Annotated in this window: 53 protein-coding genes, 1 tRNA gene and 3 riboswitches (2 of these 57 running past the window's edge); of the genes, 37 read left to right on the top strand and 17 right to left on the bottom strand. The window is 44.0% G+C overall.

All coding sequences use genetic code 11. The features are described 5' to 3' along the window. Together DHBDCA_RS11350 and DHBDCA_RS11345 are read right to left on the bottom strand one after the other, a co-directional pair. Positions 1–393 carry the start of a pyruvate carboxylase gene (locus DHBDCA_RS11350; RefSeq protein WP_015044350.1) on the bottom strand. The gene continues 3042 nt to the left of window position 1, outside the view, so 393 of the gene's 3435 nt are visible here — the first part of the coding sequence; its start codon is at positions 391–393; the stop codon falls past the left edge of the window. A gap of 219 nt (positions 394–612) precedes the next feature. Beyond that, positions 613–1452, bottom strand: a complete 840-nt coding sequence (locus DHBDCA_RS11345; protein WP_015044349.1) for a hypothetical protein — start codon at positions 1450–1452, stop codon at positions 613–615. A gap of 284 nt (positions 1453–1736) precedes the next feature. Between DHBDCA_RS11345 and DHBDCA_RS11340 the strand changes: the two genes are divergently transcribed. The 7 genes from DHBDCA_RS11340 to rbr all read left to right on the top strand — a co-directional run bounded on the left by DHBDCA_RS11340 (position 1737) and on the right by rbr (position 7078). Continuing rightward, positions 1737–3542, top strand: coding sequence for a two-component system sensor histidine kinase NtrB (locus DHBDCA_RS11340; protein ID WP_015044348.1), 1806 nt, complete (start codon positions 1737–1739; stop codon positions 3540–3542). 90 nt (positions 3543–3632) lie between these two features. Then, the gene (locus DHBDCA_RS11335) at positions 3633–4106 is read left to right on the top strand and encodes a hypothetical protein (protein ID WP_041225794.1); all 474 of its coding nucleotides are present in this window, start codon (positions 3633–3635) and stop codon (positions 4104–4106) included. Positions 4107–4121: 15 nt separating this feature from the next. After that, positions 4122–4709, top strand: coding sequence for an accessory gene regulator ArgB-like protein (locus DHBDCA_RS11330; RefSeq protein ID WP_015044347.1), 588 nt, complete (start codon positions 4122–4124; stop codon positions 4707–4709). After that, a complete protein-coding gene (locus DHBDCA_RS15060) occupies positions 4706–4828 on the top strand; it encodes a cyclic lactone autoinducer peptide (protein ID WP_081580534.1) in 123 nt (40 codons plus the stop codon). Before DHBDCA_RS11330 ends, DHBDCA_RS15060 begins: the two co-directional genes overlap by 4 nt. A 90-nt stretch (positions 4829–4918) precedes the next feature. Then, a complete protein-coding gene (locus tag DHBDCA_RS11325; RefSeq protein WP_015044346.1) occupies positions 4919–5566 on the top strand; it encodes a PAQR family membrane homeostasis protein TrhA in 648 nt (215 codons plus the stop codon). A 26-nt stretch (positions 5567–5592) separates the two neighbouring features. Then, positions 5593–6351, top strand: a complete 759-nt coding sequence (locus DHBDCA_RS11320) for a fumarylacetoacetate hydrolase family protein (protein ID WP_015044345.1) — start codon at positions 5593–5595, stop codon at positions 6349–6351. A gap of 190 nt (positions 6352–6541) precedes the next feature. Beyond that, entirely contained in the window at positions 6542–7078 is a 537-nt protein-coding gene (rbr, locus tag DHBDCA_RS11315; RefSeq protein ID WP_015044344.1) for a rubrerythrin, read from the top strand. Between the two features lie 210 nt (positions 7079–7288). On the opposite strand, the gene DHBDCA_RS11310 is transcribed toward rbr, so the two are convergent. Together DHBDCA_RS11310 and DHBDCA_RS11305 are read right to left on the bottom strand one after the other, a co-directional pair. Beyond that, a complete protein-coding gene (locus tag DHBDCA_RS11310; RefSeq protein WP_015044343.1) occupies positions 7289–8116 on the bottom strand; it encodes a GAF domain-containing protein in 828 nt (275 codons plus the stop codon). A gap of 123 nt (positions 8117–8239) precedes the next feature. Further along, positions 8240–8497: a hypothetical protein gene (locus DHBDCA_RS11305; RefSeq protein WP_015044342.1), complete on the bottom strand. Its 258-nt coding sequence runs from the start codon at positions 8495–8497 to the stop codon at positions 8240–8242. A 248-nt stretch (positions 8498–8745) separates the two neighbouring features. On the opposite strand from DHBDCA_RS11305, the gene DHBDCA_RS11300 reads away from it, so the two are divergent. From DHBDCA_RS11300 to DHBDCA_RS11230, 15 genes are all read left to right on the top strand, one after another. After that, entirely contained in the window at positions 8746–9918 is a 1173-nt protein-coding gene (locus tag DHBDCA_RS11300; RefSeq protein ID WP_015044341.1) for an FprA family A-type flavoprotein, read from the top strand. After that, a complete protein-coding gene (locus DHBDCA_RS11295) occupies positions 9915–10295 on the top strand; it encodes a desulfoferrodoxin (RefSeq protein ID WP_015044340.1) in 381 nt (126 codons plus the stop codon). Before DHBDCA_RS11300 ends, DHBDCA_RS11295 begins: the two co-directional genes overlap by 4 nt. Before the next feature lie 299 nt (positions 10296–10594). Continuing rightward, positions 10595–10951, top strand: coding sequence for an NADH-quinone oxidoreductase subunit A (locus DHBDCA_RS11290; protein WP_015044339.1), 357 nt, complete (start codon positions 10595–10597; stop codon positions 10949–10951). Further along, the gene (locus tag DHBDCA_RS11285; protein ID WP_015044338.1) at positions 10942–11481 is read left to right on the top strand and encodes an NADH-quinone oxidoreductase subunit B; all 540 of its coding nucleotides are present in this window, start codon (positions 10942–10944) and stop codon (positions 11479–11481) included. Before DHBDCA_RS11290 ends, DHBDCA_RS11285 begins: the two co-directional genes overlap by 10 nt. Continuing rightward, a complete protein-coding gene (locus tag DHBDCA_RS11280; RefSeq protein ID WP_015044337.1) occupies positions 11474–11935 on the top strand; it encodes an NADH-quinone oxidoreductase subunit C in 462 nt (153 codons plus the stop codon). The genes DHBDCA_RS11285 and DHBDCA_RS11280 overlap by 8 nt, the downstream gene beginning before the upstream one ends. Before the next feature lie 35 nt (positions 11936–11970). Then, complete coding sequence (locus DHBDCA_RS11275; protein WP_034379158.1) at positions 11971–13080, top strand: NADH-quinone oxidoreductase subunit D; 1110 nt, start codon at positions 11971–11973, stop codon at positions 13078–13080. Positions 13081–13116: 36 nt separating this feature from the next. Next, complete coding sequence (gene nuoH / locus DHBDCA_RS11270) at positions 13117–14163, top strand: NADH-quinone oxidoreductase subunit NuoH (protein WP_015044335.1); 1047 nt, start codon at positions 13117–13119, stop codon at positions 14161–14163. 12 nt (positions 14164–14175) lie between these two features. Further along, positions 14176–14589, top strand: a complete 414-nt coding sequence (locus DHBDCA_RS11265; RefSeq protein ID WP_015044334.1) for a NuoI/complex I 23 kDa subunit family protein — start codon at positions 14176–14178, stop codon at positions 14587–14589. Then, entirely contained in the window at positions 14589–15089 is a 501-nt protein-coding gene (locus DHBDCA_RS11260; protein ID WP_015044333.1) for an NADH-quinone oxidoreductase subunit J family protein, read from the top strand. Before DHBDCA_RS11265 ends, DHBDCA_RS11260 begins: the two co-directional genes overlap by 1 nt. Continuing rightward, a complete protein-coding gene (gene nuoK / locus DHBDCA_RS11255) occupies positions 15086–15421 on the top strand; it encodes an NADH-quinone oxidoreductase subunit NuoK (RefSeq protein WP_015044332.1) in 336 nt (111 codons plus the stop codon). Before DHBDCA_RS11260 ends, nuoK begins: the two co-directional genes overlap by 4 nt. A gap of 37 nt (positions 15422–15458) precedes the next feature. Further along, entirely contained in the window at positions 15459–17432 is a 1974-nt protein-coding gene (nuoL, locus tag DHBDCA_RS11250; protein ID WP_015044331.1) for an NADH-quinone oxidoreductase subunit L, read from the top strand. Beyond that, positions 17432–18970, top strand: a complete 1539-nt coding sequence (locus tag DHBDCA_RS11245; RefSeq protein ID WP_015044330.1) for a complex I subunit 4 family protein — start codon at positions 17432–17434, stop codon at positions 18968–18970. Before nuoL ends, DHBDCA_RS11245 begins: the two co-directional genes overlap by 1 nt. Then, positions 18970–20400 (top strand): NADH-quinone oxidoreductase subunit N, encoded by a 1431-nt coding sequence (locus tag DHBDCA_RS11240; protein ID WP_015044329.1) that lies wholly within the window; start codon positions 18970–18972, stop codon positions 20398–20400. The genes DHBDCA_RS11245 and DHBDCA_RS11240 overlap by 1 nt, the downstream gene beginning before the upstream one ends. Positions 20401–20602: 202 nt before the next feature. Beyond that, positions 20603–22816: an aminodeoxychorismate synthase component I gene (gene pabB, locus DHBDCA_RS11235; protein WP_015044328.1), complete on the top strand. Its 2214-nt coding sequence runs from the start codon at positions 20603–20605 to the stop codon at positions 22814–22816. Beyond that, entirely contained in the window at positions 22797–23612 is an 816-nt protein-coding gene (locus DHBDCA_RS11230; RefSeq protein ID WP_015044327.1) for an aminotransferase class IV, read from the top strand. The genes pabB and DHBDCA_RS11230 overlap by 20 nt, the downstream gene beginning before the upstream one ends. Before the next feature lie 17 nt (positions 23613–23629). On the opposite strand, the gene DHBDCA_RS11225 is transcribed toward DHBDCA_RS11230, so the two are convergent. Beyond that, positions 23630–24949: a ferredoxin reductase family protein gene (locus DHBDCA_RS11225; RefSeq protein ID WP_015044326.1), complete on the bottom strand. Its 1320-nt coding sequence runs from the start codon at positions 24947–24949 to the stop codon at positions 23630–23632. A gap of 282 nt (positions 24950–25231) precedes the next feature. On the opposite strand from DHBDCA_RS11225, the gene DHBDCA_RS11220 reads away from it, so the two are divergent. From DHBDCA_RS11220 to DHBDCA_RS11170, 9 genes are all read left to right on the top strand, one after another. Continuing rightward, a tRNA-Ala gene (locus DHBDCA_RS11220) sits at positions 25232–25307 on the top strand. Between the two features lie 320 nt (positions 25308–25627). Continuing rightward, the gene (locus DHBDCA_RS11215) at positions 25628–26572 is read left to right on the top strand and encodes a hypothetical protein (protein ID WP_015044325.1); all 945 of its coding nucleotides are present in this window, start codon (positions 25628–25630) and stop codon (positions 26570–26572) included. Positions 26573–26634: 62 nt separating this feature from the next. Beyond that, a riboswitch (NiCo riboswitch) is annotated at positions 26635–26729 on the top strand. A gap of 1119 nt (positions 26730–27848) precedes the next feature. Further along, positions 27849–28727 (top strand): cation diffusion facilitator family transporter, encoded by an 879-nt coding sequence (locus DHBDCA_RS11200; RefSeq protein WP_015044323.1) that lies wholly within the window; start codon positions 27849–27851, stop codon positions 28725–28727. A 93-nt stretch (positions 28728–28820) separates the two neighbouring features. Then, on the top strand, positions 28821–29210 hold the full coding sequence (locus tag DHBDCA_RS11195) for a zinc ribbon domain-containing protein (RefSeq protein ID WP_034378245.1): 390 nt from the start codon (positions 28821–28823) through the stop codon (positions 29208–29210). Positions 29211–29214: 4 nt separating this feature from the next. Next, complete coding sequence (locus DHBDCA_RS11190) at positions 29215–29964, top strand: protein kinase family protein (protein ID WP_256364945.1); 750 nt, start codon at positions 29215–29217, stop codon at positions 29962–29964. A gap of 136 nt (positions 29965–30100) precedes the next feature. Further along, a riboswitch (ZMP/ZTP riboswitch) is annotated at positions 30101–30183 on the top strand. A gap of 73 nt (positions 30184–30256) precedes the next feature. Beyond that, positions 30257–32491: a formate C-acetyltransferase gene (pflB, locus tag DHBDCA_RS11185; RefSeq protein ID WP_015044321.1), complete on the top strand. Its 2235-nt coding sequence runs from the start codon at positions 30257–30259 to the stop codon at positions 32489–32491. Positions 32492–32503: 12 nt separating this feature from the next. Continuing rightward, positions 32504–33256, top strand: coding sequence for a pyruvate formate-lyase-activating protein (gene pflA / locus DHBDCA_RS11180; RefSeq protein ID WP_015044320.1), 753 nt, complete (start codon positions 32504–32506; stop codon positions 33254–33256). Between the two features lie 85 nt (positions 33257–33341). Further along, a complete protein-coding gene (locus DHBDCA_RS11175) occupies positions 33342–33824 on the top strand; it encodes a hypothetical protein (RefSeq protein WP_015044319.1) in 483 nt (160 codons plus the stop codon). A 66-nt stretch (positions 33825–33890) separates the two neighbouring features. Continuing rightward, positions 33891–35069 carry an iron-containing alcohol dehydrogenase gene (locus DHBDCA_RS11170; RefSeq protein ID WP_015044318.1) on the top strand — a complete coding sequence of 393 codons (1179 nt, stop codon included), beginning with the start codon at positions 33891–33893 and terminating at the stop codon, positions 35067–35069. Positions 35070–35312: 243 nt separating this feature from the next. Here the strand turns inward: DHBDCA_RS11170 and DHBDCA_RS15480 are convergent, their stop codons facing one another. The 6 genes from DHBDCA_RS15480 to DHBDCA_RS11140 form a co-directional block, all read right to left on the bottom strand. Next, complete coding sequence (locus DHBDCA_RS15480) at positions 35313–35477, bottom strand: hypothetical protein (protein ID WP_015044317.1); 165 nt, start codon at positions 35475–35477, stop codon at positions 35313–35315. Position 35478: 1 nt separating this feature from the next. Beyond that, entirely contained in the window at positions 35479–35997 is a 519-nt protein-coding gene (locus DHBDCA_RS11165; protein ID WP_015044316.1) for a CarD family transcriptional regulator, read from the bottom strand. Between the two features lie 308 nt (positions 35998–36305). Then, positions 36306–36608, bottom strand: coding sequence for a zinc-ribbon domain containing protein (locus DHBDCA_RS11160; RefSeq protein ID WP_026071844.1), 303 nt, complete (start codon positions 36606–36608; stop codon positions 36306–36308). Between the two features lie 456 nt (positions 36609–37064). Then, a complete protein-coding gene (locus DHBDCA_RS11150) occupies positions 37065–38147 on the bottom strand; it encodes a GerAB/ArcD/ProY family transporter (RefSeq protein ID WP_015044315.1) in 1083 nt (360 codons plus the stop codon). Between the two features lie 3 nt (positions 38148–38150). Continuing rightward, a complete protein-coding gene (locus tag DHBDCA_RS11145; RefSeq protein WP_015044314.1) occupies positions 38151–39332 on the bottom strand; it encodes a Ger(x)C family spore germination protein in 1182 nt (393 codons plus the stop codon). 36 nt (positions 39333–39368) lie between these two features. Beyond that, a complete protein-coding gene (locus tag DHBDCA_RS11140; RefSeq protein ID WP_015044313.1) occupies positions 39369–40967 on the bottom strand; it encodes a spore germination protein in 1599 nt (532 codons plus the stop codon). Positions 40968–41225: 258 nt separating this feature from the next. Here DHBDCA_RS11140 and DHBDCA_RS11135 point away from each other — a divergent pair, with 258 nt between their 5' ends. Further along, complete coding sequence (locus DHBDCA_RS11135; protein ID WP_015044312.1) at positions 41226–42425, top strand: MFS transporter; 1200 nt, start codon at positions 41226–41228, stop codon at positions 42423–42425. 14 nt (positions 42426–42439) lie between these two features. On the opposite strand, the gene DHBDCA_RS11130 is transcribed toward DHBDCA_RS11135, so the two are convergent. After that, entirely contained in the window at positions 42440–43708 is a 1269-nt protein-coding gene (locus tag DHBDCA_RS11130; protein ID WP_015044311.1) for an Nramp family divalent metal transporter, read from the bottom strand. Between the two features lie 199 nt (positions 43709–43907). Between DHBDCA_RS11130 and DHBDCA_RS11125 the strand changes: the two genes are divergently transcribed. Beyond that, positions 43908–44330 (top strand): metal-dependent transcriptional regulator, encoded by a 423-nt coding sequence (locus tag DHBDCA_RS11125; RefSeq protein ID WP_015044310.1) that lies wholly within the window; start codon positions 43908–43910, stop codon positions 44328–44330. A 208-nt stretch (positions 44331–44538) separates the two neighbouring features. Here the strand turns inward: DHBDCA_RS11125 and DHBDCA_RS11120 are convergent, their stop codons facing one another. The 4 genes from DHBDCA_RS11120 to DHBDCA_RS11105 all read right to left on the bottom strand — a co-directional run bounded on the left by DHBDCA_RS11120 (position 44539) and on the right by DHBDCA_RS11105 (position 49284). After that, positions 44539–46560 (bottom strand): ABC transporter permease, encoded by a 2022-nt coding sequence (locus DHBDCA_RS11120; protein ID WP_015044309.1) that lies wholly within the window; start codon positions 46558–46560, stop codon positions 44539–44541. Further along, the gene (locus tag DHBDCA_RS11115; protein WP_015044308.1) at positions 46553–47320 is read right to left on the bottom strand and encodes an ABC transporter ATP-binding protein; all 768 of its coding nucleotides are present in this window, start codon (positions 47318–47320) and stop codon (positions 46553–46555) included. The genes DHBDCA_RS11120 and DHBDCA_RS11115 overlap by 8 nt, the downstream gene beginning before the upstream one ends. Positions 47321–47528: 208 nt before the next feature. Beyond that, the gene (locus tag DHBDCA_RS11110; RefSeq protein WP_015044307.1) at positions 47529–48545 is read right to left on the bottom strand and encodes a sensor histidine kinase; all 1017 of its coding nucleotides are present in this window, start codon (positions 48543–48545) and stop codon (positions 47529–47531) included. 67 nt (positions 48546–48612) lie between these two features. Next, entirely contained in the window at positions 48613–49284 is a 672-nt protein-coding gene (locus DHBDCA_RS11105) for a response regulator transcription factor (RefSeq protein ID WP_015044306.1), read from the bottom strand. Between the two features lie 174 nt (positions 49285–49458). Here DHBDCA_RS11105 and DHBDCA_RS11100 point away from each other — a divergent pair, with 174 nt between their 5' ends. The 3 genes from DHBDCA_RS11100 (at position 49459) to DHBDCA_RS11090 (ending at position 54956) form a co-directional block, all read left to right on the top strand. Continuing rightward, on the top strand, positions 49459–52143 hold the full coding sequence (locus tag DHBDCA_RS11100; protein ID WP_015044305.1) for a sensor histidine kinase: 2685 nt from the start codon (positions 49459–49461) through the stop codon (positions 52141–52143). Beyond that, positions 52136–52837 carry a response regulator gene (locus tag DHBDCA_RS11095; RefSeq protein WP_015044304.1) on the top strand — a complete coding sequence of 234 codons (702 nt, stop codon included), beginning with the start codon at positions 52136–52138 and terminating at the stop codon, positions 52835–52837. The genes DHBDCA_RS11100 and DHBDCA_RS11095 overlap by 8 nt, the downstream gene beginning before the upstream one ends. Positions 52838–53129: 292 nt before the next feature. Continuing rightward, positions 53130–54956: an APC family permease gene (locus tag DHBDCA_RS11090; protein ID WP_015044303.1), complete on the top strand. Its 1827-nt coding sequence runs from the start codon at positions 53130–53132 to the stop codon at positions 54954–54956. A gap of 24 nt (positions 54957–54980) precedes the next feature. Here DHBDCA_RS11090 and DHBDCA_RS11085 read toward each other — a convergent pair whose 3' ends face one another. Next, positions 54981–55472, bottom strand: coding sequence for a DUF2127 domain-containing protein (locus tag DHBDCA_RS11085; protein ID WP_015044302.1), 492 nt, complete (start codon positions 55470–55472; stop codon positions 54981–54983). A 215-nt stretch (positions 55473–55687) separates the two neighbouring features. Beyond that, positions 55688–55784: riboswitch (NiCo riboswitch) on the top strand. Positions 55785–55837: 53 nt separating this feature from the next. On the opposite strand from DHBDCA_RS11085, the gene DHBDCA_RS11080 reads away from it, so the two are divergent. Then, positions 55838–57671, top strand: the 5' portion of a protein-coding gene (locus DHBDCA_RS11080) for a cation-translocating P-type ATPase (RefSeq protein ID WP_015044301.1). Its footprint extends 713 nt past the window's final position; the window shows 1834 of its 2547 coding nt (coding positions 1–1834); the start codon lies at positions 55838–55840; its stop codon lies beyond the right edge, outside the window.

The following is a 57671-nucleotide window of genomic DNA, read 5'->3' as shown; positions in this document are numbered from 1 at the left end:
TACACTTTGGGCCAGCAGTTTAGATTTGATTTTATCCCCAAGATTTTCAAGTGTATGAACAGACGGTCCGATATAAACAATACCGGCTTCCTCACACTTTTCCGCGAATTCCGGGTTTTCTGATAAGAAGCCATAGCCAGGATGAATGGCATCGACGCCCTTTTTTAGGGCGAGGTTAATAATTTCACCAATGCTTAAGTATACTTCGATCGGCTTCTTTTTCTCGCCAATCAGGTAGGATTCATCCGCTTTCGCTCTGAACAAAGCGTATTTGTCTTCTTCCGAATAAATAGCAACGGTTCTGATCCCGAGCTCTTTGCAGGCCCGAAAAACCCTGATCGCAATTTCTCCCCTGTTTGCGACCAGCACTTTATTAAAATTCTGTATTTTCATTTGGTATCTCCTTTGGCCTTTAAATCAATCATCTTATTCCTACTATTATAAGGCATTGAGGGTGCTGTAAAAAGTCCTTCAGAAAAAAAATACCGGAATACAGAATTAATTGTACAAATAATCTAAGTTTTTACCAGTATGATTTTGTCAAAAATAGCAGAAATTCTTTGCAACCCAAAAGGATACACCAATTGTCAGATCTTAAGCATGGGGTTTTGTTTATTTCTTTTGCTTTTTGCTTTGCTGTGCTTCCTGCAAGGACTTCTCAAGTGCGGCAATATTGGCCAGCGTGATTTTTCCTTTGATTTGCACAAGCTGCGTATTTTTTTCCTGGACCACTTTCTCAAGCTCCAGAATGGACAGGTCCAGCTTGCTGGAATCATCCTGCTGTTTTCCTTCCAGCGCGTTATTGAACATGGCCCAGGATGATTTAAGTTCTTTGATCGCCGCTGATGCTTTTTCCCAGTCTTTAGACTCCGCGAACAAAATGGAGCTTCGGCTGAAATAGATGATGTTCTTGATTTGAGGAGAAGTATTGGTTTGATAAAGTGCATAAATATCCGGAATCTTCTCGTATAGGGCATTTAAGGCCATCATGATTCTCATTTTGTCTTTGGTAGTCACAGATTCTGTAAGATTATTCAGAGCATTACTGAAATTCTCGATGAGTTTTTTGGCAGCGCCTTTTTGATTGATTTTAGGCATAACTTCATTCCAAAGATTATGGAGCTGGCTAATTTCGAGTGCTGCCTGCTGTAATGGATCCGGGGTCTGATTCGTCTTTGCCTGTCCGGAGGTGTCCTGTCCCGACTGCTTTTTCTGCTGATCGCCTCCTTCGGTTTGACTCTTACCGTTCGTTTGATTCTGACTACCTGCTTGATTCTGCCCACCGGCTTGGGTCTGTTCATTCTGATCTTTTGTTTCTTCCGCCATGAGGGATGGCCCTTTTAAAACGCTAAAGATTTTTTCGATCGATGACTCGATGTCTTCGAGCTGTTTAGGGACTGTTTCGGACTTTACCGATTCTTCAGGCTGCTTGCCTGTGATTTTATTCAGCATGCTGCATCCCGGAAACAACAATAAAGAAATGATAAAAAAGCAGAATAATTTTGTAGACCAATTCCTACTTTTTATTGTAAAATATCCCATATAAATACTCCCTTTGTTACTTTTTTCTGTTATTATTTACAGTTTCTTGCTTCTTATTCTTAAGAAACTTATTGAATTAATGCCAAAGTTCTGAAATAATGGAAAGTAATATAAACAAGTAATATATAAATAACTGTTTACACAAGTGAGCATATTTTGGAATGTTATTGGCATTTGTGGAAAGAGGTAGAAGAATGGGATTCAGTAAGTCAATTATTCAATCGACGATGATTAAGATAACTTTGCTTATGTTCGGTATCTTGCTCATCTTGTATTTCTTTATTGCAAATATTTACTGGGATGAAGAGGTCTTAAAGAAGGAGTTTCATCTGCTGAGTATTGCTTCGGCTTTAGAAAATAAGCTTCAGACGGATTATACGAATATCAAGCTATATAAAGACAACCAGGATCTGTCGACAAAAGAAAAGATTGCCGAAATCAATTCCTTGTTGAGACAGGATATCGCTGATCTTTCTGTGAAAAATCCGAATATCCATGTAGGCTATTTTGACAAGGAGATGGACAGCGTTATCTTTTATACGCCGGGAAACATGGAACCAGAGAAAAATAGCCAGCTTCAATCGGAGATTTACACCAGACTGTTTCAATCCAGGACTGCGGAATTTATTAATGAATCCGGTGTTGTCGACTGGAACAGCCAAGGCATTATTGCAGTCGCGGTGCCGCTTTATCACCAGAATACGATGATCGGATATACATGGGCCGAAATGGAGAACAATAATATCTATTATCTGTCATCGTTCGAATATGCGAAAGTATTAGTTCCAAGTATTATTCTCTGGATCATTGTACTAGTCGTCATCAAAGACAATATTGTCCGGATCAAGGCCTCTTTGGATTCCTTTGCCCGTACAATCAAAAGTAACAGTTTGGAGAATGAAGAAGATCTGGAAAGACTGCCCGAGCTCAAACCTGTTTTGGAAGAAATTAGAAACCATCTGGAAAACCTTCATATGCTTAATATGGAATTGGAAGGTTCCAATGACAAGCTCTTGACCATCATGGAAGGGATAGGCGACGGGTTCTTCGCCCTGGACAGGGAGTGGTGCTTTACCTATGTCAATAAAGAGATGAGGAAATATATAGGACAAGAGAATGTGGATCTCATTGGAAGGAATATTTGGGATGTTTACAAACAACTGGCTGACGCTCCCTCACATGCCAACATGAAACAGGCTTTGGCTGAGCAAGTATCCATGCATTGGGAGGAATATTCCCCACCTGAGAATCAATACTTTCAGTACCATGCCTATCCGTTTAAACAAGGCCTGACAGTCTTTGTAAGGAATATCACCGAATTAAAGCAAAGAGACAGAGAAATGCAACGCCTGGAGCGTCTCAACTTGATCGGACAAATGGCGACAGGGATTAGCCATGAAGTCAGAAACCCGCTGAGTACGGTCAGAGGCTTTCTACAGCTGCTGGAGGGGCAGTCTGATTCAAAACTTAAGACAGAATATATGGATCTGATGATTACAGAGATTGACAGAGCCAATGAGATTCTCACCGATTTTCTGTCTGTGGCCAAAGTCAGTCCCGACGGAACAAAAGAGGAGAATATCAATAATGTTATCAACCGTCTGTATCCGATGCTTCAGGCCGATGCCTATAATTCAGGCAAAGAGCTTATCCTGGAATTAAATGATGTTCCAAGTATTAATCTTAATGAATCGGAGATCAGACAGTTGATCCTGAATTTAGTCCGAAATGCTTTAGAAGAGACTGCTGAGAAGGGAAAGGTTTACATCAAAACGTATCAGGCAGAGGAGGGGATTGTCCTAGCTATTAAGGATCATGGCAAAGGGATTCCGCAGAGTGTTCAGGATACGCTGGGTACACCGTTTATTACCACGAAAGAAAATGGGACAGGCTTAGGCCTTCCAATTTCGCTGGGTATTGTCCGCAGGCACCAAGCTAAGTTTGAATTTCTGACAGGAGAAGACGGCACAACCTTTTTTATCACCTTCCCATTACAATAGTTCTAGGACTAAAGTCAAAATTTTTTCGTCGTGTTAAAGGAAAAACGAAAAAGAAAAAGAAATATACATATATTTCCGGAGGAGGAAAAAATGAAAATACCGTTAATAGCACTGATTTTACAAGGAATACCTGAAAATATTGCTTTATTTACCTTGTCTTATGCAATTGCAGGCCTCAATTTCAACTGGAAAAGAATTGTACCTTTGGGAATCATCATGGCGTTTTGTTCCTATCTGATAAGATATTTACTACAACTGCTTTCATTTCCGTTTGGTATTCATACTGTTCTCGTAATTGTATTATTATTTTTAATTCTTTTGCTGTTTTGCAAAGCTAGCTATAGTTCAGCGATTATTGCGAGCCTAATCAGTACTTTAATTGTTATAATTGGGGAAACCTTGTTTTTGAGCATACTGATGCCTATGTTCCAGATTACTTCAGAAATCCTAAACACCAATATGGTGGTAAGGGTCCTTATTGGCTACCCGCAGGTGCTTCTACTTTTTCTCGTTGCATTTATCGTGTATAAAGTCCGAAAACGTAAAAGTCTACAAGTGTTATAGGATGGTAAGTGTATAATGAATCTTTCAGAAATCAGCGAACGGCTCTCCAATACCTTGACGGCTGAATTGGATTATGATGAGGAAAAGAAGGAAATCGTTGCTTACGGCATCGAATCTGTCGCGCTGACGATTGCAGGGTTTCTGGCGGTCATCCTGGTTGCAATTCTATTCAGAGCTTTGTTGCCAACGGTCATTGCTGCTCTTTTTGGCGGGATGCTTAGGAAGGTATCCGGCGGAGCTCATTTCAATACGCCGCTGAAGTGTCTGGTCTCCGGAGCCGTGGTTTACTCCTTGCTCGGAGTGACTGCAAAGGGTTTAATTTCCTTTGGCCTGTATAGTACCAGAATCGATATTGTTGTATTGACAATTTGCCTTGCTACTGTCGCAATTTTGGCCCCGGTGGATTGTGAAGCCAAACCGATTCATTCCCGGATTTTCAGAAGAAACCTGAAGCTAGCTTCAATCGGGTTCATTATACTGGCACTGATGGTTGTACTCTTTAGTCACAATATATGGGTGAATACCGGCGCAGTATTGGGAATCGCCTGCCAGACGATGACCTTAATGCCCGTATTTAATAAAAAAAGGAGGACTGCCCCATGAAAAGAATTCTTTACACCCTAATGGCTTCTATGCTCGTACTCCTCGCTACTGCAAGTTCTGTCTTCGCCTGCACCTACTGGTTATATCAGCCAAGGACACCAAAGTCACTGCAAAAATAAAAAAAATGAGGCGGGAAACCCGCCTCATTTTTTATCCTTACGATTTTTTAACATTTGTGCCAGAGTAAATCTTCAGTGGGAGTGTAAGAAATGTCTTTAAGAATTCGGGAACCGGTCAATTCAATGTCCCATATGCTCGGGGCTGTACTTTCGCTTTCCGGGCTGGTACTGCTTCTGTTGAGGTCGCTGGAACATGACAGTACAGCCTATTTAGGTTCTGCCCTGGTCTTTGGGGGGAGTCTTATTCTGCTCTATTCTGCTTCGATGATCTATCACTGGGTGGTGTCCAGCGCACAGGTTATCCGTACGCTGCGAAAAATCGATCATTGTATGATCTATGTTCTGATCGCGGGTACATATACGCCGATTTGTCTGATCACATTGCAGGGTGTGCTGGGAATGGGCTTACTGATCGGGATCTGGACGCTGGCCGTTTTAGGGATCGTCCTGAAGCTTGTTTGGTTCAATGCTCCTCGTTGGTTATATACCGCTTTCTATTTGCTTCTGGGCTGGATTGCCATATTTTTTATTTACCCAATTTCTCTGGCTATTCCTGGCCAGGGATTATTCCTTCTAATCTTAGGAGGTCTGTTATATTCTGCAGGATCGGTTTTTTATGCTGTGAAACCTCAGTGGATCGGACTGGGTAAACTTGGGTTTCATGAAATATTCCATCTTTTTATCTTAGCGGGGAGTATCGTACATTATCTTTTCATTTACCGTTACGTCATGGGTTAAGGCAATCATAGAGGGAGTAGAGACACATGAAATTTCTTAGATTCAGGGATGCAGAAAACCAGGTTAGGTACGGTGTATTGACAGGTCAGATGATCCATTATGTCAAAGGAGATATTTTTGGAGTTTATGAGGTAACGGACCGAACATGTTCGCTGGAAGATGTTCATCTTCTGGCACCTGTTGAACCCTCCAAGGTATTATGTATCGGATTGAATTATCGCGATCATGCGGTCGAATTTGGCAAGCCCATTCCTGCGGAACCTTTGCTGTTTCTTAAGCCTTCTACGAGTGTGATTGGACCTGAAGAGAATATTGTCTATCCGCCTCAAACGCAAAACCTGCATTATGAAGCGGAGCTGGCCATCGTGATTGGCAAAAAAGCAAAAAATGTGGCGCAAAGCAAAGCCGTTGAATATATCTTTGGTTATACGGTCGGGAACGATGTGACTGCCAGGGATCTTCAAAATAAAGACGGTCAATGGTCAAGAGCAAAAGGTTTTGATACATTTTGTCCGCTGGGACCGTGGATTGAGACTGATGTTGTTAATCCTGACAACTTGTCCATTAAGCTTACCCAGAACGGGGAAGTACGCCAAAACTCCAACACAAAAAATCTGGTTTTTAGATGTTTTGAGCTCGTGGAATATCTGTCGGCAATCATGACCTTGCTGCCCGGTGATGTCATTATGACTGGAACACCTGGCGGAATCGGAGCAATGAATCCTGGAGACAGGATTGATACTTATATTGAGAAGATCGGCGTGTTGAAGAATTGCGTAGTGTGAATAATTATAGCAAATTGATAATTATTATAAATAACTATTGCAAAATTGCTTTGAATCGTTTAGAATTTTTCTAGATCCTCAAATATGAAATCAATCATCTAGTACCATATCAGTCCTAAACCTACATGTTCCCGCTGAGTTGACAAGGTACTTGGCACCAGTTGAAAAAAGTTAGAGAGGAAGTTATAAAATGAAAGATTTAAAAGGTTCAAAGACAGAAAAGAACTTAATGGAGGCTTTTGCTGGAGAATCACAGGCGAGAAACAAATATACCTATTTCGCATCTGCCGCCAAAAAAGAGGGTTATGAGCAGATTGCCGCCATCTTTTTAGAGACAGCAGAAAATGAAAAAGAACATGCGAAGATTTGGTTTAAGAAACTCCAGGGAATTGGCTGCACGACGGAAAATCTGGTCGCAGCTGCCGCAGGGGAAAGAGAAGAATGGACCAGCATGTACGCCAGAATGGCGGAAGAGGCCAGAGAAGAAGGATTTGATGACATTGCCGCATTATTCGACGGCGTTGGAAAAATAGAAAAAGAACATGAGGAAAGATACAAACAGCTGTTGCTGAATCTGCAGAACAAGGAAGTATTTGCAAAAAAACAAAATACGGCCTGGAAATGCCGTAATTGCGGACATATTCATGTAGGGACTGAAGCGCCTGAAATCTGCCCGGTTTGTGACCACCCGCAAGCGTACTTTGAAGTGATTGCACAGAACTATTAAACATTATACTGTAACTAAGCTTGGCTAAGGAAAGATGTCATTTCATATGATGTCTTTCTTTTTTGGGGTAATATTAGTCTGGGGGCCACAGTTCCGCTGTGAGCGGAGCACGATGCGGAGCGCGGCTTTTTGTATTGTGCCATCCGCGGCACGCGGCTATTGTGACCCCCAGACTTACCTTCATAATGGTATTGTAATTACATAGCGTAATTACATAGCTTTGAACGTTTCTTCTTCTTTTTCCTTAATTTTATGATAGAGCGCAGGATACAATTCCTCAAGGCACACAGGGCAAATAGTGTGGGTGAATTCAGAACCAGTCTGCTGGAATAGGTATTCTTCAATTGTGATCCAATTCTCTTCTTCCGTATTAATTTTTTTGCAGCTTGAACATATCGGGATGAGCTGATTCAGAGAATCATAGGCTTCCTTCATACGGGTATAGGTCAGACTGTTGTTGATAGCCATGCCGATGTAGGTCCCTACCATTTCCAGGTAAAGGATCATATCAAGATGAAACTGAGCTGATCTGCAGAGCAGCTGAATCAGACCAATACAGTTATCCCTAGCCATGATACGGATCAAAGCTACAGATTTAAAACCTGCTGCAATGCAATTTTTATCCTTGGTCTTCAGGACTGAAGGCAGATCATTGACCCAAAAGCTTCCCTGAGAAGTGAAAAAAGGGATGTTTTTGTCTGCTTTCCCGTGGATGACATCCATACAAATACACTTTGTGGACCAGAATTCATCCTGTGAAATCTTCAGGATTTTGAGTTCAGGGTTTACGGAACATAGGGGGGGTTCTTCAGAAAGCTTCATCTCAGGCAGGCCTTCACAGGCATAAAAGGGATAATCTTTTCCATTATATATGCGAATGCCGATAGCGTCGCAATTGGTGATCTGCTTTAAATGTTTCATAACTGTAATGATTGAGTCTTTCAAATTGATATAATTGTTCAGTTCGGAGAGTATTTTTTTTGTCATAATTTCTCTGTCAAGAATTTTTAATAATTCGCTTACTTGGGTTTTCGACATAAATGATACCTCCTTTTCGACTCTATCGTAGTATTCGTATCTTTATCTTATTACAAAAGGTGTAAATAATTTAGCATAATTTGTAAAAAATTAAAAAATGATAAAAGATTAAAAGTAGGTTTCTTACTCGGTGCAGATCTCGATAAATTTGGCGTTGACGCCGGGAATCGAGTTCAAATCTCCAGCGAAGGATTCTGTCTCTTCGGAAGTACCGGAAAGCTGAAGAATGATTAACCCTGAGTCCGAACATACATTACCGCCCTCATGAAGACCTAGTCTCACGGTGATCAAACAACCATATTTAGTCAAGACGCCCTGTACTTCGGCAGCATTTTTCGCCCTGTGGTTAACAGCTACAGCCATAAGCTTAAAACAAGACATGTGTTCATCCTCCTTTGTCATGCAAAAATAGAGTCTTCCATTGTATTTGAAGATATATTCTTGAAGGGCGTGATGATTTCCTTCTTTCACTGAATGATTTGCCTAATGACTAAAAATAACTTTATGTTATAATGATTCCTAACAAATAAGATATTGAAAAAATAATAAAAGTATTATAAACTAGTTTTTAGAAAAAATAATCAATAAGTGTGAATTCCAGGAAGATAATATCAAGACGAAGATATGAGGTGATTTCTATAAAAGCGATTCAAATTAAGGAAAATGTCTACTGGGTAGGCGGAGTTGACTGGAACATCAGAAATTTTCATGGGTATTTGACCCAGAGGGGCAGTACATATAATGCCTATCTGATCATTGATGAGAAAATTACATTAATTGACACGGTAAAGCATTACCTATTTGACGAAATGCTGGAACGGATTTCGGATGTGATTGATCCGGCAGATATTGATTACGTTATTTCCAATCATGTTGAGCAGGACCATTCAGGAAGCTTGCCGGAAATTATGGAGATTGCCACCAAGGCGACCCTGGTCACATCCCCCAATGGGGAAAAAGGGCTCAAGGCGCATTTCCGGGAAGACTGGAACTATCGGATTGTCAAATCAGGAGATGTCCTGAATATCGGCAAGAGGAATCTAACTTTTGTCCAGACCCCAATGGTACACTGGCCGGATAATATGGTGACCTACCTTGAGGAAGATAAAATTCTATTCTCGAATGATGCTTTCGGCCAGCATATTGCTTCAACCGAGAGATTTGATGATGAGCTCCCGCTCGGGGTCATCCTGGAAGAAGCCAGGAAATATTACGCGAATATTGTCCTGCCGTACGGCGGTCAGGTTCAAAAAGCTTTAGGAACCTTAGGCGGACTGGATGTAGAGGTAATTGCGACCAGCCATGGGTTGATCTGGCGCTCCAACATCCCGGCAATTCTCAACGAATATCAAAAATGGTCCACGAATGCCACGGAGAAAAAGGCCGTGATTGTCTATGACACGATGTGGAACGCAACGGAGATCATTGCGGAGAGCATCAGCGATGTATTTGAGAAAAAGGGCTATAACGTCCGGTTCATGGATCTTAAAAATAACCATATTTCAGATATTATGACTGAAGTGATCACAGCAAAATATATCTGCGTCGGCTCACCGACCCTGAATAATAACCTGATGCCGAGTGTAGCCAGTTTCTTAACCTATCTTAAGGGTCTGGCTCCGAAGGACAGAATTGGACTGGCTTTCGGTTCTTATGGCTGGAGCGGCCAGAGTATCGGGCAAGTGGAGCAGTATCTGAAGGACTGCGGTTTTGAAACCCTGGAAAATATCAGGATTCAATATATTCCGGAAGAGGATCAACTGGAAGAAATGAAAGAGAAATTGGAGGGAAATATTCTATGACGAATTTAAGAGAGATCTACAAGTGCAACGTCTGTGGCAATGTTGTGGAGATTGTTCACACAGGGGCTCCGGCCTTGGTATGCTGCGGCCAGCCCATGGAAAAGCTTGAGGGACGTTCAGAAGATATGGGTTTGGAAAAACACCTTCCGATAGTTCAGCCAACAGAAAAGGGCATTAAAGTAACGGTTGGCAGCATTGAGCACCCCATGGAAGAAAAACATTTTATTCAGTTTATCGAAGTTCTGACCGCAGATAAAATCTGCCGTGCAGAGCTTAAACCTGGTCAGAAGCCTGAGGCTTCTTTCCCAGTAGATATCGCAGCCGTTCTCGAGGTCAGGGAATACTGCAATCTTCATGGACTCTGGAAAACAAAATAGATCTAAGGTTTATTATTCTTAATAGTTGATAATGAGATCATAGGAGAGGGATGGTATAATAAAGACTGAAATTACCATCTCTTTTTTGTTTCATTTGATCAAATTGAAAATAAATCGTACACTTATGAATTTTTCGGAATTATATTTTATTTTTTCGGCTTTGACAATTTGAGAGAAAGCCTGTATTTGGGCCTTTATTTTTATAAGTTGGGTGTTGGAGGCTTCTGGCACGCATCTTGCAATAATTCTCTGGTGAGAATTTAAATTCATTTTAATTTATATAGAGGAGGAGGTAGACAATGTTAATTAATTACGCAGGGATCGCAGTAATTTTAGCGTGGGGAATTGTATTTCCGGTAATTCTGCTGGTGGTTCAGAGACTGCTCTGTCCTAACAATCCAACCAAGGCAAAATTGTTGACTTACGAGTGTGGCCTTGATACCCAGGGGGATACGTGGATTCGTTTCAAAATTAGTTACTTTATGTATGCTTTAATTTTTGTGGTTTTTGATGTTGAAACAATTTTCCTCTATCCTTGGGCCATGTTGTTCCAAAATCTGGGCTTGTTTGCTATTGTTGAGATGGTGATCTTCATTGCGATTCTCATTCTTGGATTTGCCTATGCCTGGAAGGAGGGCGCTTTGGAATGGATGTAGTTAAGAAAAACTATAAAGTTGAAGTCCCTGAATATGAAGTACCGAACAATATTATTATGTGCAAGATCGAAGATGCGCTGAACTGGTGCCGATCCCGGTCCTTCTGGCCACTGACGTTCGGTCTGGCCTGCTGTGCGTTTGAAATGATGGCAGCCGGAGATGCCCGCTATGACATTGCGCGTTTCGGGTCTGAAGTTTTCAGACCTTCACCGCGTCAGTGCGACCTTCTGATTATCGCGGGGACAGTTACGAAAAAAATGGAGCCGATTGTGGTTCGTTTGTATGAACAAATGGCCGAACCGAAATACGTGATGGCGATGGGCAGCTGCGCGATCAGCGGCGGTCCGTTCAAAGACTCATACAGTGTTGTGAAAGGGGCCGATACCTTTTTGCCGGTAGATGTCTACGTACCGGGCTGTCCGCCGAGACCGGAAGCACTGTTCTACGGACTTCTCGAGCTGCGGAAAAAAGTGACTAACCCCAGAAAATTCGCGGAGAACAACAAGGAGAGGATCATGCAGAATGGATAAGAAGATTGATCGTCAAGCGCTGGTTGCCTTTCTTAATGAGAAGATGGATGCTCAAGCGGAAGTCTTTGAGGATAATACGGAAGGTTCCATAAAAGTATCCCGCTTGAAGCTTGGGGAAACCATGCAGGAACTTAGGGAAAATCCACAGTACAAATTCGATGTTCTGATGAATCTGAGCTCTGTGGATTATCCGGAAAACTTCACTGTGATCTATCACCTGTTCTCGATTGCGCATAAGCATTATTTGACTGTTAAAGTGGAAATAACCAAAGAGAATCCCTGCTGGGTACCGTCGGTCAGTTCCGTCTGGAAAGCGGCTCAGGTACACGAAAGGGAAGTTTTCGATTTGATGGGGATTCTATTTAATGATCATCCTGATCTCAGAAGGATTCTGCTGCCGGAGGACTTTGCCGGACATCCTTTGCGCAAAGATTTTACGCAGCAGGCTGATTAAACACCAACATGCGAAACAGAATTTGAGGTGTAAGAATGAATGACATAAGAACCCAGGAGATGAACTTAAACTTTGGTCCTCAGCACCCCAGTACGCACGGGGTGTATCGCGGAGTGTTCACAATGGAGGGTGAATATATCACCAAGTGCGTGAACCATATCGGTTATCTGCACCGCGGCATTGAAAAACTGGCGGAGTCCCGTACCTATACCCAGTTTATTCCGTACAACGGACGGTTGGACTATGTTTCAGGCATGTTGAATGAAGAGGCTTATGTCCGTACGGTGGAAAAATTGATGGGTATTTCCGATCAGGTTCCCGAACGGGCCGAATATATCCGGGTGATTATGGCTGAACTTCAGCGTATCGCCAGCCACCTGGTGTTTTATTCCTCGATGGCGCTGGACATGGCCGGTTTCACACCTTGGACTTACGGGTTCAGAGAGAGAGACACAATTCTAGATCTATTTGAAATGGCAGCCGGCAGCCGCATGATGCCGAATTATATGCGGTTTGGTGGTGTTGCTGCTGATCTGAACGAAGAATTTATGCCTGCCCTGCGCAAACTACTCGATATCATGCCGAAATGCATGGAAGAGTACCACGGTATATTAACCGGCAATGAGATCTTCCAGGCCCGTACAAAGGGGGTTGCCCCGCTTTCCCGCGAAAAAGCTTTGAATTACGGGATATCCGGTCCTTCGGCCAGGGCTTCAGGCATTGATTATGATCTGCGCCGGGACGAGCCATATGGGATTTATGACCGTTTTAAATTCAATGTGCCGGTCCGTCAGACTGGGGACACGTTGGACCGTTATATGGTCCGTATGGACGAGATAGCTGAAAGCGTCAAAATTCTGGAACAGGCTTATAGAGAACTTCCGGAAGGTCCAGTTCTGGCCAAGGTTCCGAAAATAATCAAACCTCCTGCCGGAGAAGTCTATAACCGTATCGAACATTCCAAAGGACACCTTGGTTTCCATATTGTGAGTGACGGTACACCCAAACCTTACCGTTTAAGGATTTGTTCTCCCTGTTTTGTGAATGTGGCAATTTTTGAAGAAATGGCTGTCGGTTTGCATCTGCAGGATGCAGTCGTTGCTTTTGCTTCCTTGGATATTGTGTTGGGAGAAATTGACCGCTAATAGACAGAAACAAGAATTCAGAAGATGGAGGAAAATATGGATCTATTTCTTGTTTGGGCCGATATGTTCAGACAGTGGCTAGTTGGAATTGGAATGCCGGTGTTGCCTGCTGAAATATTTATTAAGACCATTCTGGTTTTAATTGTCATTATCTTTGTGCTAACGAACCTGATTGTTCTGGTCTGGCTGGAACGTAAATTTGCTGCTTTTTACGCTGACCGCGTTGGCCCCAACCGCCTTGGACCTGCAGGTTTTCTACAGTTTCCGGTTGATATTGTCAAAATGCTCGGGAAAGAGGATATCATTCCCGAAAACGTGGACAGACCCGTATTTAAGATTGCCAGTATCTGCGCATTTCTTACGGCAATTATGGGCTGGGCCGTTATTCCTCTCGGAAAAGGCATGATCCTGGAAGATTTGAATGTCGGACTATTGTACTTCATTGCGATTGGTTCTACAGGAACGATTGCCTTTGTCATGGCCGGTTTTGCTTCCAATAATAAATACGCGCTGCTCGGCGGCATGAGAACGGCTGCTCAGATGATCAGCTATGAAATTCCACTGGCCTTTTCTTTACTCGGCATCGTCATGATCACCGGAAGCTTAAGCCTTACCGAGATTGTCGATGCCCAGAAAAACGTCTGGTTTGTCTTTCCACAGATTCTTGCCTTCTGCGCTTATTTTGTTTGTTCCATCGCGGAAACAAACCGCGGACCGTTCGACTTGGCGGAAGGGGAGCAGGAGCTGGTTGCGGGATACTTCGTTGAGTATTCGGGTATCCGCTATGCGTTGTTTATGGTCGCTGAATATACCCATCTGGTTGCGGTCTCGGCGATTGCAGCCGTTGTGTTCCTCGGCGGCTGGAATGCGCCGTTTGGCTTGACCTTCATACCGGGATTCATCTGGATGATGATTAAAATCTACTTGATGATTTTCCTGTTCATGTGGGTCAGATGGACATTTGTCAGGGTAAAGGTCGAGCATTTGATGCATATCGGCTGGAAATTCCTGATTCCGCTTACGTTATTCAATATTGTGATCACCGGCATTGGCGTTTACGTCTACCGGATGATTGCAGGTTAAGGTGGTGAGATCGTGTACGGACAAGGACTTTTAAAAGGTTTAAGCATATCAATCAGACACTTTTTTAAGAAGAAAGTCACAGAGATGTACCCGGAGCAGAAGCCTAACCTGCCGAAGCGTTCCCGGGGATGGTTTGAACTGACTCCGGATAAATGTACGGCATGCGGGCTTTGTGTCAACGCCTGTCCTAACGGGATTATCTTCATCGAAAGCTATAAAGATGAGAACAACAAAAGAAAGCTGGCTCAGTATCGTATGCTGATGGAAAGCTGTATTTTCTGTGGATTTTGTGTTGAGGCCTGTCCTCAAGATGCTTTGTACAATACGCAAGCTTTTGAACAGACGGTCTTTTTCCGGGAAGATCTTAACAGAATCCTTTATAAAGCCGAGCCTCAGTCGGTTCAGGCTGAAAGGAGTGAAGCGTGATGGGCTTTACAGTGATGTTTTACGTAATTGCCATCGTTACCCTCGGTTCGGCACTCATGATGGTCATCAGCAAAAATATCTTCCACAGTGCGCTTTTAATGCTGGTAGCATTTTTGGGTATTGCGGGGGTTTTTGTTCTGCTTCATGCTGATTTTCTGGCCGCCACCCAGGTTCTGATTTATGCCGGGGCGATCACGATATTTGTTGTCTTTGCGATCATGTTTACCATGCGCGGGGATATGAAAACGACAAACCTGTTCTCCAAGGACCTGGTTCCAGGCGCGCTGCTCTCGCTGATCATGATCGTCGTCAATGCGGTAATGGTACTGACAACGAAGTGGCCACTTAAGGATTTGATACCTCCGGAAGCAACAGCAAAGGAAATCGCGAATCTGATGCTGACAAAATACGTGGTTGCGTTTGAACTGACCGCAGTACTACTGTTAGTGGCCATGCTCGGTGCGATTGTTATTGTAAAAGGGGTGAAAAGATCCTCATGAGCAGTATGACCGACTTTTTATTCAATATTGGATTGCCGCATTTTCTGATCCTTAGCGGAACACTTTTCTTTATCGGGCTTTTCAGTGTCCTGGCCAAAAGAAACCTCATCGCCATCCTCATGGGAATGGAAATCATGCTTAGTTCAGTCAACATCAATCTTGTTGCATTTAACAGATACACCACTGCTCCGGCTCTGCACGGCCACGTTTTTGCACTCTTTGTGATCGCTTTGGCAGCGGCGGAAGTATCCGTAGGCTTAGCCTTGATAATTTCTGTCTACCGCCAGCACAAGTCGGTTGAGGCGGATGATATCGATTCGATGAAATGGTAGTCTTAATTCAAGATAAAGGCAGGTGTAAAAACCCATCATGATTGATTTTGCTTTGAATAACGCCTGGTTGATTCCACTATTGCCCGCGTTGGCTTTTGCTCTGATTGTTTTTGTAACGAAACCATCGCAGAAGCTAAGCGCTTTCATATCTATTCTGGGCATCCTTGTGTCGTTTGTACTGTCGGTTGCTATCGGGATAGGCGTGTTTCAACGTGGCGAATTACTCATAGAACATCCCTTAAAAGTCGTTGTTACCTGGTTCAGTATGCATGGACTGGCGATCGACGTAGGAACACAGATCGATCCAACCTCGGCCATGATGCTTTTCGTGGTGACGCTGGTCGCATCTTTAGTTCAGATTTACTCTCTTGGCTATATGTACGGAGATCCTGGGTTTTCCCGTTTTTATTCCTATCTTTCGCTCTTTGCCGCCTCGATGCTGGGGCTGGTCATTGCACCGAATCTTCTGCAAATGTTTGTATTCTGGGAACTTGTTGGCCTATGTTCGTATCTGCTGATTGGTTTCTGGTACGAAAGAAATTCAGCGCGTGAAGCAGCGAAAAAAGCGTTTATCACCTGCCGGGCAGGGGACTTCGGCCTGCTGCTGGGCATTATTTTGCTTCAAGTGAACTTCGGAACCCTTGATCTGCAGGAACTCGCTGAAATGATCCCGAATTTCGCGCAGTACACCACGCTCTCAGTCGGCGCGCTGACCGCAATTGCGATCGTGCTATTCCTCGGACCTATGGCCAAATCCGGTCAGTTCCCGTTTCATGTTTGGCTTCCCGACGCCATGGAAGGCCCTACACCAGTCAGCGCTTTGATCCATGCAGCAACCATGGTTGTCGCAGGGGTTTATTTGGTAGGTAGAACATTAACCCTGTTCATTACGCTTCCCACGGCGATGGTTTTTGTGGCGATTATCGGCGGCTTTACCGCAATCTTTGCAGCCTCTATTGCCTTAACGCAGACCGAGATGAAAAAGATCCTGGCTTACTCAACGGTTTCCCAGCTCGGCTACATGATGCTGGCCCTTGGAGCAGGAAGCCTTACCGCCAGTATGTTTCATTTGTTTACCCACGCTTTCTTCAAAGCGCTGCTCTTCTTGTGTGCAGGCGCTGTGCTTCATGCAATGCACAACGAAGCCAGCATTGCGAAATATGGCGGTTTAAAAAAATACATGCCGGTTACTTACTGGACCATGCTGGTTGGCTGCCTGGCCATTTCTGGTATCTTTCCGTTTGCCGGCTTCTTCAGTAAGGACCTGATCCTGGAAGTCACCTATGCTGCTTCATCATTATCGGGACATGCTGCCGGTCCGTTCCAGGGCGTCTACACGGTCCTGTTTATTCTGGCAGCGTTGACGGCCCTACTGACGGCATTTTATATGTTCAGGATGTTCTTCATCTGCTTCCATGGCGAACTCAGAAGCCACGAGGCCCATCCGCATGAAGCACCGAAGACCATGACGATCCCGCTCATCATTCTTGCCGTATTTTCTCTGGTCGGCGGCTGGGTAGGCTGGCCTGGACTCGGCGAAGGACAGGCTTTCGGGTATTTTGTCCGACTGGGTCATTTCCACGAGGTAGAAGCCAACTGGTTTCTGATCATTCTGTCAACAGTGCTTGCCCTGATTGGCATTGGAACGGCTGCGCTGTTCTATCTGAAGAAGGCATTCTCAGCCGAAGCCGTAGCCCAAAAGATCCCGTTCCTGTACAAGCTTTCGCTTAATAAATACTATATTGATGAGTTTTACCTCTGGGTTATCCATCACATCATCGATGGATTTGGACGGATTTTGTGGTGGGTCGATGTGGTTATCGTCGACGGCATCGTCAACGGCTTGGCGCGCCTTACCCGTGATTCGGGTGATGCCGCCCGCAAAGTCAATACCGGAAACCTTCAACACTATGCGATGGTCTTCTTTGTCGGTGTGATTGTTTTGATCATGATTTTAACGACTGCAGACTTAAGTCAACTGAATATCGGGCTGCTGGGAGGTGTCAAGTAATGAATTTTCCTGTCTTAACAACCATTTTACTGGCACCGATCATCGGTGCGCTGATCAATGTCTTTATTCCGAAAGAAAAATCCGGTGCGATTAAAGCCGTTGCCGGTATCACGACATTCATTCCCCTGGCTCTGTCCATCTTTGTGTATTACATCTACTACACACAGAACCTGGCTGTTGGCGGATTTGCGTTTACGGAAGACATTCCGTTCGTTACGGATTTAGGTGTTGTCTACTCACTCGGGGTCGATGGCTTGAGCCTGCCCCTTCTGCTCTTGACTAACGTCATTGGTTTTTCGGCCGTGTTTTCCCGTTCCTGGAGCGTTGAGAAAAGAGCCAAAGAATTCTATATCCTGCTTTTGATCCTGATTGCCGGGGTTATGGGAACCTTCATTGCCAGAGACCTGTTCATCTTTTTCCTGTTCTACGAGGTGGTGGTCATTCCGATTTACATCATGGTTATCATCTGGGGAAGCGGCAGCAAAACGAAAGATGTCACCAAAGAGTACGCCGGTATGAAGCTGACCATTTATCTGCTCATTGGAAGTGCTTTTTTGCTGGCTGGACTGATCTGGATGTATGTGCTGGCCGGCAACATGCTCGGTACGCCAACCTTTGATATTGAAAAGCTCGCCACACTGAACTTCTCCAGAAACCTTCAGATTGCGATCTTCGGCTTGATGGCGCTGGGCTTCACATCCCTGATCTCCATGTTCCCGTTCCACTCCTGGTCACCGGACGGATATGCCGGTGCACCGACTGCTGTTTCCATGATCCATGCCGGTGTTTTGAAAAAGATCGGAGGCTACGGTCTTATCCGGATTGGCATCTTCATTTTCCCGCTCGGTGCAAAATTCTGGGCACCGCTGATTGCTATCCTGGCTGTCTGCAACGTGCTGTACGCGGCGTTTATCAGCCTGGCCCAAAAAGACATGAAATATGTTGTCGGATATTCCAGTGTGAGCCATATGGGCTTTGTGCTGATCGGTATTGCCTCGCTTAACGTGATTGGTTTGAACGGCGCGGTGGCGAACATGTTTGCGCATGGCGTTATGGCAGCCCTATTCTTTTCGATCGTCGGTTATATCTACGCTGAAACGAAAACCAGATATATTCCTGATCTCGGTGGTCTGGCTCATCAGATGCCCCGCATGGCTGGTGTTTTCCTGGTCGCAACGATGGCTTCGGCCGGACTGCCGGGCTTGATCACGTTCGTTCCTGAGTTCACCGTGTTTATGGGCGCTTTTAGCGAACCTGCCATCAGGATTCCTGCGATTCTGGCCTTGACGGGAATTATTATCGGAGCCGTCTATGTCCTCAGAATGGCAGCCAATGTACTATTTGGACCACGCAAGACAGAATGGGACGGAAAAATAGACATCAAAGGTTCCTATATGATTCCGATCATTGTTTTGGTCGCATTCACCGTAATCTTCGGTTTGTTCCCATCGTTATTGATGGATATGGTCAATTCAGGAATAGAGCCTATTGCTGAAAAACTGGTCGAGGCCAGTTCCCAGATAGGAGGTACGCTGTAATGAATATTAACGTGTCTTTATTTACCACTGAAATTGCAACTGCACTCCTTGGACTGGTGGTCCTGGCTGTCGGCTTGTTCCTGACCAAAGAAAAACGGCATAGGCTTGGTTACGTCATTGCCGTGGGGCTTGCTGTGATCTTCGTATACAGCTTCGGAAGCTACGGACAGAATACCAGTGTGATGGACGGTATGTTTATCATCGATGATTTTGCCGTATTCTTTAAACAGCTCTTTATGGTAGCCGCCATTCTGGTCATCCTGACCTCGACCGTTTATGTCAAAAAAATGGGCGGTAACTATGAGTTCTACGTCATTACGCTCGTTGCTGCGCTGGGCATGATGGTGCTGGCTTCCGCCGGAGATCTGCTGACGCTTTATGTAGCCTTGGAAACCATGACGATTTCGTTTTATATCCTGGCAGGCTACAAGACCGATCTCAAGTCCTCTGAAGCCGGGATTAAATATCTGGTTCTCGGTGCCGTTTCCTCTGGGATTCTGCTGTATGGCTTAAGTCTGGTCTATGGCATGACCGGTACCTTTGTGATCCGTGATATTGCTGAAAGCATAAGGCAGATGGACGGACTGTCACCGGCGATCCTTGTCGGAATCATTTTCCTGCTGTCGGGACTTGGCTTTAAAGTATCACTGGTGCCTTTCCATATGTGGTCACCTGATGTCTACGAAGGTGCCCCGACGCCTGTCACCACTTTCCTGGCTACCGGTTCAAAAGCGGCTTCGTTTGCAGCTCTGGCCCGCATTCTGATTGAAGCGCTGCCTGGCTACAGCGAACAATGGACGTATATCCTGGCGATTATGGCTGCGATGACGATGGTCATCGGAAATATTGCTGCCATTCCGCAGACCAATATAAAGAGAATGCTTGCGTACTCAAGTATTGCGCAGGCCGGCTATATTATCACGGGAATAATCGCTATGAGTTCCGCTGGGATCAAAGCGGTTGCGTTTTATTCGATGGTTTATGTCCTCGCAACGATCGGAGCCTTTGCGGTTGTCATTACGTTCTCTCAAAATACAGGCAGTGAAGAGATCAAAGACTTTGGCGGTCTGGCCCAGCGTTCACCGTTTATGGCCGCCGTGCTGACGGTATGCCTCCTGTCGATGGCAGGGATACCGCCTCTCGCCGGTTTTGTCGGCAAGCTTTATTTGTTCTCCTCGATCGTCAACCAGGGCTATTTATGGCTTGTCATTCTCGGTCTGGTCATGAGCATGGTTTCCGTCTATTACTATTTGCTCGTGGTTAAAGCCATGTATATGAACGATCCTGTATCCAGCACGCCGATCAAGGTTCCGGTCGGAACTAATGTTACCCTGCTGCTGATTCTGGTTCTCACGCTGGTTCTCGGTGTCTATGCCGAACCACTGTCAGTGCTGGCGAATATGGCAGGAAATGCGATTTTTCCTTTCTAGATGTAAGTTAAGCAAAATTTTTTCAGATAATCGAGAGACGTCTCAGTCATATATGAGACGTCTTTTGTCATCTTAGAGTTGATAATTTTTTGGAGCAAGGCTGTAAAATCACGGAATCTGTGATATATTATCTCTACCTGAATAACGTGTTATTTCGGCATAATTTAACTATTTATTGATAATCAGCAAAGGAGAATTATAGGTGATATTCATCTTGGATAATTATGATTCATTCACATACAATCTGTACCAGTATTTTGGAGATCTCGGGGAGGAAGTACTTGTTCGGCGTCCTGAAGAGTGCACGATTGCCTGGATCCAGAAGCTGGGACCGGAGCTTATTGTGATTTCTCCGGGTCCCTGCTCACCGAATGAAGCGGTCTTTGCGCTGGAAGTCATTCGGCATTTCCAGGGGAAAATTCCGTTGCTGGGCATTTGTCTTGGACATCAGACGATCGGGCAGGTTTTTGAGGCTGAAGTTGTCCGGGCCAAGACGCCGGTTCACGGCAAAGTATCGCGCATCACGCATGACCGGTCCGGCGTATTCCGAGATATTGCCAGCCCGTTTACGGTAACCCGCTACCATTCTCTGGCCCTGCGCAGAAACAGTATACCTGCTGACTTTATTATTTCCGCGGAAACAGAAGACGGTCAGGTGATGGGAATCCGTCACCGCTATTTGCCGATTGAAGGAGTACAGTTCCATCCGGAGGCTATTCTTACAGAAAATGGTCATCAAATGCTGCGGAACGCAGTACAGGATGCCCGCAGGTGGCTTAGTAAACACAGTGAATTAAAGATGATTCAAGCATCAAAAGCATCAGTAATGCTACAAATAATTCAGGAACCAGGAATACCGGAATCAGTAAAGTCATTGGAAACACTAGAATTAGAGATATCAGAAACACAGGGAACGCCTGATAAAGATAAAACCAAGCAGAATATCTGGCAGGTTAGACCTTTTATTACGAATCTAAAGCCGTTCGAGATGCTTCAGGTGTTTAAAAATGCCAGAGATCCTTTCTTCTTGGACAGCGGGGACGGTTATACCGAGCTGGGGAAGTATTCTTATTTCGGGGCGGACCCTTTTATAAAGATCAGTGCTTATAAAGACCGGTATGCTATCGCAAAGAACTGTAAACATGAGGAACTGATCACTTATTCTGCTGGACAGTACAGCCTTACAACTTTGAACGACTATGTCTTGAAATATCAGGCTCCCTCCGTGGCACCTTTTCCGTTTGCCGGAGGGGCTGTCGGATACTTCAGCTACGATCTGAAAAATGAGATTGAAGAATTGCCTGTTCGGGTCAAAGATGACCTTGGGATGCCGCTCTGGCGGCTGGCCTGGTATGACGGGATTGTTGTCTACGAACATACAACGGGAACTTACAGTCTGACGGCCTGCGGCATGACGGATCAGGGCTGCTGCGACCCTTCTCTTGCGCAGGAAAGACTTGATAAACTGGAGAAACTTCTCCAGCACTATGTAGAGGAAAAATATTTGGCTAATAGTTCAGCGGAGCTCTCCTCTGCGGGAAATGAATTAGCTGTTTCAGGTATCTCCTTTGCCGAAATCCATAAAGCTGTCTCTCGGGAACAATATTACAGGGATCTCCAGCGGGTCATTGACTACATTTATGCCGGTGATATTTATCAGGCGAATCTGACCCAGATGTTCAGTGTCAGGTATGAAGGAGATCCCTGGGATTTGTATGAACAGCTTCATCACAAGAATTCTGCTCCGTTTGCTGCGTTCTTACCGTATCCCGATTTTCAGATTCTGTCATCCTCTCCGGAACGGTTTATTCAGATTACACCGGACGGAGATATTGAAACGCGTCCAATCAAGGGAACCCGGCCAAGGGGGAAAACTCCGGAGGAAGACCAGAAACTTGCAGATAAGCTGGTTAATAGTGAAAAAGACAGGGCTGAACTTACCATGATCATCGATCTCGAACGCAATGACCTTGGAAGGATCTGTGAGTTTGGATCAGTGCTTACCACAGAACTGCTGACCCTGGAAAAATATTCGACTGTTTGGCACCTCGTTGCCACAGTCGTTGGAAAACTCAAGAAATCCTTAAAACCGGAAGAACTGATCAAAGCCATTTTCCCGGGCGGCTCGATCACCGGTGCGCCCAAAATCAGAGCGATGGAAATCATCGACGAGCTTGAACCATACAATAGGGGTATTTACACCGGGAGCATCGGCTATATCGGCTTCGATGGGGCCTGGGATTTGAATATTGTGATCCGGACCATTCTGCTGAAAGAGAAAATGGCGTATCTTCATGCCGGGGGAGGGATTGTTGCCGATTCAATCCCCAAAAAAGAATATGAAGAAACGATCCATAAAGCGGGAAGGCTTCTGGAAGTTTTGGGGGTTAAACTTGATGGGAAATCAGAAAAGTAAAAACAGAAGCTTCGGTCAAATCGAGCCTGTCGGTATTTTTGAAACGATAAAGGTTACTGCCGACGGAATCGTCGTACCTGGATTGCATTGGGAGAGGATGAGCAAGGGCGGTAAGCTTCTTGGAATCACCATTCCCGCTTATGATGAATGGCTGAACAAGATCGAAACTTACCTAAGAGAAACTAAAATTGAGCAGTTGCCTTTTGCTTTGAGAGCAGAAATCAGGAAAGATCCGAGTCTGATTTTCGATCAAAGCCAAAATCATAATAACCAGTGGCTTTTGAGCACTAGAGCAGTTTCCTATACTCGTGAACAATATGAAGAGGGTGTCCGGGTCCTGTTTATGCCGGAGCACCGGATTGACCCTATACCGCTCAACTACATTAAATCTGCGGATTTTCTGGATACTGCCGCTGCCCTGCGCGCGGTGCAGGGCAGCGGTGCGTTTGAAGGGATCTGGTTGAACAGCAGGGGCCAGATAATTGAGGGGACTAGAAGCAATGTTTTCTTTGTAAAGAATGGGCATCTTTATACGCCTTCCCTGGAAAGCGGCTGCCTGGCCGGTATCAGAAGAAGGATCGTGATAGAAAAAGCCCTTGAGCTGACCATATCGTTCAGTGAAGGCGTTTATTATCCTGAAGACTTATTGAATGCTGATGAAGTTTTCCTTACAAATTCCCTGATGGAAGTCATGCCGGTAAGTGAACTAGAAGAAAAAGTATTTCAGCTTGATGGAACACTTGGGCGTCGGCTGCTCCTTGCCATCCATGGTATCGCAGCACTAGATCATCCATGATCGTCGCTGCTCCTTACCTATTTAAACTGAAAAGACTCGTAGTGAAAATGTCCGATACGCAGGCCGCAGGTCTTTAATTCTCTTTCCAGTTTGATCCTCATCGGTTCCGGACCGCAGAAATAGACATCAACAGTTTCAGTCTTAGGTACCGCTTCGCAAATATCTTCGGCATCCAGAAACCCTTTCGTCTGGAGATCGTGCAAATGCACGCGAATACCACTCCCGGCTGCAAGGGTTTTTATTTCATCCAAATAGGGTCCTTCGGCTTCATTGTTATAACAGTAAAACAGGTCAATGGAATATTGCGGAGGGATCGCAGACTGGTAAAAACTGCGGAATGGCGTAATGCCGATTCCGCCCGCCAGCCAGACCTGACGGTTAGATCCGGCCTTATAATCGAAGCGGCCATGGGAGGAAGTTACGGCAAAAGTATCTCCCTCCTGAACGTTTTCCAGTAAAGCAGAGGTGTGATCTCCCAAAGCCTTGATCGCAAACTGTATCTCATTCTTTCGGAAAGACTGGCTTATCGTGAACGGATGAGAAGGAAATTTCTTGCCTTCCTCGGTAAACTTGATAAAAGTAAATTGTCCTTCCTTATAGCGGATTCCTTTTTTTAAGGCTTTGCCGGTGATTTCAAGGGTATCTTTGGCGACCGTGCGGATGTTCGTTACGACATAGCGGGGCTGAAATGCCGTTCTTTCATAAAACCCTATACTGTAGATTGCCGAAGTCAGGCCGACCAGATTGACCAGATTCAGCCACAGCCCCAAGGCGCTTAAGCCTGTAACGGCATAGTCCGAACTGCCGTAATAATGAATGATTCCGATCATATAAGGAATAAAAAAGAGCTTGTGGATGTTCTTCCATTTTTCATAATTCGTTTTCCAGACGAAGAGGGCAAGCAGGATTAAGACGATAAAAAGCAGCATACTCAGATTAGCGATCCCGGAAAAAAACTCCGCCCCATTTTCCGCCCCCGGTGGCGGACCATTCAGACCATTTGGACCCGGTCCCAAATTCGCCCTGTTTTCCCCGTAATGATTGCCCTTGCCTGCATCAAGAGTAAACCGATGCACAAAGATCAAAAGAACACTTATGATACTTAAAGCTTTATGGTAAAGGTAGCTTTTGTCCAGGCCGTGGAACAGGGAGTCCAGCAGCGGATGGCGGGTTGAAATAAAATTGACCCAGGCAAAGCAAACCAGCATGAGCGAAGCAGCCATCTCGGAGTATTGTCTGACCGGGGCAACATCCTTTAATGGTTCGCTGACTGACCAAAAGATAAAGGTCAGGATCAAAGTAAGCAGAATAAACAAGGGGCCTTGACGTTCACGCATGTTTTCATCCTCCAACAGTAATAGAATAGTAAAGAAATAAAGCAATCATACTATAGTGCTGCTATAGTATGATGAGGTAATATATTCCACACAGACCTGCTTTTTTCCTTTAAATGCTGTTGGTACAGTTCATAACATCCGCATTTCTCGTCAAAATCAAGTGTTTATCAAAAAATAGTCCGGGATTATAATTTTTAATTATCTAACTCTAGCGAAAACTAGGATTATTCAGTATAATAATAGTTGTGTGAATTAAATAATTGTTTTTTGTTTTAAAACAGTGGGGATGTAGCTCAGCTGGGAGAGCGCTTGCTTCGCATGTAAGAGGTCGTGGGTTCGAATCCCATCATCTCCACCAAACATACTATAAAACAAATAATAAAATAATATGGGTTGTTCCAACCTTATTAAAAAAACAGATTGTATATAAGTGCTAATGATTATTTTTAGTTATTAGTACTTTTTGATATAAACAGGGAGTTTTAAATGGCAAAAGTAACATTGGCATTATCTATCTTTGACGGTAATTCGGAAGTTTCTTTCTTGCAAATTAGAAAGTGGTTGACAATAGTGCAGCAATTGGATTTGAGTCATAAGTAGATAAAAACTGGCCTGGTATTCATTGAACTTTTGAATTATTATAATACATTGATATGTTTATTGTTTTTAGGAGAAAAAATGAGAATTTTTTTAAGAGAGAAAGCTGACGAGGTGCTCAAGGATCAGATTGATCCGAAAACCTTGGCACTTCAATATCCTGAGTATAAAGAAACCGTATTAAAAGAATTCTCTGTTTTAAATAAAGAAAGTAATGTTGAGGAAATCGCTGCGATTATCAATACTTACAAAGCTAAAGCTCGCTTTGCGATGAATAGGATTCATAAAAGCGGTAATAATCAAAAGACATTGAATGCTTTTCTTCCGGATATCATCAAGGCTAGGATCGCAATAGATATTCTTCAACAATCCTATTTTATAGCTCAGTCCGGAAAGACCTCCGGCAAGATCCGCTTTAATTTATGGGATGGATTAATCCTTCAAAAAGTTCTATTTAAAAAGAGTTTTGAAAGAAAACCCGTTTCGCTTTTTTGGTTTAAATTATTCTGGACTTTTATTACAGACAAAAAGATATTGATGCCACTTGTCAATAATAAAGGAATTTATTGCTTTTATTCAAGAACGCTTATCAAAGAACTTTCTAATTTGGTTGGGAAAACAAAATGCCTAGAAATAGGCGCAGGTGATGGTACTTTGACAACATTTCTAAGAGAAATGGGAGTTCATTGCGATGCAACGGATGATTACAGCTGGGGGAAATATATCCAGTATCCTGATTTTGTTGAAAAACTGGAGGCCAAAGAAGCTCTTGGTAAATACAAACCTGAAACGGTCATCTGTTCATGGTCGCCTCCAGGAAATGCTTTTGAGAAAAGCATCTTTACAATGGACTTTATAAAACTCTATATTGTTATTGGTAGCAGAAATCCATTATTTACAGGTGATCATGAAGCCTATCAAAAACAGGATGCTTTTACTATGGAGTATAATCAGCGATTGTCAGCACTTGTATTACCGCAATCGGAAGACAATGCAGTATACATTTTCCGGAGAAAAACTGATTAATGGATATCTTGCTATTGACAAATAAACTTGTAATATTATAGACTATAAACAAATTTGAATAAACACGATTAATAGAGCAGGCGATACACTTTTCAAAGTGTGTGGGGCTGGGCCGGCGTAAGAGTTGGCAGCAGGATAAAATACCTGTGGGACTATAATTAAGATAGATTATGGTGCCACAGGTATTTTAATTGGAGTAGATATTTTATGAATGCATATTACTTTGGAAATATACAGAATAATAAATTGTTTTTTATTATATTACTGGTATTACTTTCTTTACTTTCAGTCTATATGCCCCATGGTGTCATTGAAACACATGAGCACCAGGATTTTAAGAGTCTGTTTAAGCAGGTAGCCAATAATCTTAGACCTTTAACAAATCTAAGAAAATTCCTCAAAAAAATAAAAACATATATATTGCGGATTAATAAAAGACTTTCGACTATTGCTGAAAAAATAAATACGCGATTTGATTTATTCAATTTACTCTTTTTTAAAGTATCAATTCTTCAATTATATTCATTTCTATACTGCTATTTTCATACAAGTAAATACAAGGAAGCTAGCTGTTAAATACTTTGAAAAGTTACCTTTGATGGGAGGTTTAAGCATACCTCTACAGTAGTGTAACTATTCTGTTTCTTTAAGTATGTCTACTATTTCGAACTTATTATGTAAAGTGAAAGACATATGACTAAAAGGAATATTCAGAAGTGTTTTTTTATTATGCAAAAACATCTAAAAAAAGAAAGGTAAAAATATGGACCTCGAAGAAATTTTATATCACATGAAGCGTAACCGGTTAGGAAAGAAAGCCGTAAAGATAGTTCTTACGGGTTGTCTGTTGCTGATCATAGTATTTATAATACTGCTGGTCATAGCAATTATTCTGGCAGTTAAATACCATACCCAGATATATGACGGCTTTATGGGGATTATTAATTTTATATTTGGTGATTCTCCGGATAATGTAATTCGAGGATTTATTCAACAGATTATTGATAGCTTTTTCAAGAACCTATTCAATGGTAACTAAGATATACTAGCTCGTAAGGAGACCATATGGAAATTATTATTCAATTTACAGAGTTTATTATCATATAGATAAATACTTGGCTGCTTCCCACAAATGATTGCTGGGTTTAAGGCAAGGAGGGGGAAAACAGAAGTTGCTTTTCCAGAGGAATAATTGGTTTCTTATCATGAATAAAGGTTAAAGTAATCTTAAGGTTTATGATTTACAATCGAAAAGTATTATCTCATAGGAGGAAATATGGCTACCACAGACAGAAAAGTTAAATATGCCTTATTATCAATTGTATCAAACACCGTTCTTATTATATTTAAGGTTATCGCAGGAATCTTAAGCGGTTCAGTCAGTATAATTTCTGAAGCGATACATTCCGGAATGGACCTTGGTGCATCCATCATAGCGTTTTTCTCTGTGAAGAAATCTTCACAGCCTGCAGACAAGGAACATCCTTACGGCCATGGAAAAATAGAGAATATATCAGGTTTAGCTGAAGGGTTATTAATATTTGTAGCTGCTGCACTGATTATCATTGAAGCTGTAAAAAAATTATTTGAACCTGTTGAAATAGAACAGGCGTTAGTCGCAATGGCAGTTATGTTTACTTCTGCGTTAGTCAATTTATTCGTATCGAAGAAGTTATATAAGGTAGCCCAGGAGGAAGAATCTATGGCACTTGAAGCGGACGCGCTTCACTTGAAAACAGATGTATATACTTCCCTGGGAGTAGGTGTTGGAATTCTACTGATTAAGCTTACGGGGCTGGCAATATTGGATCCCATTGTTGCTATCCTTGTGGCAGCGCTTATCATTAAAGAAGCATGGAAGCTATGTAAAACTGCTTTTAACTTTCTCTTGGATTCAAGGCTATCTGATGAAGAAGAAGCAGAAATTGAAAAAATCATTGGTGAGCACAGCCATCAATTCAGAGATTACCACAAGCTCAAAACAAGAAAATCAGGAAATGTTAAGCATATCGATTTTCATATTACGATTGATCCCAACCAAACCGTTGAGGAGGCACATCATATTATAGGATGTCTAAAAAAAGCTATGGGTGAAAGATTCAAGAACACCCGCGTAAACATTCATATAGACCCTTATCAAAATGAGGGAAATTAAATTGAGTTTAAGTACCCGTGATATAGGGTTCATCAAGAAATAAAATGGGAATAATCAATTATCAATAAATAAACAATGAAAGGGGAATATACTATGGGATTTTTATCAAGGTCTTCAAGCGGCAACCACTATAAGAGAGGAACACATGGAAGCGGTCATTATCAACAGAAAGGGTTATTAGGCAATTTATTAAACATCATGGGTTCGGGAAGCGGCTCAAAGGGGCATTATTACAACCAGGGAAATCACTACAATCAACCTGCCCCTGTGCAACATCAGCCCGCGGCTATGCCGCATCAGCCGATTGAGAGCCAAAACTTAACCAATTGCAGTAAATGCAATTCTCGTATTCCTGCCGGTTCAAAATTTTGTTTGCAGTGTGGAGAAAAGGTGGCTGATGCTTTATTTTGTACAAACTGTGGGGAGAAATTGCCTTCAAATGCAAAATTCTGTCTTAAATGCGGTACAAAAATGAACGGGTAGTCCGATGAGGTTTTACTTGAATCTCAAATATGAGGGGAAGAAGGTCTGTCAATACACGATTGACAGACTTCTTGGTGAAGGCAGATACGGGTTGTGCTTTTTGGCCAGATCCGAAAATGGCAGTACAGTTGTTATTAAAAAATATAAAAAAGGACTAAGGAAAAATAATATTCCAGACTGCATTGATGAAGCGGTAATTCTCTCACAGCTTAAGGATGAGCGAATTCCTGAGTTTTTGGGGGTTATCAATGAAAAAGGCTTTTACGGGTTTGTTTTGGAGTATAAGAATGGATGTACCGTAAAAGACCTGCTTTTTAAGCATAGCCACAAATTCTCGGGAGAAGAATTTTATCATATTGGAATCCAGCTCATAGATATCATAAAGTATCTTCATGACAATGGCATTGTCCATCGGGATATCCGAATCCCCAATGTTGTTATAGACCAAGGGAAGGTATATCTGATTGACTTTGGACTGGCAAGGTGGGCGGAGAAAACGGCTCCTTATGATTTGGATTTTACGTACTTAGGAGACTTTTTCCTGTATTTGCTATATTCTTCTTTTGAAAAAACAACAAAAAGAAAACCCTGGGCTCAAGAATTACCATGGTATGACGAAATATCTTTGACACAGGAGCAAAAAGTTTTTTTAAGAAGACTATTTGGCTTGGAAACACAATATGAGAGCATACATGATATAGAAACTGATTTTGTAAAAGTTTTTATGAACGTAAAGCAAAATAATTCCGTTTAAAAACTTCTTTAAGATAGTTTAGAATGATAGATGAAGATTATTTAAATTGAAGCGTTATTCTGTTCGAGCGTTGAATAAACATAGCTCCATATAAACAGGTAATTGACAAAGTCATTACATCCATAATAGAATATCGGTAAGCTTCCAAGACTGGCGGACATATGGGTTTAACCATAAGGGATTGGAAGAGTTCAAACGTCGACCGCCTGGGCAGTATAAATATTGTCCAGGTTTTTTTATTTTCTGAGTCACCCTCATAAAATTCAGAACCTGACAGATTAGGAGGGTTAAAATGATGAATAATACAGGATGGGGAAACTTTAAAGGCGGCAGATGGCAGCAGGAAATTGATGTCAGGGACTTTATACAAGCAAATTACCAGCCTTATAAAGGAGATGAAACTTTTTTAACGGAGGTAACGGATCGGACGCGGCATATCCTGGAGAAGCTTTCAAGGCTGCAAAAGCTTGAGAGGGAATTCGGCGGTGTGCTGGATATTGATACCTCGACGGTTTCTTCATTGCTAAGCTATGCGCCGGGCTATCTGGACAAGGAAAAGGAACTCATCGTTGGCATTCAGACCAATAGGCCGTTAAAGAGAGGAGTCAACCCCTTTGGCGGGATCAATATGGCCAGAAAGGCCTGCAAGGCCTATGGCTATACCATGGATGAAAAAATCGAAAGGGAGTTTTTTTACAAGACGACTCACAATGACGGCGTTTTCCGTGTTTACACCGTTGAAATGAAGGAAGCCCGCAAAAGCGGAGTCATTACCGGATTGCCGGATGCCTATGGAAGGGGAAGGATTATCGGAGACTACAGGCGGGTAGCATTATACGGAGTCGACAGGCTGATTGCAGGAAAAAAAGAAGATAAGCGCAAAAAGGGTCAGTTACTGATGGACATGGAGAATATCAAAGTAAGCGAGGAATTGTACAAGCAGATCGATTTTTTAGAAAAGCTCAAAAAGATGGCGGAGCTTTATGGTTTCGATATATCCCAACCAGCCGTAGATTTTAAAGAGGCGGTTCAGTGGTTATATTTTGGCTATCTTGGCGCGATTAAGGAGCAGAACGGCGCCGCCATGTCCCTGGGAAGGGTCAGCACATTTCTGGATATCTATGCTCAGCGGGATATTGATCAGCAAAGATTGACCGAACAGCAGGTCCAGGAGATCATAGACGATTTTATCATTAAACTGAGAATGGCCCGGCATCTTCGGACACCAGAATACAATGAGCTTTTTGCCGGGGATCCCATGTGGATCACGGAGGCTATCGGAGGTATGGGCGAGGACGGAAGGACGCTGGTTACTAAAATGTCCTACCGTTTCTTGCATACGCTATATAGTCTGGGACTGGCACCCGAGCCTAACCTGACTGTGCTGTGGTCCGCGGCGCTGCCGGAGGCTTTTAAACGTTATTGCGCCAAGGTGTCTATCGATACCGACTCTATACAGTATGAGAACGACGATGTAATGCGTCCATTATATGGGGATGACTATGGGATCGCCTGTTGCGTATCGGCGATGAAGATAGGCAAGCAAATGCAGTATTTCGGAGCACGCTGCAACCTGCCAAAGATGTTGCTTATGGCTTTAAACGGCGGAAGGGATGAAATCACCGGCAAACAGGTCGGGCCTGTATCCGAAGGGGTTAAAGACGGTTTACTGGAATACGGGGATGTCATGAAGCAGTTCGCTTTTTATCAGGGATGGCTCGCCAGGCTGTATGTCAATACCATGAATGTCATCCATTATATGCATGATCAGTATGCCTACGAAAAGCTGCAGATGGCATTGCATGACACGGATGTTGAACGCTTTATGGCTTTCGGAATCGCCGGACTTTCCGTAACCGCAGATTCTTTGAGCGCGATCAGGTATGCCAAAGTCCGGGCAGTCAGAAACGAAAAAGGCCTGATCCAGGACTTTGAAATAGATGGAGAATACCCGCGGTTTGGCAATGATGACGACCGTGTGGACTCGATTGCTGCAGAGCTAACAGAGGATTTTATCGGGGAACTGAGAAAGACGCCTGCTTACAGGAACGCCGTACACACCCTTTCGGTGCTGACAATTACCTCCAATGTGGTCTACGGCAAAAAGACAGGTGCAACCCCGGACGGAAGGAAAAAGGGCGAAGCTTTTGCTCCCGGTGCTAATCCGATGCACAACAGAGAGGCAAACGGGGCGCTTGCATCATTGAATTCTGTTTCAAAGCTTCCGTATGAAGCCTGCCGGGACGGGATATCCTGTACTTTTTCCATAACTCCTTCCACCATCGGCAAGAACTGTGAGGAACAGAAGAGCAACCTGGTAGCGGTCTTAGACGGCTATTTTGATATGAAGGCCCATCACATCAATGTTAACGTTTTGAACCGTGAACAACTGATTGACGCTATGGAGCATCCGGAACGTTATCCCAACCTGACGATACGCGTATCGGGTTATGCAGTCAACTTCAACAAGCTAAGCCGCCAGCAGCAGCAGGAGGTCATCAGCAGGACCTACCATGAAAGGCTATGAGGCAGTAAGTAGATGAGCGGCAAGACGGAAGAGATAGAAAAGACGGGAAGGATACACTCCATTGAGACCCTTGGAGGAGCGGATGGACCTGGATTGAGAATGATTATTTTCATGCAGGGATGCCCGTTACGCTGTATCTATTGCCATAATCCCGATACTTGGGACAGGAATGGGGGAAGGGAGTTCACTGTGGAAGCTTTGGTGCAAAAAGCCATGCGGTATCGTTCCTACTTTGGCCGGGATGGTGGTGTCACACTTTCCGGCGGAGAGCCTCTTATGCAGCCAATTTTTGCTGCGGAATTGCTTAAACAGCTTAAAAAGGTCGGTATCAACACGGCTCTGGATACTGCCGGCACAATACCGTCGGAGGAGGTAGCCGAGGTGCTGGCAAATACCGACACGGTCCTGCTGGATATCAAAATGCCGGATCAAGAGCGGTATGATCAATATATCGGAGGCAGTCTAAGTACGACAATGGAGTTTCTGCATGCAGCTTCCGCGGCAGGCTGCCGGATATGGATACGGCATGTGGTAATACCGGGCATCAACGACAAGAAAGATGATATCGTTAGCCTGTGCAGTCTTATTCATGATAGCGGAGTAGCAGTAGAACGATTGGAGCTGTTGCCTTATCACAAGATGGGGATCGAAAAATACAAGCTGATGGGACTGTCATACCGGCTGGCTGATGTTCAGGAGCTGGAAGAAGGAAAGCTTACCGAGCTGCTGGGGTATTGTTCCGAAAATAGGGGTTTATACAGTTGATGTATAAAATAATATTAAACAACAAATAAATAAGGTGTTTTATTGATACAATAAATTTGCTATATAGAATAAGGAGATTACAATTGTGCCAATTTTTTTGTTGCATCCGTTCTATGCTGTGACTTTTATTTTGCTCTTAATCGTTATTGTGCCTAAAAAAGATATTCAACGATTGTCTTTGTTCGGTGTTGTTTTAGGTGGAATGATGGATTCTATCGTCCACGCTTTCGGGTATTTCACCGGACTATTTTACTGGACGAATTTTGGCCCTTTTGGCTTCATTGGTGTTCATCTTTTTGCCAATATTGCCTGGACCGCATTTTTCATTATTTATTTTTATTATTTACCAAGACAAAGGCCGTTTTATTACATTTCTATAGCAGCAGGAGTCTTCGCTTCGATCTTATACTATAATTTATTGCTTGATATAGGGATTTTCAAGGCTTCCAGCAGATTAATTCTGCCGCTGATCGGTTTTACGGTCTGGTTTTTCGTTGCCACCTGGGCATTTTTAAAATGGAGCCATTTTGTCGAGGATAAAAGCAGAGAGAAAATGTATCCCTACTAAGCATTGCGATTAAGCAATGCTTGCGGCTTTTTCATATTAATAATTCATTTTGTAAAGGGTGGGTGATTGGCCTTGGAAAATACCCATAATTTTTTTATCCCAAAAACCAATCTGATTGGCGTTGGGGCAATTAAGGATCTTCCTAATCAATTATTGTCCTGGAAACTAAGTAAAGCGTTAATCGTCACTGATAAGAATATGATAAAGCTTGGGTATGTTGAAAATATTGAAAAGATACTAAAGAGCCTATTTATTTCCTATGATATTTTTGACGGGATTTTACACCCCAATCCGACAGTATCTTTTGTCGAGGACGGATTAAGATATTTTAAACAGGGCTGGAATGTCTTTAAACGAGACTATAAATTAATTATATCTATCGGCGGCGGTACAAATCATGATTGTGCAAAAGCAATTGCTGCAGTCGCCGTAAATGGTGGCTCCATTATAGACTATGAAGGATATAACAAAATAACCAAACCGATGATCCCTCTTATTACAATCAACACAACGGCTGGTTCTGCAGCAGAAGTAACACATACAGCAATAGTCACTGACAATACAAGAAAGGTGAAAATGGTGATCACGTCAGCTTTATTGACACCATTTATATCCGTAAACGATCCGATTTTTATGACCACGATGCCCAAAGAAGTAACATCCAGTTCTGGAATTGATGTTGTCTCGCATGCGATAGAAGCGTTTGTTTCGACAGAAGCGTTCCCGATTACAGATGCTTTGGCTTTGGATGCATTGAGATTGTCATTTGAGTATTTACCGAGAGCATACGAGAATGGAAATGATTTGGAAGCCAGAGAGAAAATGATGTATGCAAATATTATGGCAGGGCTTGCTTTTAATAACGCAGGTCTGGGATATGTGCATGCAATGGCACATCAGCTGGGTGGTTTTTATAATGGGACTCATGGATTTAATAATGCTGCACTGCTGCCTCATGTTTTTAGATTCAATTCCACCGTGATACCGGAGCATCGGATTATGAAATTATGCGAAGCCATGGGGACTGTTACGCATAATAAGGAGCAAGCGATAAATATTATTATCGAATCGATTAAAAATCTGTCTTCTGTAATTGGTATTCCCGGAAAGCTATCTATGATGGGTCTTAAGGAAGGTGATATTGAAAAACTGGCGAACAATGCGATGAAAGACATTTGCACGTTAACTAACCCCAGACAGGGGTCAGCAGAAGATATCATAAATATCTACCAAGCTGCATTATAAAAGCAGAGTAGGAACTCTACTCTGCTGAGTTTTGAAGATTTTGACAATCTTCTTGTACAATATCACGACGGCGGTATGACAGACCCAATACCATCCGCCTCTTATTGTTTACGACAAAGATAACGAAGGTCATCTCGAAAGGGGTGGCTTTTTCCTTGCCATCACATGAGGAACCTCAAAAACGGATATGCCAGCAGAATTTTCAAAGTTACCTCTTTCGAATAAAAGTAGAATCAAGGTTTCTTAAGCTTCTTTGGTCTTGTCTAAACCAAACTGCTCTGCGTATTTGTTGTATAAGATTAGATCAAATCTGCCATTTTTTTCTGCTGATGGTTTTATGTCGATCAGAAACTGAAGTTTTTGTTTTTTCGATAAATAACTAAAATCATACCAAGTATATGGTTTCAAATTATTTTACCTCCTGAAATTCTACATCTAAAACGTTGGCTGCTAACACTGAATCTAATAAATCTGTTGCTGTCTCTTTAGTCATACATCTTACTTGCATCAGTTCACTGATAAATATATTACGGGCACCCTCCAACATTTTGGAATCTTCTTTTCCCAATTTACCAAGGAGGTTTTTTCGCGTTAAATCACGGATTATTTCTGTCCCTTTGAAAATATCGCCGCTTCTCATCTTTTTCGTATTTAAATCAGTGCAGTATTTCTGGTTTTTATAAAGCAGGGGATCAGTAATTCCCTCATTAAAATTTTCCAGAATCTCTTCAAAGATAGAGGATTCAACCAGCTTCCGGATGCCAAAGCTTTCAGCTTTATCCTGGGGAATCATCATTTGCATCCTGGTTTGGGGTACGTTGACAATATAGTAAATTCTTTTTTTCCCCAAGATTTCTTTTTCTTCAATAGCTTCAATAGTTCCGACTCCATGCATAGGATAGACAATCTGATCACCAACTTGGAACATATATTCACCTCCCTGAGTCAGTAGCTCATTAAGCATATCATAAAAAATGATATATAGCAAATCAATTATTTTATCATTTATAAAAATGTATGTCAATGATTATTATCAATGAATTAATGGTTAATAAATTAATAAGCTTCATTTGTAAAATAAAGCTTATTAATATCCATAAACGTTTTTTATAAAATCGTAAAAGGTTGAAAAAATTATACGTTCAAAAATATCCTTATGAGCTGCTTATGGACTAAGAAGACCTGAAATAAAAAAGCCTCCCTAGTGTGTGTACTAGGAAGGCTTCTTTCAAATACTTACCAATTATTTCGTGTGCGTGGTTGATAACAATCACGACAATAAACCGGTTTGTCACCTGAGGGTTGGAAAGGGACTTGAGTTTCTTTTCCACAAGTAGCACAGACGGCCGGGAACATTTCTCGTTGCGGACGACCATATTGGTTGTTGGATCTACCCTGTGCCTTTCTCGCAGAGCGGCATTCCGGACATCTGCCAGGTTCATTGGTAAATCCCTTTTCTGCGTAGAATTCTTGTTCGGAAACGGAGAAGGAAAACTCATTTCCACAGTCCTTACAGGTTAAAACCTTGTCTTCAAACATAAAAAAACCTCCAAAATATATTACCCGCTTTATGGGAAGAATTCATAGCTTCCCAGAGCTTTAGGCAATGGAGAGGTTATTAGTAAATCCACAAAATGAACGAGCTGCTTTAGTATAACTGGAATGAAAGTATATGTCAAAGGAATATTTTAAATATAGCAAGTTTTGGTAGTTTTTTTTTGGTTCTTTGGTATTTTTAAAGAAAAAATCAGCGGAATTTTTATCAATAACTAATTTTTAATATATCCTTAATCAAATATTCCACGCCTTTGACTGGACTGGGTATTTTGACATCTGCTGCTTGTAATAGAGCCAGTATAAACGCTGACACAAAAAGGACCGAAAAGACGGTAAGTTCCCGCCAGTGCTTGTTTCTGACAAGAGCAGGGACTTCAAATAATCCTATGGCGACGAAAGTTATCGTTAATAAAAAAATCATGGCCGTTTCCTTTTCTGTTATTTTGGTAATTTTCGTATTTTTGCTACAAGCAATGTTAATACAGGCAAAGACTCAAACGTAAGGGTGAAAAAAGGCCCTGACCTAGCTCCAAAATCAACGTTTTGTGTCAAATAATCAAATGACAGAATACATAAACTAACAATGATACTTCCGATCGGAAGTACCAGTGGCCTATAGGACCGTAAATTGAATAATCGGGCTATCCCTAATACCGTGCCATAATACATAACAGTTACTTTTATGAACATTGCAATTAATAATAAAGTAATAACAAGCATTTCCAGCCTGGTTATGATTTCTGCCAGGTCTATCAGGCGTACTGATTCAATCGAAGGGGAAACCATAATCGTCGATGTTATTCCCAGCACAGCTGTATTGCGAACTGTATCAATTAATATGCTGGCCCCCCCAATGATTAATCCTAGGATAACAGACTTTTTTGCTTCTACTCCCTTGTTCACATAGGGGAATAGCATGAGGAAAACCATGATTTCACAAAAAGGAAGGGTCAGCATGATATGTGTACCCTGAATGAAATCCCTCCGGGGAAGATCAAAAAACGGTAGGAAATTGGTTAGTTCCATGTCTTTCAGCAGTAGAACGAAAGTTATTAGGATTACAATTATGATGACCATGACAAATATAACACCGGTCCGGGCGAGGATCTCTATTCCATTGCGGACTGCCCAGGCGCAGATGAAAGCAAATAGAATACATATGATAAACTTAGGAGTTTCCGGCATCATGTAATTCTTTATGATTTCGCCGACATAGGTTAACATAAAGCCTGCAATAGAGCAAAAAAACCAAATATACGAGGCGGAAAGTAGTTTGCCTAAATAGGGACCATAGATGATATGATTGATTTGTATCAGATCCTTGCCGGGAAATTTTCTCGCTAAGGCAACATAGGCCATGGCAAAGGGAACGCTTGCAGCCAATCCAGATAAAACAACCAGCCAAGTATACTGCTTGGTAATAACATTCGTAAATGCAACCACCAAAACAGAACCCTGGACATATCCTGCGACTAAAAACATCAACTGTGAACTTGATATGATTCCTTTTTCAAGCCTCATGAATTACTCCTTGGCAGGTACGGCAGGAGCGCTGATATTGCCTGTACTGCGTAGCTTAGTATCGATATTTAATGCTACTTCAATGTCCGGAAAGACCTCGTCCCATTTCATCTTCAGTTTCTTCCACTCGGAGGGGTATTTCCAATAGACTGAATCACCAAAACCAAATACATCTGAATTGAGATCCTTGGCCGTTTTTAAAGCAGCTATGATTTCCTTTCTGATTTCAGCGGATAGTTCTTTTTCCAGAGAGGCAACAGTGATTGATGATGTTATGTTTTCTGAACCACTCTGGCTATTGACGATCCCTTCCGCTTTGATATCTATCTTTATCAGAATCGTGTCATCTTTGATGACAGGTGTCATTTTGCTTTTTGCAAGCGTAATCTCTAAGCTCACTGTACCATCACCGCTAGGGACAGCTACATCAATCATTCCGCCTTTTACTTTGTTAATAACCCATAGCAGTCCGCGCGTTTCACGTTTATTCAGTTCACCAACCAATTTATCATGCTTAAAAACTGCTGTTCCAAAGACCTCCACTGTTTTTTTATTTCCGTCGCCGGTCACTCTAATCAGAGGGGCGATGGGGGCTGTGGTCTTGCTCATTAAACGACGAATAAAATCGATTAACCTAACTGTTGGCGATTCAGACGTTATCTTTTGAGTTTCAACTAATTTTGCAATGTTAATTGCCGGCAACTTCTCTAATTCAGGCGAAACATCAAGTACCTCACTTGCTTGGTCTTCGGAGACCACGAGCAAAACATTAAAACGAGTCTCACTATCTCGTATAAACGCATCTATATATGGTTGTATTCCTTCCTCAGCCAACTTTCTCTCAAACATCAGAACCTGATTATGCGGGAAATACAACCTGTGGCTGGATTCATGACTAAAATCTCTGATAATCTCAGAGGCAACATATCCTGTTTTCTTTATGTTCCAGTAAGCGTTTTCCCCACTCTCACCGCTCTTACTTTTAGTAGAAGCAGATTTTAGTTCACCCGGTTTTACAACTTGTGTCGTCAATTGTATTTCTCCGGGCTTCTCGGCTTTATCTAAACCTACGCCTACGACGAACGATAAAGAATTTAACTCATGGCGGCTCCAGCAACCGCTTAGGGGCAAAATTAACATGAAACATACTATGATTTTCATAATGGAACCCATACGATTTTTCATCAATTGCCTCTTGTTTTCAACGTTATTCAAGCCGGTCTAACTCTTGTCTTCTTCTGACGGATGGCTGGGTTTTAATCTGAACTCCTGGCGTTCAGGGTCATGCCAGCCTATCGTTCTAGGGCGGGTAAACATTGCCCAAACAGGTACCCTGATGAATGTATCTTTCAAGTCTTGCGTACTGAGAGGAGCGAAAGGTGATAAATAGGGGGTTCCAAAAGATCTTAAGGAAGCCAGGTGAATAAATGTCCCCATTAATCCAAGTGCAATCCCAAACCCTCCCATTGCCCCGGCTAGGAGAACAAGAATTAATCGTAAGATACTACCGGAATCTGTTTGGGAAGGAACCACAAAACTACAAATTGCTGTCAAAGCTATCACGATAACCATAGGCTCTCCGATTATTCCGGCACCTACAGCAGCTTCGCCAATAACCAAAGCCCCCACAATGCTGACCGCTTGACCAATAGGACGGGGCAAGCGAACCCCGGCCTCCCTGAGAATTTCAAATGTTGTTCCCATAATGAGTGCTTCTGCCATTGCAGGAAAAGGAACGCCCTCCTCGGATGCAGCCATGGTAAAAAGTAAGGAAGTAGGAATCAATTCTTGGTGAAAAGTTGTTAAAGCAACATAGATTGCCGGAGACGTAATGCTAATCAGAAAAGCTAAAAGCCTGAGGAGTCTAACCACGCTTGCAAAATAAGGCCGGGAATAGTAATCTTCAGCGCTTTGGAAACTTTCAATAAAAACCATTGGAACGCTAAGCACAAAGGGAGTCCCGTCAACAAAAATGGCCGCCCTTCCTTCTAAGATTTTTGCTGCGACAAGATCTGGTTTTTCACTGTTAGCAACTGTGGAGAAAATAGAAAAAGGAGCATCCTCAATGAACTGCTCGATATACCCTGATTCCAGAATTGCATCTGTCTTAATTCTTTGAAGACGCCGTTGAATTTCTTTGATGAGCTGTGGATTAACGAGATCTTTTAAATAGGCAACACAAACGATAGTCTTGGTTCGTTCACCTATTTTCATTGTTTCCAGAGTTAAATTAGGGTTTTTTATTTTACGACGCAACAGGGTTGTATTGGTAAGCAAATTTTCGGTAAAGCCTTCCCTCGGACCCCGAACAACGGATTCTGTTTTGGGTTCGTCCACGCCACGGGTTTCCCAACCTTCGGTGCCAATGACTAAAGCTTCTTTTGAGCCATCAATCAGTAGAATTGTTTTTCCGGACAAACAGCCGTCTACGACGTCATTGATCGTAGAAACTTTTTGAACCATTCCCACTGTAAGCAGCGTTGTCTGAATAATACTCATATTATTCAGTAATGATGTATCTTGTCTGGAGCTTAACCGGATGTCGTACATCAATGGTTTTATAATACTTTCGTTAATTATGGCTGTATCCGTCATCCCGGATAAGAAGATGATCGCACCACGTGTAAGTCCCTGATCACCAAAGTTAAATTCACGCATATTAAGATCATAGCTATTTCCGAACACACCTTTTAGAGCAGTAAGGTTTTTGTTCAGATTGTCGAAAAGGTTAGATTGAGAATTCCCTGAATGATTGGCGTCAGTGCCGTTATGATTTGCCAATTGCCAAAAACGCAGTTTAGAATGAATGGAGCGGAACATACTGCTTTCATCCTTCCACTTTGAACCTAACCTTACGTAGTATTTCCCGTTAGGAATGAAGTTATTTATGAATACTGTTTTGGATTCAAAGATTGGCTGAGCACGTAAGATTTGCGAACTGGGATATGGAATGGGATGAAACGGCGATATGTGTTATCCCTACTTGTAACCGATATTACAATGTGTTAGCATTGACGTAAGGGATGTTACAAAGGGAGCTGGGGCGATGGAGATCGCTCTTTTTAATGAGAAAAGAAAATGAGCAATAACAATAAGATCCGGGAAAAGAAGATCTTAGGCATAGAGAAGAACATCTTTTTTGTAGGCCTGACAAGCTTTTTAACGGATACGACGACGAAAATGATTTATTCTGTAATGCCGTTATTTTTAATGTCCTTGGGAGCAACTAAAACGGAGCTCTCTTTGATTGAAGGGATTGCGGAGAGTACGGCATCCGTGCTTAAAGCGTTATCCGGCTGGTGGAGTGACAAGATCAGAAAGAATAAGCCATTCATGGTCATAGGGTATGCTTTCACGGCAGTTCTTTCACCCATGTTTTCGATGGTAACCTCGCCGCTGCAGGTTCTGCTTATCAGATTTACCGAGCGGGTTGGCAAAGGTATCCGTACAGCGCCAAGAGACAGCCTGATCGCCGCGGCCTCTGAAGACGGCAGCAAAGGCAAAAACTTTGGCTTTCATAAAGCGATGGATAACAGCGGGGCAATCGTTGGACCGCTCCTGGCAGCAGGAATCCTGCTGTTGTTTCCAAATGATTACCGGCTGGTATTTCTTATAGCAGCCATCCCAGGCTTGCTGGGACTGATAAACATTATATGCTTTGTGAAGGAAGCAAAATCGGAGAAGATGGAACCGCTTGGAAAAATTACATTGAAGGACTTCCCGAAAAAGTACTATGCCTTTCTTGGAATCATCTTTATCTTTACGATGGGAAATTCAACCGATGCGCTTCTTTTGGTCAAAGCCAGTGATATCGGGATCAAAGACTCCTTGATTCCGATGATCTATCTGATCTTTTACGCAGTGTCAGCGCTCTTCTCCGTACCGGCCGGCATGCTGTCAGATAAAATCGGCAGAGAAAGACTGATTATTTTTGGCTATCTGCTGTATTCAATCCTGTATTTCGGATTTGGTAGAACAAACAGCGGAACCGTAGTGGTATTGCTTTTTGCGTTGTACGGACTTTACAGCGCAGCCACTGACGGCGTACAGAAGGCATTGGTGTCTGATTTGGTTGATAAGGACAAACGGGGGACAGGACTGGGCATATATAACAGCCTTGTGGGTATTACGCTTCTTCCGGCCAGTGTCATAGCAGGTTTGCTTTATGATCATGTCAATTACAGCGTGCCATTTTACTATGGCTCTGTGATGGCTCTGATTGCTGCGCTGTTCATGATTATCTTTTATCGGAAAGGGTTAAGGCATCTTCAAAACTGATGTTTAGTTCTAACTTAAGCGGAAAAAGTTAAATATAACAGAACAACATTCAGCGAGACAATAAGACTTACGATCACAGCACCGGCAGCATTAGTGATTTTGCGGTTTGTCATTTCACCCATAATGTCCCGGCGTTTAGTGATCAGAAGCAGCGGAATGATTGCTGCCGGCAGAGCAAAGCTTAAGGTAACCTGGCTCATAATCAGCATCTTCATCGGGTTAAAGCCGAGCCACAGGAGAATGATGGCCGGAACCATGGTGATTGCCCGCCGGATATTGACCGGAATATCCAGACCGATGAATCCCTTCAGCATGCATTCCCCGGCCATAGCGCCAACGGTGGATGAGGAAAGGCCTGAAGCAAGCAGCGCCAGACCAAAAGCACCGCTGGATAAACTGCCAAGCAGCGGCGTCAGGGACTTGTGCGCCTGTTCGATGGAGTCGACGGGGCCCTGGTTAAAAAAAACGGCTGCAGCGATAATAACCATTGCAGCGTTGACGAGAAACGCGATGTTCATGGCAAAGGCGATATCCAAGCATTCCATTCGGAAATGCTTTTTTGCTTCGGCCAAATCATCGGAGGTACGTCTTGCTTTCATCAAGTCCGAATGGAGATAAATGACGTGAGGCATAACGGTCGCGCCCAACATGCCGACGGCCACCAGAATGCTTTCCGGACCTAGGCTAGGAACCAAGGTGTGCAAAGCGACCGCGGACCAATCCGGGTCAGCCAGGAACAGCTCGAGACAATACGAGGCCCCGATGACAGCCACCAGACTGATGATAATTCTCTCAACCATATGCTGGCCGAAACGCCGCAAATAAACAATGACGAAGGTCAGACATACGGTTATCAGGCCTGCTGTCACGAGCGGTATGCCGAAAAGTAGGTACAGGCCAAGCGTCGAGCCCAGGAACTCTGCCATATACGTTGCGATGACGGCAAATAGCATGATGATCCAAAGTGAAAAATTTACCGGTCTGGAGAAAACACGCCCGCACTGCGTAGCCAGATCAACACCGGTGACAATGCCGAGCTTCGCCGACAGTGTTTGCAGGAAAATCGCCATCAGGTTGCTCCATAAGACAACCCAAACAAGATTGTAATTGAAATTGGAACCTGCGCTGATGTTGGTGGCAAAGTTGCCGGGGTCAATATAGGCGACACTCACGATGAAGGCCGGACCCAGATATTTCAGCGTGTCTTTGATCTTTTCCAGCCAGGTATTTTTAGGCAAAGGTAATGTTAATGAAGTTTGAACAAGGTTGATTTCTTTGCTCATTGTTATAATCCTCCGCTTATTTCTAATGAACTGTCATATGAGGCAAGAAAATGATATAGGTATAGAACGAAGCAGTACACATAGATGTGAATCTACTGTGATACGGCTGAATCATTCTTTCTTAAATAGCGATAAGCATTTAGTTAGGTGGACGCTAACAAATATCAGTAACTTCAGGTGAAGCAAAGGAGTGGGGAAGATGCTTTCACCGAGCCTGGAAGATTACTTGGAGGAAATTTATCGCTTTTCGCTGTCACTTGATGAAGTTCGAGTCACGGATATAAGTAATAGGCTTCAAGTCGCTTTGCCTTCCGTAACGAAAGCTCTCTACAGACTGCGAGACTCTGACTATATAAAGTACGAACCGTATGGCGAAATCAAGCTTACGGATAAAGGAAAAGAGTATGGGTTTTACCTGGTTGCCAGGAATCAGCTGCTGCAGGAATTTCTTTCGCTGATATGTAGCAAATGCAATATTGCTGCTGAGGCTGAAGCAATGGAACACTACCTTTCAATTGCATCGATTGATGCGATAAAAACGCTGGTGGAGTTCATGAAAAGCAATACGTCCTGGAAACAGGATTTTGACGACTTTGTTCTGCGTCATACAAGGGAGAAATAACTGTAGGTATTCTCTGCAGGTTAGCCGAAGCTAACTTTAACGAGTGATTCTAAAACAGAATATGTTGGGGAAGAAAAAAGTGTGCATCACATAATAAACAACACCCCGGATGTTAGACGGGGTGCCTGTCTGATTAATATGGTTTGCAATTATGATATCAAGTGAGCCTGTGTCAATTTCTTGTTGGGCAGGCTTACTTTTGTGCGTTTTAACTCACAATCCTGTAATACACCCGGGCCGTCAACGCATAGACAACCCCGTAAATCAAGCCGAAGACCAGGATAGTACCGATTGTACAGCCGATGAACAGCGGGATATTTGTAAGATTTAACACTGCGAGCAGCTTGGTGATCATTTTAAAAGCGGCTAGGATGTGGATGCCGGCCATCAAGATCGGCAGAAAAAAGACCATCACAATCTGGCTGCTGATCGCGTGTTTAACCTCACTGCGGCTTAAACCCACTTTCTGCATGATTTCAAAACGTTCCTTATCGTCATATCCTTCCGAGATCTGTTTGTAATAGATGATCAATACCGTCGCCATCAGGAAAAGCGTGCCGAGGAACAGGCCCAGGAAAAGAAACCCGCCATACAGGGCATAAAAGTCACTGGCAGCTGCCTGCTTACACTCCATTGTACTGAGGTGGTCGATGTACTCCCCAGTGTACGCTGCGGCGGATTCAGAGGGCAGCGGTTTATTCAGCACTGCTTTGATCGCGTCATAGCAGACTAGTTTTTCTTCGTCGGTACCGTCCAGATTAAAGGAGATCTCCCCCCTGATCGAGCTTGCCCAGTCGCCATAGGCGGTTTTTTGCTGGGTATAAAGCTGGTTTAGCACTGTATCGTCACTGACTACCATAAAATAACCGTCGACAAGCCTGGCGTTGAACTGACCGGTGATCGGGATGCTGTTTAGATGTTCTCTGACTCGGAAACTCTGATTAAACAGGCTGAAAGATTCACCGATTTGCCCGCCATTGCTGTAGACTAGCACCTCATCGGCAGCAAGCGTGACCGTTCTGCCGGTCAGATGTTCATATTCAGTAGCAGTGATAAAGCACAGTTCCGAGGCGTCGGAGCTACTGACATAGTTATTGGTATCCGTGGCAAAGGTATTCCCGTCCCTACTCACGGCGAAGGACAGTGCGGTATAATTGGTTAATTTGCTGAGTGAGCGGCCCTGCTCACTTGCGGTGTCCTGAAGCTGGCGGAGTCTGTTTTCCATTTCTCCGTCAGTAGGATTCTTGAAGCCGACGGATATATCGGTTGGGAAGCGGTTGTCGAGCATATTTTCCATGCCGCTGTACAGGGAGACGGTGGTGGAAACCATGATTAGGACCATGGTTGAAAGAATGCAAATATTGGCCAGCCCTACGGCGTTTTGTTTCATGCGGTAAATCATCCCGGATACAGCAATGAAATGTTTCGTCTGATAGTAAAAATGTTTATTATTGCGCAGAAGCTTTAAGAGTGCGATGCTGCCTGCAGTAAACAGGCAGTAGGTGCCGACAATGACCAGCACGACGGCAATAAAAAATAGCGAGATAGCAGACAACGGAGACTCTGTCACGATTGCAATCGTATAGCCTGCTCCAAGAGTCAGGATCCCGAGGATTGCCAGTATCCACTTGGTCTTGGGTTCCCGTTCGCCCGTCTGACTGCCGTGAAGTAGCTCGATCGGTTTGGCCAGTCTGATCTGCATCAGGTTAAAAAGCAGGGTGGCCAGAAAGATGCCGAAAAACAGTAAGACAGACACCAGTAGGGAAGCACTGCTTACGGAAAATCCCCACGGTATGGTGAATTTAAGCATCTCAAACAAAATAAGTATGATGAGCTTGCTCAGCAGGATGCCGAGGGACAGACCGAGGACAAGGCTGACTGCAGCGACGATAAACGTCTCAAATAACAGGACCCAGGCAATATGCCGCTTTTCCATGCCGAGAATATTATACAGTCCAAGTTCCTTTTTACGGCGTTTCATCAAAAAGCTGTTTGTATAGAACAGGAAGATTGCAGCAAAGATTCCGACGACGATACTGCCAAAAAATAAGATTTCCTTCAGTGATCCAGCCCCGAGCATATTGTTAAGACTGCTGTTGGTGGCGATATAACGCATAATATAAAACATGGCGACGGTGATAATGCAGGTTAGCAGATAGGGCAGATAAAACTTGCCGTTTTTCTGAATGTTGAGGAAAGCCAACTTCGGATAAAAAGTGCGTTTACGCATAGCGTTCACCACCCGTGGCTATCATGGTGAGCGTGTCCGAGATTTTCTGGTACATCTCGTCATAGGTCTGGGATGCCTTGTAGAGCTGGTGGAATACTTCACCGTCCTTGATAAACAGTACCCGTTTAGCATGGCTGGCTGCTTTGACACTGTGCGTCACCAGCAGGATCGTCTGGTCGTCATCGTTGATCTCATTAAAAAACTGGAGCAGACCGTCGGTGGCGTGAGAATCGAGTGCTCCGGTCGGCTCATCAGCAAGGATCAGCTGGGGATTTGTAATCAGCGCCCGGGCCACGGCAGCGCGCTGTTTCTGTCCGCCGGATACCTCATACGGGAATTTGCTGAGGATATCGGTGATGTGCAGTTTCCGGGCAATTGGCTCCAGACGGAGGCTCATCTCTTCAAAGGATTTACCAGAAAGAACCAGTGGGAGAAAAATATTGTCCTGCAGGGAAAACGTATCGAGCAGGTTAAAGTCCTGGAACACAAAACCGAGGTTGTCCCGGCGGAAAGCCGAGATCTCACTTTCCCTGATTGTTACAGTGTTCCTGCCATTCAGCAGCACCTCGCCGCTTGTCGGCTTATCCAGCGCGGCAAGGATATTCAAAAGCGTGGTTTTGCCGGAACCGGACTCACCCATAATAGCAACATATTCGCCTTGTTCCACCGAGAACGATACATTGGCAAGGGCCTGGACCTGGGTGCCGCCAAAGCGCGTCGTGTATATCTTCTTCAGGTTGCTGACACTTAAAAGAGACATGAGAATTCCTCCTGTATAGTTAAATTAACCCTCCAGTACCTTGTTATTACAAGAAATCTGACGACTGGATATATAAGATTTAGGGTCGACATGGTACTAGTACTACAATAACAAAAAGAGGAAATGCCAGCCATCGATTTGGCTTTCATTTCCCCGGCTAATCTTACCGTTTTGTAAGGTTTGAGTGATCAAACATCTATTTTTCTGTCTACTCAGCAAAAAAATCAATACTATCCAGTTTGATTTTGACAGAAGTCCCTTTACCCACCTCAGATTCAATCTCAATTCCATGCCCGAGCTTGGTCAGAATACGCTGGCAGAGATACAGCCCGATACCGGTAGATTTTTTGTCTTGCCTGCCGTTGTAGCCGGTAAAGCCTTTTTCAAACACCCGCGGCAGATCCTCTGGCTGGATGCCGATGCCTGTGTCCGCGATAAGCAGTGTCTGGTCCTCGGTATAAATGGAGATTTTCCCTTCCTTTGTATATTTCAGGCTGTTGGAAAGCAATTGTTCAAGCACAAATACGAGCCACTTTTCGTCCGTCAGTACAGTCAGGTCGCTCTGCGTAAAATCGAGCGGTATTTTCTTCAGGATGAACAGCTTTGCGTACCGGCGCGCCGCCTGGCGGATAATTTCGTCTAAGTCATATTTTTTCAGCACAAAGTCAGAAGAGTCACTGTCCAGTCGTAGATAGTACAGGACCATTTCAACATACTGCTCAATTTTGAACAGCTCCATGGAGAGCTCCGCTTTCTGGGGCGGGTTTCCGGACTGAAGCAGCAGCTGCATCGCGGCAATCGGCGTCTTGATCTGGTGAGCCCACAGTGTATAATAGTCGGTCAGGTCGCTCTTGATGCTGTCGGCCTGGGAGATCCGCAGCATGCGGTCGGTATGGACCGCTTGGAGAAGAGCCTGGTAATCCTGCTCGAGCAAATCGCGCGGGGCAGGCAGGCCGTCCACGCTCAGGGTGATGCGGCTCAGCATATCATGCAGGGTTTTATGGCGTCTGAAGTACCGGAAGAAGCCGGCCACAGCAAAAATCAGACCGGTAAAGACACAGAGCAGGGCAGCATAGGCAACAGCCTCTATAGGCAAAGCATAAAGAGAAAAAACAGTGGCAAATACGGCTGCAAACAGGCCAAAAAGAGCAATGGTCCCGAGGTGATGTTGCAGATAATTTAACAAAATATTTGGTTTCGTGCAATTCCTATTTGATTCACGCATACGTACTCCATGAGACTAATTTCATAATTATGAAACTTATGAAACCAAATGATGGATTCTTTGCTGATTATGGCACCAGATAGCCAAGCCCTTTTTTTGTTGTAATAAAGTCGGAAAGACCGGCCGCTTCGAGTTTTTTGCGCAGACGCGTCATATTCACGGTCAGCGTATTCTCGTCGACAAAGCTGTTGGTCTCCCAGAGCCGCAGCATAATCGTGTCGCGGCTGACGGCCTTTCCTTTGTTCTCCATCAGCAGCTGCAGAATCTTATAGTCATTTTTGGTTAAGTCAATTTTTTCGCCGTTATACGTCAGGGTGGCATCGTTCATATTCAGGATGGCACCATGATGCACCAGAAGATGGCTTTGTCCGGAAAAATCATAGGTGCGGCGGAGCAGGGCCTGTACCTTGGCCGTTAGGACATCCAGGTCAAACGGCTTTGCAATAAAGTCATCGCCGCCCATATTCATGGCCATCACGATATTCATGTTGTCCGAGGTGGATGAGATAAAGATGATCGGGACTTTGGAAATCTTTCTGATCTCATTGCACCAATGGTAGCCATTGTAAAACGGCAGAGAGATATCTAACAGCACAAGCTGCGGATCATAATGGACAAACAGCGACAGGACGTCCTTGAAATCTGCGGCACATGCTGCTTCGCAGCCCCATGTTTCAATATGGTTTTTGATTGCCTTTGCAATGATGCTGTCATCCTCGACAATCAGGATTTTGTGCAACGTCGTCACCCACACTTTGCTAATAAGAGATTGATTGCATAATTTTCCTCAGTATACCATGTGTTCAAATGAAGCGGCAAGGTGAGTTGAACGCTTCTTGCTAAATCATCCTATCGGGCGTATGATAATGTTCTATAGAGAGCTATAAAAGCTAAACGATGAAGAGTTAAACGAATGAAAAGTCAGGGTGGTGGCGGCGTGCAGGATATTCGCGCCAGGGCTGCAAAGAAAACCGGAAAACTAAAAATCTTCTTTGGCTATGCCCCGGGTGTAGGAAAAACCTATGCGATGCTTGATGATGCCCGCAGCCAGCTGAAAAGCCGGGTAGATGTTGTCGTAGGTTATCTGGAGCCGCATACAGGTTCTGAAACCATTCAGCTGCTGGATGGGCTGCCGGCTTTGCCGCCGAAGACTGTTAACCATAAAAACCGATACCGCAAAGAATTTGATCTGGACGCCGCTTTGCAAAGAAAACCTGAGCTCCTGCTGGTTGATGTGCTGGCCCATAATAATGCAGATGGCATGCGGAACAAAAAACGCTATCAGGATATTGAAGAGCTGCTGAACGCCGGAATTGACGTCTACACCACAGTCAATGTGCAGCACATCGAAAGCCTGAGAGATCTTGTGCAGGATATCACGAAGGTTAATGAGCAGGACACGATTCCGGACTATATGTTTGACAGCGCCGATAAAGTCGAGCTGATCGATATTGAGCCGGACGAACTGATGAAACGCTATGCGGAAAAGAAATGTCCCTTAAGTCTTGAAAGCCTGCGCCTCCTGCGGGAGACCGCTATGCGCAAGGTTACGGATCGGATCGTTAATGAGAATCAAAATGAACAGCTCTTATCCGCAAAAACAGCTGGTATTAAGCTATTAGTCTGTATCAGTTCTTCTCCGTCGACCGCTAAATGCATCCGCTGGACGGCCAGATCGGCAGAGGCCTTTCATGCCCCGTGGACTGCTTTATATATCGAAGATATGGAAAGCAGATATTTTACGGAAGAAGAAAAGAAAAACGTCCAGGAGAATCTGGATCTGGCCGAGCTCTTAGGCGCAAAGATTGTGACGCTGAACGGACAAGGTCTGGCTTCCATCATCGCGGAATACGCCAGGCTTACCGGCATTACGAATATTGTCATTGGAAAAAGCAGAAATAAAAAGACGCTGAAAACATTATTTGATCCGGCACTTGAGGACAAGCTCATCGGGCTGCTGCCAAATATTGAAATTCATATCATCCCAAGCAGCGGGCCTCGAAGATCCTATCGCGAACCGCGACGGAAGCGGATCAGTAAGGATCTGTTCTTATCCTGGCCGGATATCTGGAAAACGATAGGGGTTCTGACTGGGGCGACCCTGCTTTCCTTTGGCCTTCGGGCGCTGGAATTTGGCAATCAAAATATTATCATGGTCTACATCTTGTCTGTGTTTTTTATTTCCAGACTCACCATGGGGTATGTATACGGCATTACTGCCTCGGTCTTAAGTGTACTTGTTTTTAACTTCTTTTTTGTTTCTCCACTTTTCTCGTTTTATGCCATCCAGACAGGCTATCCAGTCACTTTTGTGATTATGCTGGTTGTGGCTTTGATCACAAGTACGACGACTGTCCGCATTCAGACCCAGGCACGGCTCGCCGCGGAAAGAGAAGGGCGTACTGAGTTATTGTATGAGATTAATAAAAGGCTTTTAACGACCAGAGGACTTCAACATATTGTTACGCTGACCAACGAATATATTGTGAAGCTTTTTAAATGCTCGGCGGTTTTTTACACCCGGGATCAGTATGGGTCAGCAAACCTGCATCGTTCATCAAATCATCATGGTTCATCAGGTATCCTGACGCAATCCTCCGCAGAACCTGATGCTTCATTTCTGCTGTCGGAGCGCGAAAGCAAGGTTGTTCAATGGGTATTTGCCAATCAAAAACAGGCCGGCGTAGGAACAGATACACATACAGAAGCAGGCGCTTATTATATGCCGATCATTTCCCAAGGCGATGTGCTTGGCGTGGTTGGAATTTCATGTCTCAAAGGCAGATTAAGCCGTAATAACCGTCTGCTGCTAAAAATGATTATTTCCCAAGTCGCCATGGCTTTGGAACGGCAGTACCTGTCTGATGAACAACGGCAAATATTAATCGAATCAGAAAAAGAAAAAATGCGAAGCAATCTGCTGCGCGCAATTTCACACGATCTGAGGACCCCGCTGACCGGCATTCTCGGGGCGAGCTCAGCAATCCTTGAAAATGGTGATCATCTGGATAAAGAGACGCATATCCAACTGGTCTCGAACATCAAAGAAGATTCGCAATGGCTGATACGCATGGTCGAAAACTTATTGTCCGTGACCCGGATCAAGGAAGGAACCATGAATGTCGCCAAAACATTTGAGGCCGCTGAGGAGATCGTGGCTGAAGCGATCAGCAGAACCCGTCATCGATACCCGGACCGTAAAATAACGGTGCAGGTGCCTGAAGACCTTTTGTTGGTGCCGATGGATGGCAAGCTGATTGAGCAGGTTTTGATCAATTTGCTCGAAAATGCGGTCAAACATTCTCCGGATGACGCCGTGACCGCGGTGCGGGTGACAAAAGCCGGAGCTCAGGCTGTCTTTGAGGTTAGTGACAACGGACCAGGAGTTGCCGAAGAGGATTTCCCGTATTTATTTGAAAGTTATGTGCCCTGCGGCAAACGCAGCTCGGATTCAGCCCGCGGAATGGGAATCGGTCTGTCAATATGCATGTCGATTATCAAGGCTCACAATGGGAAAATGGAGGCTGCCAACAAAGAGCAGGGCGGTGCCGTATTCCGGTTCACACTGCCTCTGGAGGAGGAGAACATTTATGAGTAACAAATCTTTGCTCCTGATTGTCGAAGATGATGAAAAAATCTGCAACTTTATTTCGGCGATCCTGACTTCCAATGATTATCAGATTATCCGGACGGCCCGGGGGAAAGAAGCTGTCTCAATGGCGGCATCCTATTCGCCCGATTTGATCCTGCTCGATCTCGGTTTGCCGGATATGGACGGCGTGGAAGTGCTGCGTACGATCAGGCAGTGGAGTGGAATCCCGATCATCGTTGTGTCGGCCCGCGGACAGGAGCGGGAAAAAGTCGAAGCCCTGGATCTTGGTGCGGACGACTATCTGACAAAACCGTTTGGTACTTCCGAGCTGCTGGCCAGGATAAGAACCGGGATCCGTCATAGTCAAAAGAACGTCAGTGTCAGTTTCCCCGAATCAGAGAAGATGACAGTCGGCGATCTCGAGATAAACTATCAGAAAAGGCTTGTATCCATGGCCGGTAAAGAAATCCACCTTACACCGATTGAGTACAAGATCATCGTGCTGCTTTCCAAAAACACAGGGAAAGTACTGACCCACGATTTCATCATGAAGGAAATATGGGGACCTTACACCAATGAGATCCAAGCTCTCAGGGTCAATATGGCCAATATCCGCAGAAAGCTGGAAATCAACCCTGCAGAACCCAGGTATATTCTAACCGAGGTTGGGGTAGGATACCGAATGGTTGAGGAGATTTAGCCCGTACAAACGGGCTTTTTTTATTTACCATAATCTTTATACATTCTTTATATGAAGGGCATATATCTGAATTCTTTCTTTATGCCATCGGTGTTATAAATAGGTGTGCGAACGAAATTAACCTTTTTTGGTATATCATGAAGTATAAGTACTTCATAATATATCTCAGTGCAGCGAAGGCTGCCAACGGCCATGGATGGCAAGGAACGATTGCCAAAGGCTTGGCGCCAGCCAAGCTTTCTATAGGCATTATACGTACAGCAACTATTTTAATTGGATGGTGAAACATTTCATGGTATCTGCCCTTAAACGCTTCTTAATCGGGCGTCCCTTAAAATCAACGGAGCTTGGCGAACAGAAGTTGAACAAGAAGAAAGCCCTTGCGATTCTTTCTTCCGACGCTTTATCCTCGGTAGCGTACGGCCCGGAACAAATCCTGATCGTTCTCTTTACGGTCGGAACGGCAGCATTCTGGTATTCTGTTCCGATCGCGATCGGCGTTTTGGTTCTCTTAATCGCTTTAATCCTGTCGTACCGGCAGATCATTTTTGCTTATCCGCACGGCGGCGGAGCGTATGTCGTATCGAAGAACAACCTCGGCATGAATTCAGGCTTAATCGCCGGAGGCTCCCTGCTGGTCGACTACATTCTGACTGTAGCGGTTAGTGTATCTGCGGGAACCGATGCGCTTACCTCAGCTTTCCCGGCCTTGCATGCCCATACGGTAGCGATCGCTGTGTTTTTTGTTCTCTTAATTACGGTCCTTAATCTGCGCGGGATAAGAGAATCCGCTTCTATCCTGGCCTATCCTGTCTATTTGTTTGTGGCCGCCCTGTTTATCTTAATTGGTGTCGGTCTGTACAATGTCTTTACCGGTCAAGTACCGGCTGAACTGCATGCGGCTGTCGGCACACCTGTCGCAGGAATAAGCCTGTTTATTCTGCTCAAGGCCTTTGCCTCCGGCTGTTCGGCTTTGACTGGCGTTGAAGCTATCTCCAACGCGATCCCGAATTTTAAAGAGCCCGCTCCGAATAATGCGGCCAAAACATTGATGGCGATGGGTAGTTTGCTCGCAATATTATTTTCGGGGATTGTGTTTCTGGCCTTTTATTATGGAATAGCCCCGAATGCACAGGAAACGGTTGTTTCCCAAATGGCTGAGGGAATATTCGGACGTAATTTTATCTACTACTTTATTCAGGGTACAACCGCGTTAATTTTGATTCTGGCCGCAAATACCGGATACTCGGCTTTCCCTTTGCTGGCTGTGAATCTTGCTAAAGACAAATTTATTCCAAGGATGTTCACGATCCGCGGAGACCGTCTTGGATTCTCCAATGGAATCCTTATCCTTGGCATTTTATCGATCCTTTTAATTGTGGCTTTTAAAGGACGAACAGAACGCCTGATTCCGCTTTATGCGATTGGCGTGTTTATTCCGTTCACCCTGGCCCAGACCGGAATGATCGTGAAATGGTTCCGCGAAAAGCCGAAAGGCTGGATGCCAAAGCTGATTATTAATTCGCTCGGGGCGCTGATCAGCCTCGTCGTTGTCATGATGTTCCTGTTAACCAAGTTTACGCAGGTTTGGCCGATTTTAATCTTCCTGCCGTTGATTATTCTGCTCTTCCACAGAATCCACAAGCATTATATGGACGTCGCAGAACAGCTTCGGGTATCAGCGGCTGAACCAACAGTACCGATTAAAGGAAATATTATCATTATTCCTGTCGCAAGCATCACGCGCGTGGTGGAAAATGCGTTAAACTATGCGAAATCGCTGTCGGCAAACCAGATCATTGCGGTAAGTGTTTGCTTTGATAAGGAAGAAGAGAAAAAGCTCGAGGAAAAGTGGGAGAAATGGAATCCCGACGTCCGTTTGGTAACGTTGAATTCTCTACACCGGAGTATTATCCACCCGCTGACCAAATTTATCGATATGATCGAACACAAAGCAACCGATCAGAATTATCAGATCATGGTTCTGATCCCGGAATTTATTCCGAAAAAAGGATGGCACCATATTCTGCATAACCAGTCGAGCTTACTAATCCGCACACATTTGTTATATCGGAGAAATGTGTGCGTGGCGACGATACCGTACCATTTACAAAAATGAAACTAAATGACCGATCAAACAGAATCACATAGCCTTAGATTTTACTTGTTTCGATTCTTTGTAAGTCAGGAAAATCATGAGCACATCGAAGATCGTAAGCAGAATCAGAAATGCGGAATGTGTGAACGTATAGCGGTAAAGCTGGTAAACGACAAACAAGATTAAGGACAAAATGGCCAAAGGATAAGCCCACAGTTTTTGGCGCCATAACAGAAGCACGAGAATGCATTTGATGATCCCGTGTGACAGCAGGTAGAATACCACAAAATGCTGCGTGCTGAAGGAAAAGCTGGGGCTGGAATTAATCAGGTAATTGGCAAACAAGTCTTGCGGGTCTTCAGATAATTCATGCTGCGTCAAGAGGCGTATCAGCCAGTTGTACCGGTCCGGCGTCAGAAACAGCAGCAAGATACTGCCGATGATTTCCAGTAGACCGTCAACGCCTTTCATCAGCAAACCGATTTCGAAGCCGATATGGAGAATATCTTTCTGTTTATTTGTCTTAGGTGTTGTCATCCTTATATCCTTTGCGTAATATTAAAAAATTGGTCTCTTTCAATCGTATACGATATTTATTAAATGTCCACTAAAATTCAATTAATTATTCATTAAAAAAAGCTGATGCCTTAAAATGCTAAATAAAATCGTCTAAATAAAATTTGCATAAAATATTGCTTAAAAAAAAACGATATGGTAAAATTCAACTATCTCTTTGCACTGCATATTAATCTACAGTACAAACTGAGCAGGCGATGAACTTGGACACAAGTTCATGGGGCTGGGCCCGATGGGCAGCAGGTGATGATAACATATACCTGTGGGACAGTAAAATGTTCTACAGGTATTTTTATATCCTTCAAGACAATAATGGAGGCATCTGTATGACAGAACAACAAATCAGGGAACTGCAGGGACTTTCAAGTTCCGAAGCCAGACAGCTTCAGGAAAGGTTCGGAAAGAATGAGTTGGTGCCTGAAAAAAAAGAAAGCTTTCCGCACAAGATCCTGCAGGTAATCAGTGAACCAATGTTTTTGCTGCTGCTCATTGCGGCTGTGATCTATTTTATCCTCGGAGAACCCCGGGACGGCGCTATCATGCTTGTTTTTGTTGTCGGGATTATCAGCATAGAAGTCATCCAGGAATGGAAAACCGACCAAACACTTAGGGCTTTGAAGGATTTATCCACGCCGAAGATTTCCGTACTGCGCGATGGGATGATGCAGATCATCAACAGTTCGGACCTGGTGCCCGGCGACATCATGTTTATTGCTGAAGGCGTCAAAGTGCCGGCGGATGGCACGGTTTTAAAAGCGAGTACACTATGTGTCGATGAATCCTCGCTGACCGGCGAATCGGCAGGTGTCTGGAAAGTTGTCTACGGAGATAAGGCTGCCAATGGGGAATTGTCCCTCGACAGCAAAGAATACTGGCGGCGGGACTATTGCTACGCCGGGACGCTGGTTACCCAGGGCACCGGAACGATCAGGGTCGATCAAATCGGCCCGGCCACCGAATACGGGAAAATCGGGCAGGAGATAGCCGCTGCGCCTGACCGTCCGACCCCGCTGGAAAAACAAACCGGAAAACTGGTCAAGCTGTGCGCGGGAATTGCCGCAGTCTTATTCGCACTGGTCGGAGTCGTGACCTATTTCAATCTGCCGGACCATGTTGGCAGTGAACGGGTCATTGAAAGCATTTTGTCTGGGATCACCCTGGCCATGGCCATGATCCCGGAGGAGTTTCCTGTTATTTTGACCGTGTTTCTATCCATGGGTGCCTGGCGGCTGGCTAAAAAGCAGTCACTGGTCAGAAGATTGTCGTCCGTAGAAACGCTCGGGGCAGTATCCGTTCTTTGCGTCGATAAAACAGGTACCATTACCATGAACCAAATGACGGTCCGGGATACCTGGAGTCTGAACGACGATGGCAAAGGGTTGATCCGGATTATGGGCATGGGCTGCGAGCCGGATGCCTATGACCCGATGGAGAAGGCTATGATTGCTTACTGTGAAGTGCAAGGGATAGGCAGAGAGCTCCTTTTTGGCGGAGAGCTGATCAAAGAATATGCGTTCACGGACCAGACCAAGATGATGGGACACGTCTGGCAAAATGAAAATGAGCTTGTGGTTGCAGCCAAAGGCTCGCCTGAACGTATTCTGGACGTATGCAGTCTGACGGATCAGGAGAGAAAAGTTGCCGAGCACAAAATCAGAGAAATGTCGCAGCAGGGTCTGCGGGTGATTGCCGTTGGCCAAATGGTACTGGCCGGCAAAGAGGAAGTCCCGGACACCCTGCCGGAATGCCGGCTGCAGCTTTGTGGCATGGTGGGTCTTGCCGACCCGCCGCGGGAATCTGTTAAGCAGGATATTCAAATCTGCAACAAAGCCGGGGTCCGGGTCGTTATGATCACCGGAGATAACGGGATTACGGCAAGCACGATTGCCAGGCAGATTAACATGCCGAACTGCGATAAGATTATCACCGGCGATGAGCTAAATCAAATGAGCGAGGAAGAACTGCGTGAGAAAGTCAAGGATGTCAGTATCTTTTCCAGGGTGATTCCGGAACATAAAATGAGAATCGTCAAAGCTTTTAAAGATAACGGCGAGATTGTCGCGATGACCGGAGACGGCGTCAATGATGCGCCAGCCTTGAAATATGCCGATATTGGGATTGCAATGGGCAAGCGCGGTTCTGAGGTTTCTCGTGAGGCTG

The sequence above is a fragment of the Dehalobacter sp. DCA genome, from assembly GCF_000305775.1.
In the GTDB taxonomy this organism is placed as follows: domain Bacteria; phylum Bacillota; class Desulfitobacteriia; order Desulfitobacteriales; family Syntrophobotulaceae; genus Dehalobacter; species Dehalobacter alkaniphilus.
The sequence above is the reverse complement of the archived record's forward strand: the minus strand, read 5'-3'. Positions and strand labels throughout refer to the sequence as shown.

Excerpts from the sequence above, each read along its gene's own strand:
- DHBDCA_RS11115 (WP_015044308.1), bottom strand. The coding sequence starts at position 47,320 with ATGTCTCTTTTAAGTGTCAGCAACCTGAAGAAGATATACACGACGCGC.
- DHBDCA_RS11130 (WP_015044311.1), bottom strand. The coding sequence starts at position 43,708 with ATGAGCAAAGAAATCAACCTTGTTCAAACTTCATTAACATTACCTTTG.
- nuoH (WP_015044335.1), top strand. The coding sequence starts at position 13,117 with ATGGATCTATTTCTTGTTTGGGCCGATATGTTCAGACAGTGGCTAGTT.
- DHBDCA_RS11190 (WP_256364945.1), top strand. The coding sequence starts at position 29,215 with ATGAGGTTTTACTTGAATCTCAAATATGAGGGGAAGAAGGTCTGTCAA.
- rbr (WP_015044344.1), top strand. The coding sequence starts at position 6,542 with ATGAAAGATTTAAAAGGTTCAAAGACAGAAAAGAACTTAATGGAGGCT.
- DHBDCA_RS11260 (WP_015044333.1), top strand. The coding sequence starts at position 14,589 with ATGGGCTTTACAGTGATGTTTTACGTAATTGCCATCGTTACCCTCGGT.
- nuoL (WP_015044331.1), top strand. The coding sequence starts at position 15,459 with ATGATTGATTTTGCTTTGAATAACGCCTGGTTGATTCCACTATTGCCC.
- DHBDCA_RS11135 (WP_015044312.1), top strand. The coding sequence starts at position 41,226 with ATGAGCAATAACAATAAGATCCGGGAAAAGAAGATCTTAGGCATAGAG.
- pflB (WP_015044321.1), top strand. The coding sequence starts at position 30,257 with ATGATGAATAATACAGGATGGGGAAACTTTAAAGGCGGCAGATGGCAG.
- DHBDCA_RS15060 (WP_081580534.1), top strand. The coding sequence starts at position 4,706 with ATGAAAAGAATTCTTTACACCCTAATGGCTTCTATGCTCGTACTCCTC.
- DHBDCA_RS11160 (WP_026071844.1), bottom strand. The coding sequence starts at position 36,608 with ATGTTTGAAGACAAGGTTTTAACCTGTAAGGACTGTGGAAATGAGTTT.
- DHBDCA_RS11090 (WP_015044303.1), top strand. The coding sequence starts at position 53,130 with ATGGTATCTGCCCTTAAACGCTTCTTAATCGGGCGTCCCTTAAAATCA.
- DHBDCA_RS11095 (WP_015044304.1), top strand. The coding sequence starts at position 52,136 with ATGAGTAACAAATCTTTGCTCCTGATTGTCGAAGATGATGAAAAAATC.
- DHBDCA_RS11290 (WP_015044339.1), top strand. The coding sequence starts at position 10,595 with ATGTTAATTAATTACGCAGGGATCGCAGTAATTTTAGCGTGGGGAATT.
- DHBDCA_RS11150 (WP_015044315.1), bottom strand. The coding sequence starts at position 38,147 with ATGAGGCTTGAAAAAGGAATCATATCAAGTTCACAGTTGATGTTTTTA.
- DHBDCA_RS11285 (WP_015044338.1), top strand. The coding sequence starts at position 10,942 with ATGGATGTAGTTAAGAAAAACTATAAAGTTGAAGTCCCTGAATATGAA.
- DHBDCA_RS11125 (WP_015044310.1), top strand. The coding sequence starts at position 43,908 with ATGCTTTCACCGAGCCTGGAAGATTACTTGGAGGAAATTTATCGCTTT.
- DHBDCA_RS11110 (WP_015044307.1), bottom strand. The coding sequence starts at position 48,545 with ATGCGTGAATCAAATAGGAATTGCACGAAACCAAATATTTTGTTAAAT.
- pflA (WP_015044320.1), top strand. The coding sequence starts at position 32,504 with ATGAGCGGCAAGACGGAAGAGATAGAAAAGACGGGAAGGATACACTCC.
- DHBDCA_RS11330 (WP_015044347.1), top strand. The coding sequence starts at position 4,122 with ATGAATCTTTCAGAAATCAGCGAACGGCTCTCCAATACCTTGACGGCT.
- DHBDCA_RS11165 (WP_015044316.1), bottom strand. The coding sequence starts at position 35,997 with ATGTTCCAAGTTGGTGATCAGATTGTCTATCCTATGCATGGAGTCGGA.
- DHBDCA_RS11245 (WP_015044330.1), top strand. The coding sequence starts at position 17,432 with ATGAATTTTCCTGTCTTAACAACCATTTTACTGGCACCGATCATCGGT.
- DHBDCA_RS11230 (WP_015044327.1), top strand. The coding sequence starts at position 22,797 with ATGGGAAATCAGAAAAGTAAAAACAGAAGCTTCGGTCAAATCGAGCCT.
- DHBDCA_RS11340 (WP_015044348.1), top strand. The coding sequence starts at position 1,737 with ATGGGATTCAGTAAGTCAATTATTCAATCGACGATGATTAAGATAACT.
- DHBDCA_RS11240 (WP_015044329.1), top strand. The coding sequence starts at position 18,970 with ATGAATATTAACGTGTCTTTATTTACCACTGAAATTGCAACTGCACTC.
- DHBDCA_RS11335 (WP_041225794.1), top strand. The coding sequence starts at position 3,633 with ATGAAAATACCGTTAATAGCACTGATTTTACAAGGAATACCTGAAAAT.
- DHBDCA_RS11145 (WP_015044314.1), bottom strand. The coding sequence starts at position 39,332 with ATGAAAAATCGTATGGGTTCCATTATGAAAATCATAGTATGTTTCATG.
- DHBDCA_RS11325 (WP_015044346.1), top strand. The coding sequence starts at position 4,919 with ATGTCTTTAAGAATTCGGGAACCGGTCAATTCAATGTCCCATATGCTC.
- DHBDCA_RS11225 (WP_015044326.1), bottom strand. The coding sequence starts at position 24,949 with ATGCGTGAACGTCAAGGCCCCTTGTTTATTCTGCTTACTTTGATCCTG.
- DHBDCA_RS11140 (WP_015044313.1), bottom strand. The coding sequence starts at position 40,967 with ATGTTCCGCTCCATTCATTCTAAACTGCGTTTTTGGCAATTGGCAAAT.
- DHBDCA_RS11195 (WP_034378245.1), top strand. The coding sequence starts at position 28,821 with ATGGGATTTTTATCAAGGTCTTCAAGCGGCAACCACTATAAGAGAGGA.
- DHBDCA_RS11320 (WP_015044345.1), top strand. The coding sequence starts at position 5,593 with ATGAAATTTCTTAGATTCAGGGATGCAGAAAACCAGGTTAGGTACGGT.
- DHBDCA_RS11085 (WP_015044302.1), bottom strand. The coding sequence starts at position 55,472 with ATGACAACACCTAAGACAAATAAACAGAAAGATATTCTCCATATCGGC.
- DHBDCA_RS11305 (WP_015044342.1), bottom strand. The coding sequence starts at position 8,497 with ATGTCTTGTTTTAAGCTTATGGCTGTAGCTGTTAACCACAGGGCGAAA.
- DHBDCA_RS11200 (WP_015044323.1), top strand. The coding sequence starts at position 27,849 with ATGGCTACCACAGACAGAAAAGTTAAATATGCCTTATTATCAATTGTA.
- DHBDCA_RS11215 (WP_015044325.1), top strand. The coding sequence starts at position 25,628 with ATGAGAATTTTTTTAAGAGAGAAAGCTGACGAGGTGCTCAAGGATCAG.
- DHBDCA_RS11120 (WP_015044309.1), bottom strand. The coding sequence starts at position 46,560 with ATGCGTAAACGCACTTTTTATCCGAAGTTGGCTTTCCTCAACATTCAG.
- nuoK (WP_015044332.1), top strand. The coding sequence starts at position 15,086 with ATGAGCAGTATGACCGACTTTTTATTCAATATTGGATTGCCGCATTTT.
- DHBDCA_RS11295 (WP_015044340.1), top strand. The coding sequence starts at position 9,915 with ATGACGAATTTAAGAGAGATCTACAAGTGCAACGTCTGTGGCAATGTT.
- DHBDCA_RS11280 (WP_015044337.1), top strand. The coding sequence starts at position 11,474 with ATGGATAAGAAGATTGATCGTCAAGCGCTGGTTGCCTTTCTTAATGAG.
- DHBDCA_RS11275 (WP_034379158.1), top strand. The coding sequence starts at position 11,971 with ATGAATGACATAAGAACCCAGGAGATGAACTTAAACTTTGGTCCTCAG.
- DHBDCA_RS11100 (WP_015044305.1), top strand. The coding sequence starts at position 49,459 with ATGAAAAGTCAGGGTGGTGGCGGCGTGCAGGATATTCGCGCCAGGGCT.
- DHBDCA_RS11345 (WP_015044349.1), bottom strand. The coding sequence starts at position 1,452 with ATGCTGAATAAAATCACAGGCAAGCAGCCTGAAGAATCGGTAAAGTCC.
- DHBDCA_RS11310 (WP_015044343.1), bottom strand. The coding sequence starts at position 8,116 with ATGTCGAAAACCCAAGTAAGCGAATTATTAAAAATTCTTGACAGAGAA.